Origin of the sequence: Psychroserpens sp. (assembly GCF_036960315.1) — a bacterium.
In the GTDB taxonomy this organism is placed as follows: domain Bacteria; phylum Bacteroidota; class Bacteroidia; order Flavobacteriales; family Flavobacteriaceae; genus Psychroserpens.
The window spans coordinates 57,672-115,342 of the sequence record NZ_JBALVR010000007.1; the positions used below are offsets into that span (position 1 = coordinate 57,672).

51 protein-coding genes and 1 tRNA gene (2 of these 52 cut by a window edge) are annotated in these 57,671 nt (G+C 32.9%); 24 read left to right on the top strand and 28 right to left on the bottom strand.

Features of this window, described 5'->3' with window-relative positions:
• Window positions 1-262, top strand: the 3' portion of a protein-coding gene (locus tag V7719_RS12585) for a L,D-transpeptidase (RefSeq protein WP_335730273.1). The gene continues 683 nt to the left of window position 1, outside the view; only the last 262 of its 945 coding nucleotides appear in the window; its start codon lies off the left edge, out of view; it ends in the stop codon at window positions 260-262.
• A gap of 2 nt (window positions 263-264) precedes the next feature.
• Here the strand turns inward: V7719_RS12585 and V7719_RS12590 are convergent, their stop codons facing one another.
• Window positions 265-1,278 (bottom strand): 2-hydroxyacid dehydrogenase, encoded by a 1,014-nt coding sequence (locus V7719_RS12590; protein ID WP_335730405.1) that lies wholly within the window; start codon window positions 1,276-1,278, stop codon window positions 265-267.
• A gap of 220 nt (window positions 1,279-1,498) precedes the next feature.
• Between V7719_RS12590 and V7719_RS12595 the strand changes: the two genes are divergently transcribed.
• A complete protein-coding gene (locus V7719_RS12595) occupies window positions 1,499-2,473 on the top strand; it encodes a class I SAM-dependent methyltransferase (RefSeq protein WP_335730274.1) in 975 nt (324 codons plus the stop codon).
• 30 nt (window positions 2,474-2,503) lie between these two features.
• Here the strand turns inward: V7719_RS12595 and V7719_RS12600 are convergent, their stop codons facing one another.
• The 15 genes from V7719_RS12600 to V7719_RS12665 all read right to left on the bottom strand — a co-directional run bounded on the left by V7719_RS12600 (window position 2,504) and on the right by V7719_RS12665 (window position 14,517).
• Window positions 2,504-2,959, bottom strand: coding sequence for a GNAT family N-acetyltransferase (locus tag V7719_RS12600; protein WP_335730275.1), 456 nt, complete (start codon window positions 2,957-2,959; stop codon window positions 2,504-2,506).
• On the bottom strand, window positions 2,956-3,375 hold the full coding sequence (locus V7719_RS12605; protein WP_335730276.1) for a hypothetical protein: 420 nt from the start codon (window positions 3,373-3,375) through the stop codon (window positions 2,956-2,958). The genes V7719_RS12600 and V7719_RS12605 overlap by 4 nt, the downstream gene beginning before the upstream one ends.
• A 52-nt stretch (window positions 3,376-3,427) precedes the next feature.
• Window positions 3,428-3,676 carry a hypothetical protein gene (locus V7719_RS12610; RefSeq protein WP_335730277.1) on the bottom strand — a complete coding sequence of 83 codons (249 nt, stop codon included), beginning with the start codon at window positions 3,674-3,676 and terminating at the stop codon, window positions 3,428-3,430.
• A 44-nt stretch (window positions 3,677-3,720) separates the two neighbouring features.
• Window positions 3,721-5,052 (bottom strand): serine hydrolase domain-containing protein, encoded by a 1,332-nt coding sequence (locus V7719_RS12615; RefSeq protein WP_335730278.1) that lies wholly within the window; start codon window positions 5,050-5,052, stop codon window positions 3,721-3,723.
• 104 nt (window positions 5,053-5,156) lie between these two features.
• Window positions 5,157-6,098: a proline dehydrogenase family protein gene (locus V7719_RS12620; RefSeq protein ID WP_335730279.1), complete on the bottom strand. Its 942-nt coding sequence runs from the start codon at window positions 6,096-6,098 to the stop codon at window positions 5,157-5,159.
• 2 nt (window positions 6,099-6,100) lie between these two features.
• Complete coding sequence (locus tag V7719_RS18805) at window positions 6,101-6,358, bottom strand: CBU_0592 family membrane protein (protein ID WP_442969086.1); 258 nt, start codon at window positions 6,356-6,358, stop codon at window positions 6,101-6,103.
• A gap of 36 nt (window positions 6,359-6,394) precedes the next feature.
• A complete protein-coding gene (locus tag V7719_RS12625) occupies window positions 6,395-6,736 on the bottom strand; it encodes a hypothetical protein (RefSeq protein WP_335730280.1) in 342 nt (113 codons plus the stop codon).
• A 19-nt stretch (window positions 6,737-6,755) separates the two neighbouring features.
• A complete protein-coding gene (locus tag V7719_RS12630; RefSeq protein WP_335730281.1) occupies window positions 6,756-7,598 on the bottom strand; it encodes an NAD(P)H-binding protein in 843 nt (280 codons plus the stop codon).
• The gene (locus tag V7719_RS12635) at window positions 7,595-8,107 is read right to left on the bottom strand and encodes an anthrone oxygenase family protein (protein ID WP_335730282.1); all 513 of its coding nucleotides are present in this window, start codon (window positions 8,105-8,107) and stop codon (window positions 7,595-7,597) included. Before V7719_RS12635 ends, V7719_RS12630 begins: the two co-directional genes overlap by 4 nt.
• 4 nt (window positions 8,108-8,111) lie before the next feature.
• Complete coding sequence (locus V7719_RS12640) at window positions 8,112-8,513, bottom strand: DUF5367 domain-containing protein (RefSeq protein WP_335730283.1); 402 nt, start codon at window positions 8,511-8,513, stop codon at window positions 8,112-8,114.
• Between the two features lie 91 nt (window positions 8,514-8,604).
• Window positions 8,605-9,459: a helix-turn-helix domain-containing protein gene (locus tag V7719_RS12645; RefSeq protein ID WP_335730284.1), complete on the bottom strand. Its 855-nt coding sequence runs from the start codon at window positions 9,457-9,459 to the stop codon at window positions 8,605-8,607.
• Between the two features lie 79 nt (window positions 9,460-9,538).
• Window positions 9,539-10,420: a DUF6268 family outer membrane beta-barrel protein gene (locus V7719_RS12650; RefSeq protein WP_335730285.1), complete on the bottom strand. Its 882-nt coding sequence runs from the start codon at window positions 10,418-10,420 to the stop codon at window positions 9,539-9,541.
• A 118-nt stretch (window positions 10,421-10,538) separates the two neighbouring features.
• Complete coding sequence (locus V7719_RS12655) at window positions 10,539-13,043, bottom strand: TonB-dependent receptor (protein ID WP_335730286.1); 2,505 nt, start codon at window positions 13,041-13,043, stop codon at window positions 10,539-10,541.
• Window positions 13,036-13,947 carry a FecR family protein gene (locus tag V7719_RS12660; protein WP_335730287.1) on the bottom strand — a complete coding sequence of 304 codons (912 nt, stop codon included), beginning with the start codon at window positions 13,945-13,947 and terminating at the stop codon, window positions 13,036-13,038. Before V7719_RS12660 ends, V7719_RS12655 begins: the two co-directional genes overlap by 8 nt.
• Window positions 13,948-13,965: 18 nt before the next feature.
• Window positions 13,966-14,517 (bottom strand): RNA polymerase sigma factor, encoded by a 552-nt coding sequence (locus V7719_RS12665; RefSeq protein WP_335730288.1) that lies wholly within the window; start codon window positions 14,515-14,517, stop codon window positions 13,966-13,968.
• A gap of 145 nt (window positions 14,518-14,662) precedes the next feature.
• Between V7719_RS12665 and V7719_RS12670 the strand changes: the two genes are divergently transcribed.
• Complete coding sequence (locus V7719_RS12670) at window positions 14,663-15,682, top strand: hypothetical protein (RefSeq protein WP_335730289.1); 1,020 nt, start codon at window positions 14,663-14,665, stop codon at window positions 15,680-15,682.
• A 30-nt stretch (window positions 15,683-15,712) separates the two neighbouring features.
• On the opposite strand, the gene V7719_RS12675 is transcribed toward V7719_RS12670, so the two are convergent.
• Window positions 15,713-16,201, bottom strand: a complete 489-nt coding sequence (locus V7719_RS12675) for a hypothetical protein (protein ID WP_335730290.1) — start codon at window positions 16,199-16,201, stop codon at window positions 15,713-15,715.
• Window positions 16,202-16,508: 307 nt separating this feature from the next.
• Between V7719_RS12675 and V7719_RS12680 the strand changes: the two genes are divergently transcribed.
• Genes V7719_RS12680 through V7719_RS12705 form a run of 6 tightly spaced genes read left to right on the top strand, consistent with a single transcriptional unit; the run spans window position 16,509 to window position 24,337 of the window.
• Window positions 16,509-17,294 carry a hypothetical protein gene (locus V7719_RS12680; RefSeq protein ID WP_335730291.1) on the top strand — a complete coding sequence of 262 codons (786 nt, stop codon included), beginning with the start codon at window positions 16,509-16,511 and terminating at the stop codon, window positions 17,292-17,294.
• Window positions 17,294-18,628 (top strand): NAD(P)-binding domain-containing protein, encoded by a 1,335-nt coding sequence (locus V7719_RS12685; protein ID WP_335730292.1) that lies wholly within the window; start codon window positions 17,294-17,296, stop codon window positions 18,626-18,628. The genes V7719_RS12680 and V7719_RS12685 overlap by 1 nt, the downstream gene beginning before the upstream one ends.
• Window positions 18,629-18,634: 6 nt before the next feature.
• On the top strand, window positions 18,635-20,476 hold the full coding sequence (locus V7719_RS12690; RefSeq protein WP_335730293.1) for a hypothetical protein: 1,842 nt from the start codon (window positions 18,635-18,637) through the stop codon (window positions 20,474-20,476).
• Entirely contained in the window at window positions 20,455-21,891 is a 1,437-nt protein-coding gene (locus V7719_RS12695) for a hypothetical protein (RefSeq protein ID WP_335730294.1), read from the top strand. Before V7719_RS12690 ends, V7719_RS12695 begins: the two co-directional genes overlap by 22 nt.
• Window positions 21,892-21,900: 9 nt before the next feature.
• A complete protein-coding gene (locus tag V7719_RS12700; protein WP_335730295.1) occupies window positions 21,901-23,517 on the top strand; it encodes a hypothetical protein in 1,617 nt (538 codons plus the stop codon).
• Between the two features lie 4 nt (window positions 23,518-23,521).
• Window positions 23,522-24,337: a hypothetical protein gene (locus tag V7719_RS12705; protein ID WP_335730296.1), complete on the top strand. Its 816-nt coding sequence runs from the start codon at window positions 23,522-23,524 to the stop codon at window positions 24,335-24,337.
• On the opposite strand, the gene ccsA is transcribed toward V7719_RS12705, so the two are convergent.
• A complete protein-coding gene (ccsA, locus tag V7719_RS12710; protein WP_335730297.1) occupies window positions 24,330-27,449 on the bottom strand; it encodes a cytochrome c biogenesis protein in 3,120 nt (1,039 codons plus the stop codon). The genes V7719_RS12705 and ccsA overlap by 8 nt on opposite strands.
• Window positions 27,450-27,758: 309 nt before the next feature.
• Between ccsA and V7719_RS12715 the strand changes: the two genes are divergently transcribed.
• The 9 genes from V7719_RS12715 to V7719_RS12755 all read left to right on the top strand — a co-directional run bounded on the left by V7719_RS12715 (window position 27,759) and on the right by V7719_RS12755 (window position 39,922).
• The gene (locus V7719_RS12715) at window positions 27,759-28,172 is read left to right on the top strand and encodes an HYC_CC_PP family protein (protein WP_335730406.1); all 414 of its coding nucleotides are present in this window, start codon (window positions 27,759-27,761) and stop codon (window positions 28,170-28,172) included.
• Between the two features lie 108 nt (window positions 28,173-28,280).
• Window positions 28,281-31,982 (top strand): efflux RND transporter permease subunit, encoded by a 3,702-nt coding sequence (locus V7719_RS12720; protein WP_335730298.1) that lies wholly within the window; start codon window positions 28,281-28,283, stop codon window positions 31,980-31,982.
• 1 nt (window position 31,983) lies between these two features.
• Window positions 31,984-33,219, top strand: coding sequence for a TolC family protein (locus V7719_RS12725; protein WP_335730299.1), 1,236 nt, complete (start codon window positions 31,984-31,986; stop codon window positions 33,217-33,219).
• 75 nt (window positions 33,220-33,294) lie between these two features.
• Entirely contained in the window at window positions 33,295-33,687 is a 393-nt protein-coding gene (locus V7719_RS12730; protein WP_335730300.1) for a heavy metal-binding domain-containing protein, read from the top strand.
• A gap of 19 nt (window positions 33,688-33,706) precedes the next feature.
• A complete protein-coding gene (locus V7719_RS12735) occupies window positions 33,707-34,267 on the top strand; it encodes a helix-turn-helix domain-containing protein (protein WP_335730301.1) in 561 nt (186 codons plus the stop codon).
• Between the two features lie 74 nt (window positions 34,268-34,341).
• Complete coding sequence (locus V7719_RS12740; RefSeq protein WP_335730302.1) at window positions 34,342-36,834, top strand: heavy metal translocating P-type ATPase; 2,493 nt, start codon at window positions 34,342-34,344, stop codon at window positions 36,832-36,834.
• Window positions 36,835-36,844: 10 nt separating this feature from the next.
• Window positions 36,845-37,435, top strand: coding sequence for a DUF2911 domain-containing protein (locus tag V7719_RS12745; protein ID WP_335730303.1), 591 nt, complete (start codon window positions 36,845-36,847; stop codon window positions 37,433-37,435).
• A 1-nt stretch (window position 37,436) separates the two neighbouring features.
• Complete coding sequence (locus tag V7719_RS12750; RefSeq protein WP_335730304.1) at window positions 37,437-38,147, top strand: hypothetical protein; 711 nt, start codon at window positions 37,437-37,439, stop codon at window positions 38,145-38,147.
• A gap of 2 nt (window positions 38,148-38,149) precedes the next feature.
• A complete protein-coding gene (locus V7719_RS12755) occupies window positions 38,150-39,922 on the top strand; it encodes an efflux RND transporter periplasmic adaptor subunit (protein WP_335730305.1) in 1,773 nt (590 codons plus the stop codon).
• Between the two features lie 107 nt (window positions 39,923-40,029).
• Here the strand turns inward: V7719_RS12755 and V7719_RS12760 are convergent.
• Window positions 40,030-40,114, bottom strand: a tRNA-Ser gene (locus V7719_RS12760).
• 178 nt (window positions 40,115-40,292) lie between these two features.
• Here V7719_RS12760 and V7719_RS12765 point away from each other — a divergent pair.
• From V7719_RS12765 to V7719_RS12780, 4 genes are all read left to right on the top strand, one after another.
• Window positions 40,293-40,922 (top strand): nitroreductase family protein, encoded by a 630-nt coding sequence (locus V7719_RS12765; protein WP_335730306.1) that lies wholly within the window; start codon window positions 40,293-40,295, stop codon window positions 40,920-40,922.
• Window positions 40,923-40,997: 75 nt separating this feature from the next.
• A complete protein-coding gene (locus V7719_RS12770) occupies window positions 40,998-41,411 on the top strand; it encodes a hypothetical protein (protein ID WP_335730307.1) in 414 nt (137 codons plus the stop codon).
• 6 nt (window positions 41,412-41,417) lie between these two features.
• Window positions 41,418-42,611 (top strand): DegT/DnrJ/EryC1/StrS family aminotransferase, encoded by a 1,194-nt coding sequence (locus V7719_RS12775; protein ID WP_335730308.1) that lies wholly within the window; start codon window positions 41,418-41,420, stop codon window positions 42,609-42,611.
• A gap of 98 nt (window positions 42,612-42,709) precedes the next feature.
• A complete protein-coding gene (locus V7719_RS12780) occupies window positions 42,710-44,275 on the top strand; it encodes a family 16 glycosylhydrolase (protein WP_335730309.1) in 1,566 nt (521 codons plus the stop codon).
• Here V7719_RS12780 and ribB read toward each other — a convergent pair.
• Genes ribB through V7719_RS12800 form a run of 4 tightly spaced genes read right to left on the bottom strand, consistent with a single transcriptional unit; the run spans window position 44,272 to window position 50,934 of the window.
• Window positions 44,272-45,426 (bottom strand): 3,4-dihydroxy-2-butanone-4-phosphate synthase, encoded by a 1,155-nt coding sequence (gene ribB, locus V7719_RS12785; protein WP_335730310.1) that lies wholly within the window; start codon window positions 45,424-45,426, stop codon window positions 44,272-44,274. The genes V7719_RS12780 and ribB overlap by 4 nt on opposite strands.
• Window positions 45,427-45,466: 40 nt before the next feature.
• Entirely contained in the window at window positions 45,467-47,830 is a 2,364-nt protein-coding gene (locus V7719_RS12790) for an LptF/LptG family permease (protein ID WP_335730311.1), read from the bottom strand.
• Window positions 47,831-47,847: 17 nt separating this feature from the next.
• Window positions 47,848-48,489, bottom strand: coding sequence for a LolA family protein (locus V7719_RS12795; protein ID WP_335730312.1), 642 nt, complete (start codon window positions 48,487-48,489; stop codon window positions 47,848-47,850).
• Window positions 48,490-48,528: 39 nt separating this feature from the next.
• A complete protein-coding gene (locus V7719_RS12800; protein ID WP_335730313.1) occupies window positions 48,529-50,934 on the bottom strand; it encodes a DNA translocase FtsK in 2,406 nt (801 codons plus the stop codon).
• Between the two features lie 120 nt (window positions 50,935-51,054).
• Between V7719_RS12800 and V7719_RS12805 the strand changes: the two genes are divergently transcribed.
• Entirely contained in the window at window positions 51,055-51,513 is a 459-nt protein-coding gene (locus V7719_RS12805; protein WP_335730314.1) for a hypothetical protein, read from the top strand.
• Between the two features lie 5 nt (window positions 51,514-51,518).
• On the opposite strand, the gene V7719_RS12810 is transcribed toward V7719_RS12805, so the two are convergent.
• From V7719_RS12810 to pheT, 4 genes are all read right to left on the bottom strand, one after another.
• A complete protein-coding gene (locus V7719_RS12810; RefSeq protein WP_335730315.1) occupies window positions 51,519-51,887 on the bottom strand; it encodes a diacylglycerol kinase in 369 nt (122 codons plus the stop codon).
• Between the two features lie 84 nt (window positions 51,888-51,971).
• Entirely contained in the window at window positions 51,972-52,472 is a 501-nt protein-coding gene (gene tpx / locus V7719_RS12815; protein ID WP_335730316.1) for a thiol peroxidase, read from the bottom strand.
• 116 nt (window positions 52,473-52,588) lie between these two features.
• Window positions 52,589-53,440, bottom strand: a complete 852-nt coding sequence (locus tag V7719_RS12820) for a phosphatase PAP2 family protein (RefSeq protein WP_335730317.1) — start codon at window positions 53,438-53,440, stop codon at window positions 52,589-52,591.
• Between the two features lie 5 nt (window positions 53,441-53,445).
• On the bottom strand, window positions 53,446-55,872 hold the full coding sequence (gene pheT, locus V7719_RS12825; RefSeq protein ID WP_335730318.1) for a phenylalanine--tRNA ligase subunit beta: 2,427 nt from the start codon (window positions 55,870-55,872) through the stop codon (window positions 53,446-53,448).
• Window positions 55,873-56,070: 198 nt separating this feature from the next.
• On the opposite strand from pheT, the gene V7719_RS12830 reads away from it, so the two are divergent.
• Window positions 56,071-57,291 carry a peroxiredoxin family protein gene (locus V7719_RS12830; protein WP_335730319.1) on the top strand — a complete coding sequence of 407 codons (1,221 nt, stop codon included), beginning with the start codon at window positions 56,071-56,073 and terminating at the stop codon, window positions 57,289-57,291.
• Between the two features lie 52 nt (window positions 57,292-57,343).
• Here V7719_RS12830 and V7719_RS12835 read toward each other — a convergent pair whose 3' ends face one another.
• Window positions 57,344-57,671, bottom strand: the 3' end of a protein-coding gene (locus V7719_RS12835) for an AraC family transcriptional regulator (RefSeq protein ID WP_335730320.1). 548 nt of this gene lie beyond the right edge of the window; the window shows 328 of its 876 coding nt (coding positions 549-876); its start codon lies beyond the right edge, outside the window; it ends in the stop codon at window positions 57,344-57,346.

Below are 57,671 nucleotides of genomic sequence, written 5' to 3' on the forward strand. Positions count from 1 at the left end.
ATTACCTCAAATCCCCTTTATTGAAACCGAAATTAATGGACTGCGATACGGACAATTAATTCATCCAACTACTAATCCAGTTACTTTAGGTAAAGCCTATTCTAATGGTTGTATTGGGACTAAAGAAGCAGATGCTTGGATCATATATTATTACGCTCCAATTACTACTAAAATAAATATCAGATATGATTTAAATGTGATTAATAATGAAGGAGATCGTATGGTTTTAAAAGATATTTATGGATATAATAAGAGGAAATAGTGTTAAGATAATTCATTTATTTCTGTCAATTCATTTTCTGTTTCCTTTCCAGACTCCCAACAATCTAAATTAGATATAGTTGTATCTGCAATATTGGTTAGAGCTTCTTCAGTTAGAAATGCATGGTGTCCTGTTACCAATACATTTGGAAGCGCATTTAATGTCATTAAAAGATCGTCATTAGGAATGTCTTGAGAATGATCGTTGAAGAAAACTCCTTTTTCGTTTTCATAGACATCAATTCCCAAAGCTCCAATTTTTCCGCTTTTAAGACCTTTGATTACATTTTCAGTATTAATTACCGAGCCTCTTGCTGTATTTATGATGATAACACCATCTTTCATTTCATCAATCAAATCCTCATTTATGAGTTGATGTGTTTCGGTATTTAAAGGGACATGTAGAGAAATAATATCTGCTTGTTCACACAACTCTTTCAGCGTAGTGTAGCGCATATTATAGAGTTCTTTTAAATTGTTGTTTTCCTTAATATCATAACCTAATAGTGTACAACCAAAGCCATGCATTATTTTACTCATTATGGCACCAATTTTTCCAGTACCAATGACACCAACTGTCTTTTCATTTAAATCAAAACCAACCAGGTTATTTAGATTAAAATTATAATGATTAACTCGAAAATTAGATTCGATTAACTTCCTATTTAATGCTAACAACAAAGCCACTGCGTGCTCAGCGATGGCATAAGGTGAATATGCTGGAACATTTGCTACTCTTATGTTTAATCTTGAAGCAGATCTTAAGTTGACGTTGTCATAACCAACAGATCGTAACGCTATATATTTTACACCAAAATCTTTAAGTTTTTCAATAGTGATAAAACAAGCCTCATCGGCAGAGAAAATAGATATGGCTTCATAACCAATAGCCTTCATAGCAGTTTCAGATGATAAGGCATCTTTAATAAAGGTGAGTTGATGTTTATTATTATTATTATTGGCTTTCTCTAAGTATGGAATTTCAAAATCTTTAGAACTATACACGAGTACTTTCATCATTGATTCTTTAACGTTTAATAGGATAAACCTACTTAGAAATTCGCGGCTATGAAATGATATTTCTCATGTTTAAATAAGGTGTATCTTTGATTAAATTGATTATTTTTGGTAACTTATATTTTAATTTCCCAAGATCTCAATAAAATTAAACTTCCAAATCTAAGTTTTTTGATGTATAGATTTTGGTAATTATATCGTAACAAACTAAATCAATACTATGGCATCTAATGGAAAGATAGATCTCTTAAAAGGTTTTCTCAAGGGTAGGATTAGAGCATTCATTAAGTTTTTAATAAGCAACTCCAGTTTAGCAAGGAAAATTTTCATAGATAAGAATTATGCTGCAAGCAGGAGCGAATATTGCTATGATGTTTGGATGAAGTATTTTAAGCATTGGATCAAATTAAAGAATAACGTTCCCGATGTTGTTGTAGAAATAGGTTCTGGTAATTCTCTTGGCGTAGGTCTTGCTGCATTGCTTTCTGGATCATCTAAGTTTTATGCCTTGGAAAAAACCCAATTTTGGAATAATTCTACGAATCTTAGGGTCTTTGATGAGCTCGTCGAGCTGTTTAAACAACGAAGAGTCACTAAGGATTATATGGAAGATGGTGGAGAAATGAATGATAAAAGTATGAGCTTTCCTGACCATATTTTGAATAAGGATCACTTGGACAAGTGTTTATCTGAAAATAGATTGATTCAAATTAGAGAGGAATTAGAGCATCCGAATAATCTAAATAATAAATTTATTAGATCTATAATTCCTTGGAATAGTGCTGATGTCATAGAGGACAATACAGTGGATTTTATTTTTTCACATACTGTTTTACAGCATTTAGATGATCTATCTGATAGTTATAACACAATGAGCAAATGGCTCAAAAAGGGAGGTTGTTTGTCGCATACCATTGATTTAAGATCTTTGAACAGAACTAAATTATGGAACGGACATTGGACGCTTAGTAAATTGGAATGGAAAATAGTTACTGGAGGTGTAAGCTTAATAAATAGAGAACCTTTATCCACTCATTTGCAGTTATTAGAAGCAAATGGTTTTGAAATTAAATACCAAAAATCAGTTCTAAGTGACAACACACTTAGTGTAGAAGATTTGTCGGATGACTATAAGCATTTGGATCAAAGAGATTTAACGACAAGTGGTTATTATTACTTTGCAGAAATCGACTGAAATGTTTTTCCATAATTGCTATTGTATTGTTTAACTAAAATGCATTTTCATGCCTTCGTGAGAGGCTACAAATCCTAATTTCTCATAAAAAACAATAGCTTCAGGTCTTTTTTTATCGGTTGTTAGTTGCAAAACGTGTGCGCTTCTTTCCTTAGCTCTTTTAATAGCCCATTCAAACATTTTGGTTCCTAAGCCTGTTCCTCTTTTGTCTCTCTTGATTCTTACAGCTTCAATTTGTGCTCTAATACCACCTTTATAGGTTAAATACTGAATAAATGATAACTGTAAAGTGCCTATAATCTCTGCGTTTTCGTTTTCTACGATTATGAGTTCTTGGTTATTATCATTGTTTATGTTTTCAAATGCGTTATAATATGCTTTTGGTAGAGGGGTTTGAAAATTCTCTCTTGTCTTGCCAAGCGCATCATCTGCAATCATTTCTACAATTGCTTGAACATCTTTTTTTGTGGCTTTTCTGAATTTCATATCGATGTATGTTTACTTAATTTGGGCTGCATTAATTTATTACATATTAAGTTAAATAACAAACCTATAAATGCTATTCCAAATCCTAATATACCTATATTAATTCCAAACATCGTTTTTTCGCTTCCATCTAAATAAAGCATTGAGCCACCATAAAGCTCTTTCAGCATAAATGCTAATAAAAAACCTCCTGTGATGAGTAAACTCAAAATTGAACTAATTTTTGTTTCGTTTTTCACCCAAACTAACCATAAGCATAAAATACCGATACTAGAATTTGTGATGAGTTGCCAAACTTCATGAATTCTAACATGTGGTGTCCAATCTGGATTAAACACATGGGTTAAATTGATTTCTAAAAAGGGGACTGCTATTGCATAAAGAACAATGCTGAATGTTATTATTGATTTTTTCATTTTTAGTTGACTATTGTTTTATTTCCTAATGTTAATTCTATTTATTATTCCATTAGAAACTTGGTTTAATTTCTCCTGAGCACTCTTGGCTGAAACATTTGTAACTAATAATATGTCTGTTTTTAGTTGAATATAGAGCTATCCATGATGAAAATCGAAATGTCCCACCGCTATGGTAATTCATATTAGTAGTGCGATACTGAAAGGTATTCGACACATATGCTCTACCTAAGTTATCTGGATTTCCAGCTAACAACTTTAATGATTCATGTACCACTTGATCTTTTTGATCTATATACATTTTGATATAGTTTAGCAATTAACTTTATTCGATGTTGTAAACAGTTATTTTTTTACATAAGTGCCTTTAGCATCACCTTGTTCCAAAATTAATTGAAGTCCGTCTAATGAAAAAGTAAATGACATAGACTCAGCGTACATTTGTTCAAAAAGAAATCTATTGTTTCCTTTATAAATTAAAGGTTCTTTAAATTCATTTTTTATTACAAGAACCAAAACATTTTTATCTTGTATAAAAGTAAACTTGCTTGATTCTTCTTCGTAAGTGCCAACATATTTTTTAATTTCGTCTTCTGATATCTCAATAGGTGCGTCATCAAGGTATAATTTAAGCACATCTAGATATATCAAGTTTATATTGTCCTTAGAAGCATTTGACGTTATGACTAGACTCAATTTTTCTTCAGGAAAATATATAGCGGTAGATTTATAACCATCTAAAGTTCCACGATGTCCAAAACCTTTTCTATCTGCAATGGTATATCTAACTAATCCCATTCCATAGCCATCTTTAATAGTTTGCATTTTTTCCAGACTTTGAATTGATATTATCTTACCCATAAATAGAGCTTCCGTAAACGTAGCTACATCTATAGGATTAGAAACTATAGAGCCTGCACCTAATGTAATGGACATGTCCGTTTCGGGTAATTTCTCCCATTCAGTGGCGTAGGAGTAAGAATTAGATTCGTTATTAATTAGGTCTACTTTATTTCCATTATAGGTGTTTATCAGATTAAGAGGCTCACATATTTTTGTTTTTAAAATGTCTTGATATGATAATTCATAGGCTTTTTCAAGAATTTGAGAAAGTAAAAAGTAATTGGAATTACTATACTGGCCTTTACTGTTTGGTTCAAAATCACTACCTAAATTAGAAATTAATGTAAGCATTTCCAGTGGTGATTTATATTCAGTATGATAATTGAGAAAATTTTTGTCTTTAGTGAAATTAGGAATGCCACTTCGATGTTGTAATAATTGAGCAATTGTAATTTTGTTTGCATTCTTTATTGTCGGAAAATAGTTTTCTATAGTTTGTTCTAATGTGAGTTTATTTTCTTCATTGGCTTTGAAAATTAGGACTGCAGTATAGGTTTTAGATACCGAGCCAATGCGATACTTTGTATTAACATCTGATTTTTTCTTTGTTTCAATATCATCAAAGCCGATGGCGTTTGTATAGATTGTTTTTCGATTACTCGATAACGCAATACTTCCCATAAATTCGCCATTTTTCTCATAGGTTTTCAATAGGTTGTCAATTTTTGTTTTGTAAGTTTTGGTTTGTTGTTCTGTTGATTGGGCCGATTTTTTGTTTTCTGAACAAGTAAACAGTAACGTAAATATTATTATAAAGAACATTAGTTTTTTCATTTTTTATAATTTTGAGTGTTTTTATTTAGAGTGTTTTTATGAATTAAATGTTTTGATAATTACTTTCCGATGTAATAAATTATATACGGTATTAGGCATATTATTTACTCCACCATATCATTCAAAGCTCTAAACAAATACAATGGGTATTCCGCAATTCTATTACATAAATAGAGGTACCATTCCTTACCATAAACAATGTATAATTTTGTAGAAAAGCCTTGCTTTTTTAATTCAATTAATTGCTCTGTTTGAATACCGTATAAACTTTCAAATTCATAAACATCATCGTTGGTTTTATATTTTTTAATTAGTTTAGTTACTTCTTGCTGGATTTCATTATGATGAGTAGCAATTGAACATTTATGATTTTTAGATAATAATTGATCAACATAGTTTAAATACATATGATCTAATTCCTTTCCTCTTGGGATTGAAAGATGTCTTGGGGTTTCAAATGCTCCTTTTACCATTCGAATCCTACCACTTTCTTGAATTAAATCCTTAAAATCATCTTTTGTTCTATGTAAATATGCTTGTAGCGTTATAGAAACATTTTTATATGTTTTGGACGTTGTTTTATACATTTCGATTATATCGTCTGTTCTTTCAATACCTTCTGCACTAATTATAACTTCAGTATTATAATTTTTAGCCTCTTTGAGTATTGAATCCAAATTACTTAGGCACAAATCTTTTGATATAGCTAGTCCAATATGAGAAAGGTCTAATGAAACAGTTGAATGAAGTGTTTGATTTTTGATTTCTCTAGCTATTTGAATGAATTCATTAGTGGCTGCATTCGCTTTTTTTTCAGTTAGCGTATTTTCTCCCATAAACTCCATTGAACATTTAAATCCATTTTTGTTTTGGTCTTTAACTTTTAGAATTGTTTCATCTAATGTTTCTCCACCAATATACCTGTCAGCTGCTTTTTTAATTGTATGATACAAACCTGTATCTGAAAGTATATATTCCTTTGTTTTATTGTTCAGCGCTGCTTTTCTTAAAGCATTAGCTCCCATTTGTAGTAAATCTTGATCCATCTCTATAGTGTTCTTTGTTTATTATTTAAAATTTTAGTAATGTGATAAAGTCCCATTAATAGCCAAACGATATTAACCGAGCCTGAGGGATATGCGCCGTAATGAAAAGTATTTATCATTAATGTTAAACTTCCAACAATGTTTAGAAATTGATGTGTTTTGGTTTGAGCATTTATTATACTTTTACTATTTAGCCAATATGCAGTAACAAGTAAGAGAGAACCAATCCATCCAAGAATGTTAATAATTAAATCAGTCATATTTTTATATATATTAAATTGTAATGTAGGTGTTAATTATGGCTCAATCCAATCTAGTACTAACTTTGGCATCTTTATACCTTCATTGAGGTTATAATTTTGAATTCTTCCAACTTCTCTTTTAAACCAATCTGAAAAATCGCTTTTATCATTTTGGAAATTTTCAGAGAAATTATCGTCACTCGCCTCTGTGTAAACCAAGACTTCAAAGTCATCATTATGTTGCTTTAAGTACCAACTTTCTTTCGTCACACCAATTCTGGCATGCATTTTTGTAAACTCTTTATTTCTTGTTGTATTTACCTCTTCAGCAAATTTTAACCATTTTTGAACATTTTCTTTTTCAAGTGGAAAACCATATACATATTTAAATATCATACCCTATTGTTATTATTGTTTAAGTAATATTAATTTTTAAGTCCCAAACTCCAGTTTTTACGGTTTCATTTACATAGTCAGTAAAGTTAATCGCTTTTCTTCCTAACACTTTTTCAATATCATTTGTGATTTCAGAGTTATTAGGATGACCTAAAACTTCAGTAAATAAGTATTCTATCAACCATACAAAGTCTTCAGGTAAGCCAAGGTTTTTCATGGCATCACCATAGGCTTGAATACTTATTGGTGTGAATAGAATGTCTCGATTAGAAATCTCTGAAATCTCTTGAATTGCTTGTTTGAACGTTAAGTGCCTAGGACCAGTTAATTGGTAAATCTCCCCATTATGTTCGTCTTTTAATAAGGCTTCAACTGCAACATCTGCGATATCATTAACATCTACAAAAGGAATCTTAATATCTGCTTGTGGCAAGGCTACAAAACCTTCTAAAATAGGATCTAATAAGAAGTTCTCGCTAAAATTTTGATTAAACCAGCTAGCACGTACGATGGTATGATTGATTCCTGAATGGATAACAACTTGTTCGCAAAGCTCAGCTTCTCTTTCTCCTTTTCCAGAAAGTAGTACTAATTTTTTGATGTTCGCTTTTTTGGATTGCTTGGTTAATTCTTCAATAGCTTCTAAAGCGCCTGGAACAGCTAGATCTGGTTGGTAAGTGATATATACTTTATCCATACCTTCTAAAGCATGTTTCCAGTTTTCAGGTGAATGCCAATCGAAAGCTGGCGTTGCTGTTCTTGATCCAATGCGTACATTTTGTCCTAAAGCTTCAAGTTTGCTAACGATTCTACTTCCTGTTTTTCCTGTTCCGCCAATGATTAAAAAGTTTTCTGTTTTCATAATTTTATATTTTGTTTTGTGATTTGTATGATACTTATTGCTATAAGTAGAAATGATACTATTGATGCATAGGTTCTTATTAAGTGATATCGATTCCATTTAAATTCAAACCGTTCTCTTAGTGATCTTAGTTCGTCAGTACTTGCTGAGATTAAATCTGTTTTATCTAACAGTTCATTTAATGGAACATTTCCAAAAATCGTGATGAGTACGATACCAATAAAGTATATGGCTGAGGCCATAATCAGTAATAACAGTATAGAATTAGATGTATTTCTAAAAACATATAAACTGATGAGATTTAAGAAAAAAGGACCAAAAAAGACAATGAAAAATGTTGTATTTAGTATTGTTCTGTTCATCTGTTGAAAGGCATTTAAATAACCAAAATCGTCCAGTCTTCCTATACCTGTTGTTACAGTGTTAGCCCATGTAAAACATAATCCAGCCGATAGTCCAGTGAGTAACACTAGAACTATTAATACTATATTTTGAAATGTTATATCCATGACCTTATTTTTTTAATGAAATTGTCTTAAGATGTACACGAGAGTACCAGTATAATGTAGCCACTAATAGAAATTCAAATGCTATAATCCAAAATCCAGGAGCTGTAAAAAAGCTATAGTGATTTCCGCCGTTAGGTATTTCAAATAATGGAACTGTAATAAGAGCATCTAATGCTACGCTTGTAAGTAGCATGATTTGTCCAACCTTCATTCCATGTGTCTTATTGTCTTTTTTATAATAGTAAGAACATCCCAACCAGACTAGTGGGATAACTATAACAAATAGTACAATATTTGCTTGTGTATCTGCATCTTCTATAATGGGAGCATAGTGAGAAATTGAATAAAAAAGTACGCCTATAATCCAAATGGCTATACCTATTAAAATTGCGCGTTTTGTTTTCATGTCATTATAAGTTTTAACTATAAGACAAATGTATTGCAGCAATAAAGGAGTAAGTTATTTGAAAAGAAGTATGATTTGTTCGAAAAGACTTTTACTTAATTTGGCTTGGTCTATAGCCAAACTTTTTAGCAAAAGCATTTGAAAACGAACTTAAACTATCATAACCAACATGCCAAGCGGCTTCTTGAACTGTAGCTTGGTTTTGACTAATCATTTTATGTGCAGTCGCTAAACGTTCATTTTGTAAATATTTAAAAACAGGAACACCGAAAACTTCTTTAAATTCTTTTTTTAGTTTAGTAGTGTTAAGTCCGATTTCTTGAGAGAGTTCACTCAAAGATGGCGGGTTTTCTAGATTTTGTAATAAAATATCTCTTGCTAAGTTCAATCGATCTCGGTCTTTTGATATGATTTCGTTGGTTTGATTGAGAGCAAGTTGCCCAAAAAAATGAGACAAAAGTGTTGTAATCTGACTTCTGAAAAACATCATTTTTGCTTTTCCTGTGTACTTAATATCAAAAATGCTTTTTAGAATGGACTGCATTTCTGGTGTCATGTGAAAACTCGGACCTTCAACATAGTGGTCTTTTGGATTGACTAATTGATTTAGTAATTCTGAAAACAAATCACCTTCTTGATTTGGAAGCTTATCAAGGTTTCTAGCCGCAGTAGCAATTACGATACATTCTAAAGGTTTATCTTTTGAAACGGTATGAATAAACTCAACCTTATCATCAGCGAAAAATGATAAGGTTAAGCCTTTCGTGTATTTGAAGTTTTTACAACTGTTTGGGTATTTTACATCTAAGTCTACATTTCCTGAGCCATAAAATGCTACAGCAATAATGGGTTCATCAAAAAAGCAAGAATCAACTATCATTTTATCGCTTGAAGCTGTTTCAACTAAAACGGTAATGTCATTTATGTCTATTATATCTCTGGTCATAGCCTTACCTACAAAATTAAGGAATTTTTAAAACTCTTTTTCAAAAGATATTTTGAGATATTTTAATAATCAATTAAACCTATATCTTAAATCGAATACCAGATCTTAAATATAATAATGCTTCATTATCAAGCGTATAGATGTTGTCTTTGTTTTCATCCCTTAACTTATTATTAATGGAAAAAATATGTGTAACTCTAGCATAAAACTGTAAATGCTTTGTAAAATGGTATTCATACTGAAAACCTCCAACAATAAGTGACATATTAATACTCTCTGCGTTTGGTAAACCTTCAACAGCCACACCATGCTGAAGGTTGGCAGTAAATCCGTCCAACTCTGCATAGAGTTTTAATCTATGTTTTTCTGAAATGTGATACTGTAAGTTTGTTTTTGGAATACCTACGTTGTATGACCACTTTAGATGAAACTTTCTGTAATAACTCAGGAATGGTAAAGGGAAATTATAACCTCCGTTTCCAGAATAGGAGATACCTAGAATTAGTCGCTCTTTTTTGCCTTCTTCTAACTTACGTTCTTTAATAAATACAATAGCTGCTGATAATACAATATCTTCGAAACTAAGTGCATTTGCAGTTAAATTAGTGCTGAAACCAGGTTTTATGCGAATGCCTAGTCTCCAATCATTTTTTAGAGGTTTAGTATATCCAATGCTTAAATCTAAAAGTTGAAAATCATTCAATTGTTCTTTGTCAAAAGGAAGGTCTTCATTTTGAAAACGTAAATGAATGTTACTGTAATCAAGACCAATTAATAAAAATTCACCTTCTTTTTTTAGCTTAATGGGGTAATTAAATAAAGCTCTTAATCTTGTGAATTCCACATCAGAATTTGTATCAGGAATGAATGTGTAATCAATGCGTGCTAAGTCATTGAGTTGAGCTTGAGCATTAAAGGAGCAGATTGTAATTAAGATTATAATTTTGAAGAGTTTGTGCATGAGAAAAGTTAGAGATATAATAAATTAGTCAAACCTAAAGTTACAGTTAATAAATAACTCTGTAAAAAAACATATATCAATAGGCGTTATGAAACTTTTAAATCATCATTTATAAAAACTAAAAAGAAACTCTAAAGCTAAAATTAGGAGTAATTCCAAGTGAGGACTGTGTAACTTTCTCAATCGAATCACTATTATCAAGACGGTAATAGGTGTTTAGGTTATTCTTGCGGTTGAGTAGGTTCCAAACAGACGCTCCTACATTTGCTTTTATGTTTTTACTTAGGTAGAATTGATAGTTTGAAGATATATCTATTCTGCTATAATCTTCTAATCGACTGCTATTTGCAGGCTCATAAATTATCTCACCTGAGTCAGCTTCATTTCCAGAGACTGGATTTGTTGTTGGTTTTCCTGAATGCCAATTAAAACCTCCTGAAATTTTAAAGTCCTTCAAAGTATAAGATGTCCCTAAAGTGATTGCGCTAGTAATATCAAAGTTATTTGGAAACTCTTCATTCTGAAGCATCTTAAAATCATAGGTGTTATCCATATATGAATAACTTAACCATGTGTTGAGTCTTTGAAATTGTTTTCTTATCAGAAAATCAAAACCTAACACGTTATAACTACCATTTACTCTTGCTAATAAATACTGATTTTGAAACCCTTGACTTTGAGATGTAATTCCATCTACTTTTTTGAAATACCCTTCTCCATTAATCAGTAAACCATTGCTATTATACTGTAACCCAAATGAAATTTGTTTGCTTTCTATGACTGGGATATTTGTTTTATTTGATAGTTGCCAACGCCGTTCTTCAACACCTAAAAAATCATTTTGTAAGTTAATGACCTGTGAGGTGATTTGGTGCTTGAATTCACCTAATATTTCAATATTGAAATGCTCACTAATTTTTTGGTTGAAGACTAATCTAGGTTCTAATATGGCCTTTTCAAGACGTGGTATATAGTTCATCCTAATACCAGCAATAAGGTTTCGGCTTTTATCTTTGGATAAAAGATTTGCTTGTGAGAATAAACTATGCTCTCTTAAGACTTCACCAATAAATAAACTAAATACTGGATTGTCTACATCGTCAAAATTAGTAACCTTTGTTTCTGTAAATTGATAACCATTTAAAACCGATAACCCATCATTTACTTTGTATACAGTATTAAGTTTTACTCCACTTTCAGAAACTCTGTTTTCTTGTAAAGCCCGCTGGTTTTCCAAAACATTAGCGTTTATGGCTTTCAACTTATAATCGGTTTCATAAACCTGTAATGAGGATTGAAATTTATCATTCCAGATTCTTTTATAGAACAGACCACCACCAAAACTATTTTGAATTAGGCTGCTTTCACGTGATTCATTTGCCCCATTTAACGTGGCATTTTCATTAAACAGCAGCTCATTATTAGCCATTAAAAAATTTAATCGAATTTGATTTTTATCATCTATTTGGTAAAGCCATCGCAAACCAGTATCATAGAAATCAAATGCAATATTGGAGTTAGCTACATTTTCTGTATTTGTTTCTAACTCAGAATCCTGCTGAATTCTATTAAAAAACGAATCATAAGTGGGTGTTTTATAAAAATCACTTAGTCCTTTCCTTGCGGAAATTTGCAATGATGATTTTTTGCCAATTGGTACATCAGCAAAGGCATCTAGGTTTAAAAAATTTATCCCGATACTTGCTTTGAAGTCAGAATTAATTTGATCACTTGTTTGCATATTTATTGTGCCAGAAACCCCATCTGAATAATGAACACTCGTTCCGTTTTTTATCAAGGAAACCTTATTGGTCATTTTCGGATTAAAAATAGAAATTAAACCAAAGAAATGTCCAGACTGATACATTTTTATACCATCCCATAATAGTAGGTTTTCATCATTATTACCTCCTCTAATGTTGATATTGGATACGGTCTCATCAACGCTTTGAATACCTGGCAAAGCCTGTACAGTTTGTAATACATCTGCTTCTATCAAGCCAGGAAGAATTCCAAATTCTGAAGAGTTTATTAAAAATGACCCATCGTTTAATTTCTTGATTCCTTTTGTTAAAAAATTTGAAAGAATGACTTGCTGTAATTCTTGGACTTCTTCGACTAAGTATATGTCTGCACATTCTTCTTGTTTAAAAAAATGATAGACTCTTTCTAGTTGTTTATGACCTAGATGACGAATTATAATGGTTTCATTCTCATTTGCAACTTCTAATTGAAAATACCCATTATCGTTACTAATAACTGACGAGTTAGTGCCTTGTATAGTAGCAGATATAATTGGTTTATTGGATGCAATCTCTTTGATATAACCACATAAAAAAAGACCATCTTTCTCAGTTATGGACACAAAATTATTTAAAATGGAAAATTTGAAATTTGTATGCTTTTCTAAAAAAGCGATGGCACTTTGAAAAGAACTGTTTTTTGGAGGATATGCAATTAAAATACCATCAATAGTATTAAGTAAATAATTGAAGCGATAGGTTGGGTGTTGATTTTCTAAATGCTCTAAAACTTCAGTAAGAGGCACTTTTTCCTGTTGCGCCTGTGCACTAAGAGAAAGATTAATAACTATTAAAATTAAAATAAAATATTGTTTACTCACTTTTATGTAATGAAACTTTAGTTCGTGTTTCCATAACATAGACAAGTTTCAATGGTACTGTAATAGACTCCAAGGCTTCTTTTAAATTTGTATGTGTGAATCCACCAGTAAATAACAGATTCTCATCATTTGGATCAATTGTAATTGTAATTCCGAATTGTCTTTCAAGCTCTTCTATAACTTCATGATAAGGAGCCTTTTTAAAATAACTCATGTTATCTATCCAAAAAGGTTTTTTTCTATCCGAGTTTATATCAGAAGTCACCTTTCCGTTAGCTATTCTATAAACATGTCCAGGTAATAAACTTGTAATCATTTGACCATAAGACACCTTAACTTGACCTTCAAAACAGTCGACTTCAAATAGGTCTTGACGATTTTTAACATTAAATTGAGTGCCCACCACACTTACCTTTCCTATGGAGGTAACAACATCAAAAGTAGAACCTTTGGCTACTTTAAAAAAGGCTTCACCATCAAGCGTTAATTCTCTTTTATCTTCCCAAGTTTTCTCGTTATATTCAATTTCAGAAACTGCATTTAATGTCACTTCAGAATGATCAGGAAGCTGTACCATTTTTTTCTCACCAATAGTAGATTCTATTGTTATTGAATTATTAAAAAAGAAAAGAAAATAAATTCCTAAACCAACAACAAAAACACTAGCAATTCGAAGCATTGGTGTTACCCAATTACGTTTTTTATTAAAACGATTTTCAGATTGCATTCTCGTTTTAAGTGCTTCATAGTCTTGTGCTTCGGAGAAATTTGAAACACTAAAATCAGGAGCTTTATTCACGATTTGTTTTAAAAGCTCATTGTCTTCAATCTGCTCAAAAGCCTTTTGCTCTTGCTCAGTTAAATCTCCTGAAAGCCATTTTTTATTTAAGTAGTCTTTATCCATATTACATTCGTCTCTATACTATAACAATTTAGATCGCTTTTTTGCATAAAACTTCTCAAACTCTTCAAGTTCTGCTTTAAGTTTTATGGATGCATTATAAACTCTACTATCCACAACGCGTTTATTAACCCCTAATAGTTCTGCAATGTCTTTATGTGGTTTTCTATCTGCTTTACTTAATAAAAAAGTAATGCGTTGTTCTTCTGATAATTTATTTAATGCTTTTTGATATTTTTCATGAAATTGATTTCCTTCCATGATAAACTCAGGAGTCTCGTTTGTATATTCCTTTGACTTTTGTTGGTTATAACGGAATACAACTTTTCGATGTTTTATATCATTAAGCATCATATTGCTTGCAACTTTGAAAAGGAAAGCACGAGCTGAACTAGGCGCTACTTTTTTGCAATTTTCCCACAACTTAATAAAGGCTTCCTGCATTTTATCGTTTGGATCTAAATAATCTCCAAATTTGTAGTACAGGAAATCATGCAGGTTTTTAGAATATTTATTATAAATTCTAGTGAAAATTTCTTCCTCACAGGTATGGTCTTTAATTTCCTTAGGCATTGTGATAGATTATTCCTTAAATTTAGGAAAAAATTTATGGATATGTAATTCCGATAGGTTCGTTGTTATATATATAGAACTATTAAAAAGAATTGTTATTGTGAAAATTATACTTAAGGTAATACTTTTTTTTCTTTGCCTATTGATGTTAAATTCCTGTAGGAAAGATGAATTTAGATTTGAAGAAACACCAACAGAAGATCCATTGGAGCAAAATTCATTAGTTGCAAATTTAATGCAACGCACTGCCCTTAATGATGGGTCTGATGATAATATTATAGACAGAGCGAGCTGTATTACAGTTCAACTTCCCGTAAATCTTGTAGTTAACGGTCTCCCAATTATTATCAATGATGAGGATGATTATGATACCATTGAAGCTATTTTTGATGAAAGCGATTCAGATACTGATACACTAGTTATTATTTTTCCTATTTCGATCATATTGGAGAATCACACCGAAGTTATTGTTAATAATGAAAATGAACTTAATGATTTTAGAGATGATTGCTCTGAAGAAAATGAAGACGATGAAGATATAGAGTGCATTGATTTTAATTATCCCATTTCTTTTACAACCTATAACACACTCATTGATGAATTAGATTCTGAATCTATAACTAGTGATATGGAACTTTATGAATTTATTGATGCTATTGAAGATTATTTAGTTATAAACATTAATTTTCCACTCACACTATCACTTTATGACGGTACATCATTGAATGTTAGCAACTTAAATGATTTAGAGTCTGCTATTGAGGATGTTATAGATGATTGTGATGAAGATGACGATTTTGATTTTGATGAAGATGATAATGTTAGTCTCTCTGAACAAGAGTTTATTGATCTACTTGTCTTGTGTTCATGGGAAATAGATGAACTCGAAGTCGACGAGCAGGATTTAGAAGATCAGTTTGATGACTTTAGGTTTGTTTTTAATGCTGATGGTACTACAGTAGCAACAAATGCTGGAGGTACTGATTTTAATGGAACTTGGATGTTAAGCACTAGTAATGGATTGCGACTCACGATCCAATTTGATGATTTTCCTAGTATTAGTAATACTTGGAGATTGCATGAAATCAGTACAGAAGATGATGGCACAAGATTAGATTTACGTAACATCGAAGATCATATTAAGTTACAACAAGACTGTTCTTAACCTTCGTTATTCTTACTTATTTGGCGCCAATTAAGCTTTTAATTGTAGCATAATTTCAACAGAAACAGCCTTTGCTGAATTAACTAAGGTAGAGCAGTTTAAAACTTTTTCGAATTCAAATTCAGAGGTGTCTAGTGAAAAATTTGCTTTTAAGAAGATTGTATCATTAATTTTTTTGATGCTACCTAAAAAGGTGTTTTCTTTTTTCGTACAAAGCACCTTTATATCTCCTTTAAAGACAACGGTGGATTCACTCTCAGATAATTCAGAATAATCAAATTCTAGTAGCTCACCAATAAACTGAATTTTTGGAATTGATTGAAGGGAAATTACATCTTTATTTTCATCTTTATTTTTTTTAAATAACGACATCTGAATAGAATAACCTTCTAAAAAAGATCGAATTTCAAACTTGTTTTGTAATGGTTGTCTTGAGAAAGACTTTGAGGCAAAAAAGGAAATATTACCATCGAAGGAGCAATAAGTAATTTGCTTTAGGTTTCGAATGGTTTTTATCATAATATAAACTGTTTTCTATAAAAGGTTAAGTTCATCGTAGACTGCTATTCATATGGGCAAAAAAGGTTGAGAATTATTTTCATAAGAGTTGCTTTATTTCTAAAACAAATCATGAATGATTTATTTAAATATTCTGTCTCGTACTTATTAAAACAACTCAATCCTCTTTTTTACTCAAAAAAATAAAAATCAATCATGTAAAGTTGTTTGTTCAGTTGTTATTTATATAATAAGTATCGATTTAAGATCAACTAAATAATGATGTGAAACTTTGACAAAACCCCAACATAACATATTCATAGCTTCTATGATTCTTGCTACATTAGTAGTAACAGCATACCTTATTTATTCAGGGTATACATACTATAACACAACTTTAGAAGAACGTTTTTATCATCCTCGACACTTATGGTTTAAGCCTAGTGGTCTCTATGGGCAAGGTTTGGGTGTTATTGGCACACTTATGATATTATTTGGTGTTTCAATTTATATAGCAAGAAAACGATATAATTTTATGTCTAAAAGAATACGTCTAAAGTACCTATTAGAATTTCATATTTTTTTATGCACTTTAGGTCCGATACTTATTCTTTTTCATACCGCATTTAAATTCGGAGGTGTCGTATCCATTGCTTTTTGGAGTATGGTTGCTGTAGTTTTGAGTGGTGTTATTGGACGGTTTATATACATCCAAATACCAAGATCTATTGAAGGGCAAGAGCTCACATTAAATGAGGTAAAAGGTATGAAGACAGATTTAGCTGTTGCTTTAGACGCCTATATTGAGATCGATGAAGAGGTGAAGTTCGAGATTTTAACTTTAGCTAATGCCGAAACATCTTCATCCAAAAACATGAAAACATTAAAATGCTTATTAGCAAATGAAGAGTTTGTTAAAGACGATAAGAACTATATATTAAAACTGATTAAAGATGATGCTATACTTTCTAGAAAAATAGCACGATTACAAACGATGCAAAAACTATTTAAGAATTGGCATGTTGCCCATATGCCTTTTGCTTTAATAATGCTCGTAATAGTAATAATTCATATTGCCATTACCGTGGCATTTGGATATAAATGGATATTCTAATGGATGAAATACTTTTAGAACGAATGATTACCTATGGGATAGTTTTTTTACTGTGCGCAACAACTGTTTTCTTATATATGAGAAAGAAGAAAGTGAAATCTGTAGTTGTTGAAAAAAAGGTTGTAATAGCAAAAGAAGAGGGCATGTATGAGCCTGTTTCGTTATATCCTTATATCGATCTTAAAACATGTATTGGAAGTGCTGCTTGTGTAGCAGATTGCCCTGAAAAAGATATTTTAGGGATTGTTGATGGTGTAGCTACCGTTATTAACACTGCTAATTGCGTTGGTCATGGTGCTTGTTTTCACGCCTGTCCTGTTGAAGCTATAACGCTTAGGATTGGTACAGAAACTCGAGGTGTTGATTTACCACATGTGAGTCAAAATTTTGAAACCAATATTAAAGGCATTTACATTGCTGGAGAACTCGGTGGTATGGGACTGATCAAAAATAGTGTCGAGCAAGGACAGCAAGCTATTGATAGTATTGTTAAAAGCAAGAATTTTTCCAAAGGAAATATTATTGATGTTATTATTATTGGTGCAGGACCTGCTGGTATTTCAGCAACGCTTGCATGTAAAAAACATGGTCTTTCAAGCCTAACCTTAGAACAAGACTCATTAGGAGGAACCGTTTTTACATTTCCAAGAGCAAAAGTGGTTATGACATCACCCATGACGTTACCACTTTATGGTAAAGTAAAACTTTTTGATACTTCAAAGGACGAACTACTTGAATTGTGGCAAAAAGTTATATCTGATCACGATATTTCCATACATGAAAACACCAAAGTTGAAGATATTATTCCGCAAAATGATGGAACATTCAAGGTTATGACGAACATTGGTAAAGAGTATATTTCTAACAATGTTCTTATCGCAATCGGTCGAAGAGGAAGTCCAAGAAAATTAAATATTCCAGGTGAAGTGTCGAAGAAAGTTGCCTATAGATTGTTAGAACCAGAAAGAATAAATGATATGAACATAATTGTTGTGGGTGGAGGTGATTCGGCTATTGAATCTGCTTTATTATTATCTGATAATAATAGAGTTACTCAATTGGTTAGAACAGATACCTTAACCCGGTGCAAACCGAGAAATAGGAAAGATATACTTGTGGCTCATGAAAATGGTGAAGTTGATTTAAAATTTAATTCCAGCTTAATTGAAATTATGGACGATTCATGTATGGTGAAAATTGATGACGTCACTCATGAAATAAATAACGATTTAGTTTACATTTTTGCAGGAGGTATTTTGCCAACGGCATTTTTAGAAAAACCAGGAGTGAAAATCACCAAACGTTTCGGTTATATAATGAAAAGTCATAAATAGGATGATTTGAATAAAGTATTGGTAAATAGCATTTTGATCTTTTTATGCTTTGTAACGATAAGTTACGGACAAATATCTCCTGGTGATTTATCAGAAGCGCATAAAGATTTAGAAGGAATGAGTAATTGTACGCAATGTCACGAATTAGGAGAGAAAGTTCTCAATAGTAAATGTTTGGAATGTCATAAAGAAATTCAGTCTTTAATTAATAATAATGAAGGTTTTCATGCTAGCTCTGAAGTAAATAAGCAAGATTGTTTTAAATGTCATAGCGAACATCACGGACGAAAATTTGATATGGTAAGATTTGATCAAGATAACTTTAATCATAATACAACTGGCTATAAGCTAGAAGGGCAGCATGATGTTATAGATTGTCGCGAATGCCATCAGCCTGATTTTATTGAAAATACAGACATAAAAAAAAGAAAAAATACGTTTTTAGGCTTACAACAAGAATGTTTGACCTGTCACGATGATTATCATCAACAAACCTTACCTAAAGACTGTAAGCAATGTCATGATTTTAAAGCTTTTGAACCAGCTTCAAATTTCGATCATACGAATGATACAGAATATGCTTTAAAAGGTAAGCATATCGATGTAGAATGTATAGAATGTCATCAAAAAACAACTATAAACGGACTAGATTTTCAAGAATTTAGTGACATAGCTTTTAATGATTGTGTGTCTTGTCATGACGATCCACACAATAGCCAGTTGTCTGGCGAATGTGCTCAATGTCATACAGAAACATCGTTTTCATTTTTTCAGGGTCAGGATGAATTTAACCACAACACTACCGATTTCAATCTTAAAGGAAGTCATAAGAACATTGACTGTTTTGCTTGTCACAAAGAAACCGATAACCCTAAACTAGTGTTTCTAGACAATATCAATATTGATGAAAATAATTGTGTAAAGTGCCATGATGATGCACATGAAGGTAAGTTTGGATTGGATTGCGCCAAATGCCATAAAGAAACAAGCTTTTTATCAATTAAGAACATAAATAATTTTGATCATAGTGTTACTGATTATTCTTTGGAAGGCAACCATCTTCAAGTGGATTGTAAACAATGCCACGCCGGACGCTACACAAAAGTCATTGATTTTTCAGCATGTCAAAAATGCCATGACGATTATCACATGGGTGAATTTGCTGAAAACAACATATCACCAGATTGTATTGAATGCCATTCTTTACAGGAAGGTTTTGGTTATAGTTTATATACTTTAGAACAACATCAAGAAGCCGATTTTCCTTTAAAAGGAGCTCACGTCGCAACAGCTTGTTATGCTTGTCATGTAAGTGAAGAAAAGGAACGATGGACGTTTAGAGAGCTGGGTTCAAATTGTGTGGATTGCCATAATGATATCCACGAAAATTATATATCAGACACCTTTTATCCGAATCAAGATTGCACAGCGTGTCATGTAAATGATACATGGTCTAGCATCAATTCGTTTGACCATTCTAATACAGAATGGCCGCTTGAAGGGAAACACCAACAAGTAGCCTGCCTCGAATGCCATTTCATTGAAAATGAAAATAATAAATCTGAAATTACACAGAAGTTCACCGATTTGGATACCGACTGTATCGCATGTCATGACAACGTTCATGACAATGATTTTGCAATAAATGGAATAACTGATTGTATGAGATGTCATGTAACCACGAGTTGGATGCCTGAAAATTTTAATCACAATGCCACAAATTTCCCTCTAGAAGGTAAACACACTGACCTTGACTGTAGAGCTTGTCATATAAGCACTATAGTTAACGGTAAAGAAGAAATAGTATATCAATTAAACAAATTCGAATGTATCGATTGTCATCAATAATATTATGCCTTTTTTCGGTTGCATCTATTTATGCACAGTCTCCTCATGGAGATAAGCTGAAGGTGAATTGTAATCAATGTCATAATCCGTCTGGTTGGGAAATGGACGTGTATTTGATGCGTTTTGATCACAATAAAACAGAATTTAAACTTGAAGGCGCGCATACACAAACAGACTGTAAAGCATGTCATACGAGTTTAGTGTTTGATGAAGCTCCTAATCAATGTGCTTCTTGTCATAATGATATACACAGTTCTTCTGTTGGAAATGATTGTATAAGGTGTCATACATCAAATACGTGGTTGGTAGATAATATACCAGAAATTCATGAAGAAAATGGCTTTCCTCTCATTGGCTCACATGGAAGTTTAAGTTGTGTTGATTGTCATTCGTCTGAAACTAATTTAAGGTTTGATAATATTGGAAATGAGTGTATCAGTTGTCATCGAGAAAATTATTTAACAACAGAAAACCCAGATCATAGTAATTTTTCAATTGATTGTCTAGAGTGTCATAACCCAATCGGTACAGTTTGGGAAACCGATAACGTAGGTGATCATGATTTTTTTCCGCTGACTTTAGGGCATGATAATTTAGATTGTATTCAGTGTCATATAACAAATGATTTTTCCGATGCAGATCCAAACTGTGTGAGTTGCCATCAAAGCGATTATGATACAACTACAAACCCGAGCCATAATGATGTTGGCTATTCGACAGATTGTGCGTCCTGCCATACCACGAATCCAGGTTGGACACCAGCGACTATAGATCACGATTTTTTCCCATTAACGCTTGGTCATGATATTCAAGATTGTACGCAATGCCATACGACGGCGAATTATTCAGATACAGATCCAAATTGTGTAAGTTGCCATCAAACAGATTATGATGGTTCAACAGACCCAAATCATAGTGATGCACAATTCCCAACGAATTGTGTGACCTGTCACACCACTAATCCAAATTGGACACCAGTAACTTGGAATCATAACGATTTCTATCCGTTAAATGGAGCACATGCATTAATAGTAAGTGATTGTCTTGCGTGTCATAGTGCTGGTTATACAAACACACCAAATACTTGTGTTGGTTGTCATTTAGATGATTATAACGCTACAACTAATCCGAATCATAATGGCGCTCAATTCCCAACCGATTGTATGGAGTGTCATAATGAAACAGTTTGGGAACCTTCTACATTTGATCATGATGGCCAATATTTTAGAATCAATAGTGGCACTCATGATGGTGAATGGAATTCATGTATTGATTGTCATACTGATGCTAATGACTACTCAGTTTTTACTTGTATAACATGTCATACACAGAATGAAACTGACAATGATCATAGTGAAGTTAATGGATATATTTATGAGAGCAACGCATGTTTAGGATGTCATCCTGATAGCTAATTAAACAAGATGAAATGTAAATTTATATTCATATTGTCTTTTGCCATCATTTGTTTTCATACTAATGCTCAAGACAACGAGTATATACTTGAAGGGAAAGTCACATTTATAACGTCTAAAAATGTTTATGTGAAATTTGATAACACACAAATGATTAAAATTGGAGATACTTTAAGAATATCTAATAATAAACCATGCTTGTTAGTTAATAATAAATCTTCAAGCTCTGTAGTGTGCACTAAAATCAATGATTGTGATATCGAAAAAGATACAATTGTTCTGTGTCAATATAGTCTTGTTAATGACGCTGTAATTGAAGAAGAGGCTATTGTTGAAGATATTGGTATTAGCTATAATGATTCAATTAAAGCAATCAATATTAAACCTAAAGAATTTGAGTATACCGAAAAAATTAAGTCTCGCTTATCTGTTGCAAGCTATAGTACGCTTTCGGATCTTAGAGATGACAATCATAGAATTGTTTCGCGTTTTTCATTGTATGCAGATCATATTAACCACTCTAAATTCTCTTTAGAAACTTATCTAAATTATAGAAAAAATATTAGCTCAAATAATGCTAGAAGCTCTCGAAATGATAACGCAATAAGAGTGTTTAATCTGGCATTGAAATATGATGTAGATTCTACACTATCGATTGCTCTTGGGCGGAAAATTAATTATAAAATATCTTCTCTTGGTGCTATCGATGGAATGCAAGCTGAAAAGTTCTTCGGAAAGAATTATGTTGGTGTCATAGCAGGTTTCAGACCAGATATTTTTGATTTTGGATTCAATTCTGACTTATTACAATATGGAGCATATATTGGAAGACTCACCGATAATGAAAATATACGATCCCAAACCACATTGGGTATAGCGGAACAAAGAAATAATGGTGAAGTTGATAGGCGTTTTACGTATCTCCAGCATTCAAGTACGCTTTTTAAAAAATTGAATTTTTATGTAGCTTCTGAATTGGATATATATAATAAACTAAATGATTCTCTTAGCAATAGCCCAAGACTGACTAATTTATATGTTACAGCACGTTATCGCTTTAATAGAAAAATTAATTTGTCGCTATCGTATGATTCAAGAAAACGTATTATTTATTATAAAACGTATGAAACAAATATTGAAGAATTATTAGATGAAGATATAGCTCGCCAAGGTTTTAGAGCACGGCTCAATATTAAACCATTTAAGAATGTATTTAGTGGTTTTAGTTACAGTAAACGATTTCAAAGCGACAATCAAAATAAATCTGATAATCTTTATGGTTATGTTAGTTTTTCAAAATTGCCAAGAATAGAAGGAAGGGTGTCTTTAACTTATAATAAGAATTCAACTAACTATTTGGAAAGTAATATTGCTTCTTTGCGGTATTCAACAGCATTTTTGGATGATAGATTAAATGCTGATTTCTACTATAGATTTGTGGATTATAAATACAAAAGTACTGTTCCAGATTTTTCTCAGCATTATGTTGGAACCTACCTGTCTTACTACATTGACCGATCATTAATTGTTAGTCTTTCAGGAGAATATTCAACTTATAACGGAGAAAATAATTATCGAATAAATACACGGATAATAAAACGATTTTACAGACTACGAAAAAAATAAAATTATGAACTCAAAAATGAATACATCAATTCTTATTATGACGGCTTTAATGTGCATTTCCTGTAATAAGAACCCAAAGGTAATAACTGAAACATCTGAGGATAATGACTCAGTAAAATCATCTGGTATATTTTCAGAATCAGAAACACCTCAATCAGATTTAAATGTTGACTATAATGCAACACCATTTTCCGAAGGCTTACATAAAGTGGTTGTTAATGAAGTATTACCAACAACAAAATATGTTTACTTGAATGTTAATGAAGGGGATAAACAATTTTGGATTGCAACAGGGAAAATGGAAGCTAAAGTAGGTGATACCTATTTTTACAAAGGAGGATTACTTAAAACTAATTTTGAAAGTAAAGAGTATAATCGTGTTTTCGAAACGGTATACCTCGTTACTAATTTGGTAGCAGAACAACATGGAAATACTACTGATAAAGTTAATATTGGTGAGTATTCCGAAGCAAAACAAAAGAGGCCTACTAAAGTTGTTATAGAGACACATGCAGATAAGGTAATACAACACAAAGGCTCAATTAAAATATCTGAATTGGTCGCAAATCAAAAAAAATACGAAGGAAAAACTGTGCAATTAACAGGCACATGCACTAAGATAAATGCAGGAATTATGAACAGAAACTGGATACATCTTAAGGATGGGAGTAAAGATGATTTCGATTTAGTAATTACATCCGATGCATTTGTTCCAGAAGGCTCTTCGATTACTATTAAAGCACTTGTCACCTTAGATAAAGATTTTGGAGCAGGTTATCATTATGATTTGATACTAGAAAATGGAGTGCTTATTAAGTAATTGCTTTGTATTTGCGCTTTTTAAGATAAGCCAACACACTTATTACAATGATGCAAGCAACAACGATGTACACCCATTTTGGAATAGGTACAGAGTCTCCAGTAGCGTAAGAATGTAAACCAGATAAATAGTAGTTGACACCATAGTAAGTCATAACGACTGTTGCGAGTCCAAAGATGGTAGAAACGTTATAGACAAACAAACTTGTTAATTTTGGAATAATCCTCATATGCAATATAAAAGCATAAACTAGAATAGTAACCAATGCCCAAGTTTCTTTAGCATCCCATCCCCAATATCTTCCCCAAGATTCATTTGCCCAAACACCTCCTAGATAAGTACCAACACTCACCATCACCAATCCACCAAATATGGTTAATTCACTTATATAGGACATTTCAGTAACAATTCTTTTAACTCTATCTTTATTTGAATCAGTTATAAAAACCATCAATATGAGATTGATGAGTCCGATGATTGCTCCTAACATTAAAAAACCATAACTACCTGCTTCTAACGATACATGTATGGTTAACCAATACGATTTTAAAACAGGAACCAAAGGTGTAATTTCAGGATCGAGAAAACTCATCATTGAAACTAATAGTATGGTTGATGCTAATACCATTGTAGCTGCCAAACCACCAAAAGATTTTCTAGTAAAAAGAACACCCGCTAAGGTTGTTGTCCAAGCAATATAAATCATAGACTCATAACCATTACTCCAGGGTGCTCTTCCAGAAATATACCATCTTAAGCTAAGACCTATAGTATGCATTAAAAAGCCAATAATAACAAGTGCAAATAATATTGTGTACACTTTTTTAAGCTTAATATTTGGTTTAAAAACTGATAGAAATAGAAAGAACAGAAATGCTAATCCTATAAAAAAGTAGAATGCAGCTAATCGATTAAAAACGTTAAAATTATTAAGAAATACTTCAGCACTTATTTTAGATGAAGAAGGTAAAACAGCTGTGCCATTCTTTGCTTGGTACGCCTTCAGTTCATTTAACAAATTATTTGCATCACTATAGTTGTTCGTTTTTATTCCATTTTTGAGTGCAGTTCCGTAAGCATCGAAAAATTTATTAGCAATATGACTTTCATGACTATCATTTCCATGAGTATATCTTGCAATCCAAGTATTGTTTTTATCACCTTCAACTGGAATAATTTTTAATAAGTTGCCAGAAAAGACCATGCTTAAAATGTTAAGCCTTTCGTCGATTTTTAATAATTCTTTTTCATAAACGCCTCTGTCTTTTGGGTTTAAATCATAAACTCTTCTCACTTCAGCTCTTAACTTATACTCGCCTTTTTCATTGAAGAAATCTTTATATGAAGCATAATTTGTAGAAACGCCTAGCTGTTTATGGATGTCTTCGTGCTTTCCTAATTTTATTATTTTAACATCGTTCCACGTACTGCTATTAACAAACATGCTTAACATAACCTGATCAGCATTTAATCCATCTAAGCTCTCTTTACGATATAATTTTCGCATGATTTCCCGTGATAACGTATGGATAGGCTTCATCCTTCCTTTGAGATCCTGCACAACAAGTTTACTGAATTTATCGGCATGTTCTTCATTAACGGCATGAGTTATATGAGTCTTACTTTCCTGAGATTGTGCCGATAAATTTGAAATTGAGCATGTTAAAAATAGCAATAAAATAAAAGTTCCGCTTTTGGCTCTTATCTTCTTTATCTTCTGAATAACTTGATGAAATCTTGTATTCTTACTAAAAAAAGTAAGAATTAAACCAATGGTTAATAAACCATATCCAATGTAGGAGATGAGCGTTCCCCAATAATCATGGTTAACACTTAAATACGTGCCTTTTTCATCTTTATCAAAAGACGATTGAAAAAAACGATAGCCTTCATAATTCAAAATATTGTTCATGAAGATTCTGAAATCTCTCTTCACATCTTTTCTGTGGTCAAGTAATACAACATCACTGGCATAAGATGACGCACTATTGGTTCCAGGATACTTATCGAGAATAAATTTGTTTAATTGTATTGAAAAAGGCAAGTTAATATCCTTTGAACCGTATGATAAGGCTATACTTGTAGTGTTAAACTCTAAAATTTTTACTCTTCCAGATGAGCCTCTACTTCCATAAATAATGACTTCTTTGCTGTGTCCATTTACAGAAACATCCATTACTAATGCCGTGATGCTTTCATTTTTTACTTTAACGGCTTCAGATTCTATGCTGACAGTCGCATTGTTGTTAAACTCAGAAAACACAAAGTTGTTAATCCCATCTGAGTATAAAGAACGAAGTTTTAACGGGCTATAATTGCCTGAAGGACGAATGGTGTCTTTCTTTTGCGTGGCCATAACCATTTGAGTAAGTGGTCTGTTATATTTGAGTCCTAAAGAATCATTAGAATAATCAATATTTATAGCTCCTGGTAGTTCACTTTTTTTGAAATTATAAACAACATTTCTGATGCGTTTTGTTTCTCCACTACTGATAAAGTAATTTTCCCTGCCATTTAATCCTGCAACTACAATTTTTAGAGTAGGTTTTCCATTAATTGTGGAACTCAGAATCTGAGTAGGATTTGGTACAAACTTTTTTACGTTGACTTCGATTAAATCACTATCTATTAAATACGATTCACTCCAATTGTTATTGCCTAAGGAAGCAAAAAGTACAGGCTCATTAAAGTCATATGATTTACCATCTTTATTGACCTTAAACTTTAAATGGGTGTCAGATGACAAAAAACTATTTGATGAATCGCTTTCTCGTATATGCATCATACCTTCAAAGCCAAAATACCTTGTAATACCAGCACCAAGTAAAATGATTATTATTGCTGAATGAAAAAGTAATAATGACCATTTTTTCTGCGGAATCATCCTAAATTTAAAGATGTTCACTACAATGGAAATACTGAATAAAAGTAATAGGAGTTCAAACCACCAAGCCTTAAAGATGACTTTTTGAGCAGCACTAGTGCCAAAATCATTTTCTATAAATGTAGCAATAGCGATGGAGGCTGCAAATAATAAGATATAAAGACCAGCAGCTCTAGTATTAAAAATTGGCTTAGAGTACTTGATAATTGCGACATACAATTTCTTCATAGAATCGTAATTAGTTAGATTATAATTGATGCTAATTCAGAATCGTGAATACATAATTCGGAAATAGCATAGGGTACTTATTTAATAAACAACTAAGTCGATGAGATTACGTAGATCATTTATAAAGATTTTAGATCTTCAAAGAAGTGTGGGTTAATCTGAAATAGGTGAGATGCTAAGTGACTATAAAACACCTTCACATTTGCAGGCTATTTTTAGTGAGATTATCGATTTATGTATCAAACAGAAATTTAAACTTCTGTTAAACAAAATTAGATGTAGTTGAAATTTTATACCTTTGTGGTTAGTATGAATCAAGTATTCCATAAAATATTGTCATTACTAATGGCTTTTGTAGTGTTGTTTTCTACAATGTCATTCACTGTTGATATGCACTATTGTGGGGATACATTGGTAGAAACGGCTGTGTTCCATAAAGCAAAAGGATGTGGAATGGAAATGGCAAATCCTTCTGCTGAAGGTTGTGCTATAACTAAAAAGAACTGTTGTAACGACGAACAATTAGTAGTTGATGGTCAAGACGAATTACAACTATTAGTCGATAAAATTTCTTTTGAACAACACCTATTTATAGCTTCATTTGTTTACACTTACATTAACCTTTTTGAAGGTTTTGATAACAATGTGTCTTCTTATGAAGAATACAAACCACCGCTCGTCATAAGGCAACTCTACAAGACTGACGAGACTTATTTAATTTGATTTTTAAACTTTAGACTATAATGTCCTATGGATGTATTCCATTAGGATAATTTCCTGTATTAGGTGTTGTGGCAACACCAATGTCTAACTGTTTAATATTCAAAGCAAATGCTAAATAAAAGCATCAAATTTTTAATAGAAAATAAACTCGTAGCAGTTTTAATGCTCGTTCTATTTATAGGATGGGGAATTATACACGCACCTTTTAATTGGGAAACAGGGTTTTTACCAAGCAATCCTGTTGCGGTAGATGCCATTCCTGATATTGGCGAAAATCAGCAAATTGTATTTACAAAATGGGAAGGTCGTTCGCCACAAGATATTGAAGACCAAATTACGTACCCATTAACTACCTCTTTATTAGGAATTTCAGGAGTTAAGACAATTCGTAGTTCCTCAATGTTTGGTTTTTCAAGTATCTATATCATTTTTGAAGAAGATGTAGATTTCTATTGGAGCAGAAGCCGAATACTCGAAAAACTAAATTCATTGCCAAACAATTTACTTCCCGATGAGGTTAATCCATCATTAGGTTCTGATGCGACAGGATTAGGTCAAATATTTTGGTATACTATTGAAGGTCGTGATGAACAAGGTAATGTAACAGGAGGTTGGGATTTACACGAATTAAGAAGCATACAAGATTATTATGTAAAATATGCGCTTTCATCTGCAAGTGGTGTTTCAGAGGTTGCTTCAATTGGTGGCTATGTACAAGAATATCAAGTGGACGTTAACCCAGAATTGATGCGTCAATATAACATTGGTTTAAACCAAGTTGTAAAAGCAGTAAAGGAGAGTAATAAAGATATTGGCGCACAAACATTAGAAATTAATCAAGCAGAATATTTAGTGCGTGGCTTAGGCTATATAAAGTCAATTTCAGACATAGAAAATGCGGTTGTTGTTTCAGAAGATTTTACAGCCATAAAAATAAAAGATATCGCAAAGGTTACACTTGCGCCTAAAGCAAGACGAGGTATTTTAGATAAAGAAGGAGCAGAAGTTGTTGGTGGTGTTGTTGTAGCAAGATATGGTGCAAACCCATTAGAAGTAATTAATAATGTAAAATCCAAAATAAATGAATTAAGCGCAGGCTTACCTTCCAAAGTATTAAAAGATGGTAGCACGTCTCAACTCACAATAGTGCCTTTTTATGACAGGTCAGAACTCATTAAAGAAACATTAAACACACTTAACGAAGCGTTGACATTAGAAATACTCATTACCATTTTAGTTATCATTATTATGGTGTTTAACCTTCGTGCTTCGATACTTATTTCAGGCTTACTACCTGTTGCTGTTTTAATGGTTTTTATAGCAATGAAACTCTTTGGTGTAGACGCTAATATTGTTGCTCTTTCAGGAATTGCTATTGCTATTGGAACTATGGTTGATGTAGGTGTTATTCTTTCAGAAAATATAATTAGGCATTTAGAAGAAAACAAAGATAAGACACCTATAAATGAAGTCGTTTATAATGCTACAACAGAAGTTTCAGGAGCTATTATAACGGCTGTTTTGACAACTATAATTAGCTTTATTCCTGTATTCACATTGATTGGAGCAGAAGGGAAATTATTTAGACCATTAGCGTTTACTAAAACCTTTGCTTTAACAGCTTCCATAATTGTTGCCTTATTTTTAATTCCACCTTTTGCTTCGTTTTTATTTAAAAAGAGGAGCATTAAAAAGGTTTCAAGGTTTGTTATCAATAGTGCCCTAATCCTATTAGGAATAACAGCACTAATTTATGGGTATTGGCTTGGGGTTATTCTTATAGGTTTTGGAGTATCATCCATTTTAAAATCACAACAAAAGATTACAGAAAAGCAAGCAAATTATAGTAATATCATAATTTCAGTTTCAGCAATTATATTTCTCTTGGCTGAGTATTGGCGACCTTTAGGTGTTGATAAAAGTATCTTTTGGAATCTTGTTTTTGTCTCTATTATTTGCTTTGGACTTTTAGCTGTTTTTACATTATTCAGAAGGTATTACACACGAATATTAAATTGGGCTTTAGCTAATAAATTACTATTTCTATCTATTCCTACTGCTATTGTCATTTGTGGATTTTTAATAATGAAAAACACAGGTAAAGAATTTATGCCTTCACTTAATGAAGGTTCTTTTCTACTAATGCCAACATCAATGCCACATTCTGGTGTAGAAGAAAATAAACGTGTTTTACAGCAATTAGATATGGCTGTTGCAAGTATCCCTGAAATAAAAACCGTTGTTGGTAAAGCAGGACGTGTAGAATCGTCATTAGATCCTGCGCCTCTGTCGATGTACGAAAATTTAATTCAGTATAAACCTGAATATATGCTAAATGAAGATGGAGAACGCCAACGCTATAAAGTAAATGATGATGACTTATTTGAATTAAAAGATGGTCGTTTTATCGCAAACCCAAATACTACAGAAAATGTCACCTTGAGCGCTGTCGAAAGATCTCAATTAATCGAAGACAATGATGGAGCGTTTTACAGGAATTGGCGTCCGCAAATAAAATCAGCAAATGATATATGGGATGAAATCGTACGAGTAACAAAATTACCAGGCGTTACCTCTGCACCAAAGTTACAACCTATTGAAACCCGATTGGTAATGCTACAAACAGGAATGCGAGCTCCAATGGGAATAAAGGTCAAAGGTCAAGATTTAAAACAAATAGAAGCCTTTGGTATACAATTAGAAACTATTTTAAAACAAGTTGAAGGTGTTAAAACCGAAGCTGTATTTGCCGATAGAATTGTAGGTAAACCGTATTTGCTAATCGATATTGACAGGGAAAAAATTGCACGTTATGGTATATCTATACAAGACGTTCAAGATGTTTTAAAAGTAGCTGTTGGTGGTATGGAAATAACACAAACGGTTGAAGGTCGTGAACGTTATGGTGTACGTGTTCGTTATCCAAGAGAGTTGAGAGCTAATCCAACCGACTTAAAAAATATTTATGTTCCTGTTGCAAAAGGGAGTCCAATACCTTTAGGCGAATTAGCGACCATTAAATATGAACAAGGTGCGCAGGTTATTAAAAGTGAAGATACTTTTTTAATTGGCTACGTGCTGTTTGATAAGTTGAATGATTATGCAGAAGTCGGTGTTGTTGAAAATGCACAAGCCTTAATTCAATCAAAAATAGATTCAGGAGAATTAATTGTTCCAAAAGGGATTAATTACCAATTTACAGGAACGTATGAAAATCAAATAAGAGCTGAAAAAACATTATCAGTTGTAGTGCCATTAGCGTTACTTATCATCTTTTTAATTCTATACTTTCAATTTCGTTCCGTAGCAACTTCTTTAATGGTTTTTACAGGCATTGCAGTAGCTTTTGCAGGTGGTTTTTTAATGATTTGGCTATATGGTCAAGATTGGTTTTTAAATATTAATTTCTTTGGCGAAAATCTGCGAGAATTATTTCAGATGCACACTATAAATTTAAGTGTCGCTGTATGGGTTGGGTTTATTGCCTTATTCGGTATTGCTACTGATGATGGCGTTGTCATGGCTACCTATCTAACACAAACATTTGATAGAAATAAACCTACAAATAAAAAAGATATTAGAGCATCTATTGTAGAAGCAGGAGAGAAACGTATTCGCCCTTGCTTAATGACAACAGCAACAACCATATTAGCATTATTGCCTATTCTAACTTCAACAGGTCGAGGAAGCGATATTATGATTCCAATGGCTATACCAAGTTTTGGAGGTATGCTTATCGCATTAATCACATTATTTGTTGTTCCTGTTTTATACAGTTGGAAGCAAGAAATACAACTTAAAAAGAAATAAAATGAAACATTTTAAATCATACATAAAAGCAGTCTTTGTTCTTTGTTCTTTCCTCTTTGTTCTTAAAGGAAATGCACAGCAATTGGAAACTCTAATTGAAGAAGGGTTAGCAAATAATCCTGAAATTCAAACTTTTGAATTCAAACATCAGGTTGCAAAAGAAAAAGTTAACGAAGTCAACACACTTCCTAACACTCAAATAGGCGTAGGCTATTTTGTAAGTGAGCCTGAAACACGAACAGGAGCGCAACGGTTTAAGATTTCTACTAAACAAATGTTGCCTTCATTTGGTTCAATCACAGCAAGAGAAAACTATAAAAATTCTTTGGCAGATGCGGTTTATGAAGATGTGGCCATTGCAAAAAGAAAGTTGGTAGCATCAATTTCGCAGTCTTACTACAGCTTATACGCTTTAAAAGAAAAACAAGCGATTTTAGATGAAAACATAGCCTTACTTAAAACCTATGAAGAATTAGCATTGACCTCTGTTGCCGTTGGGAAAGCATCAGCAGTAGATGTATTGAGATTGCAGATGCGACAAAATGAATTGGAGCAGTTAAAACAAATTTTAGAACAAGACTATTTAGCTGAACTAACCAACTTTAACAAACTATTAAATAGAGATAAAAACGCACAAGTAATTATTGCCAATAAATTAGTAATGCTTTCTGAAAACAACTTAATCAATTCAGAAAATTTAGCCTTACATCCTGAATTATTGAAATATGACAAACTCTACAAATCGGTTGAGCAATCCGAATTATTAAATCAAAAAGAGAGCAGCCCAATGTTAGGTTTTGGATTAGATTATATAGCAGTTTCCGAAAGACCAAATATGAATTTTAGCGATAACGGAAAAGATATTATAATGCCAATGATAAGTATTTCTATTCCGATTTTTAATAACAAATACAAATCGAAAACCAAGCAGAATGAGTTACAACAACAAGAGATTTTGGCGCAAAAAGAAAACCGATCAAATACGTTAGAAGCCTTGCTTGACAAAGCTATTAGAAACAGTAATTCGGCAAGAATAAGTTACAATACACAAACTAAAAATTTAAAACAGGCAAAAGATGCCGAAACTATTTTAGTTAAAAGCTACGAAACAGGAACAATAGATTTTAATGATGTTTTGGACATTCAAGAATTACAGTTAAAGTTTCAAATCAACCAAATAGAATCTATCAAAAAAAAGTATTTGCAAACAACAATTATTAACTATCTAACTAATTAAAAATCAATTACAAACTCAATTAAAATGAACTTTTCAAAGAAAAACCACGAATTCAAAACCAAAAATTTAAATGTTATGAGTAAAAAAGTAAAAACAATTTTAGGAATTTTAGTATTAGGGTTAATGCTAACAATAGTATCGTGTAAAGATGCTAAAAAAGAGGATGTTACTACCAAAACAGAGCAGGTAGAAAAGAAAGAATACGCATCTGCTTATGTGTGTCCAATGCATTGTGAAGGTAGCGGAAGCGATATAGCAGGGGAATGTCCAAAATGTGGAATGGATTACGTGAAAAATAAAGATGCGGCTACCAAAACAGAGCAAGTTGAAAAGAAAGAGCACGCCTCTGCGTATGTATGCCCAATGCATTGTGAAGGTAGCGGAAGTGATAAAGAAGGTGAATGCCCAAAATGTGGAATGACTTATATGAAAAACGAAGGCCATAAAGCAAACGGTCATAAACATTAATTAATCTAAAATTTAGAAAATGAATCAAATTCTTCACATTAAAAACATGGTTTGTAACCGTTGTATATCAACGGTTTTAGAAGAATTTAATGTGTTAGAACTTAATGTGAAATCTATTGAACTGGGTCTTGTCGAGTATGAGGCAATGGAGGATTTAACAAAATTATTAAAATTGGAAACGGCTTTAAAGTCACATGGATTTGAAATTATAAGAGAAGAATCTAAAACAGTAATAGAAGCTATAAAAATAGCACTTGTAACGAAGTTGGAAACTGACAATGCTGATAATCTCACTTATTTTTTGTCGAAAAGATTTGATAAATCCTATTCAGTTTTAAGTAAACTGTTTAGTAAGACAGAAGGAGTAACTATTGAGAAATATGAAATTCAACTCAAAATCGAAAAAGTTAAAGAACGCATTCAGCATCAAGAATATAATTTTTCAGAAATTGCTTTTAGTCTGAATTATAATAATAGTAGCCATTTGGCCAAACAGTTTAAAAGCATCACTGGAATGTCGATGACTCAATATAAAAAATTACAAGATTGGAACAGAAAAGCATTTGACCAAATTGTATAAAAATTAATCATAATTAGAAAAACAACTTTTGTCCAACAATAATACTTTAGCGTTGAATTTTAAACTTACATAAAATGAAACACAGTTATCACATACACGGAATGACTTGCAACGGTTGTCGCAGTCATGTTGAAGAAATACTTTCTAAAGTAAAGGGCGTTTTAACAGTTACTGTTGATTTAGAAAAGGCAGAAGCAACGATTGAAATGGAACCACATATTGCACTAGAAAAGTTTCAAGACGCTCTAAAAAATGATGGAGGAAGCTACAGCATTCATAAGTCAGGAGAACATCATCATATTAAAGAAGAAAAAGAAGAACAACAAAAAGGGAAAGGAACAGGTACATTTTATTGTCCAATGCATTGCGAGGACGATAAAACCTATGATAAAGCGGGAGATTGCCCAGTTTGTGGAATGGACTTGGTAGAAGAAAGAAGTATAGTTTCTTCAAGTACTCAATTTACATGTCCAATGCACCCAGAAATTGTAAAGGACGAACCAGGTTCTTGTCCTATATGCGGAATGGATTTAGTGCCATTAGAAGCAGATGTTTCAGAAGAAGATAAAACCTATAAAAAGCTATTAAAAAAGTTTTGGATGGCAGTGGTCTTTACCGTTCCGATATTTCTAATTGCAATGTCCGAAATGTTAGATAGCAATCCGTTGTATGCCATTGTAGATCAGAAAACGTGGAATTGGATTCAGTTTGTATTATCAATTCCTGTTGTGTTTTTTGCCACTTGGATGTTCTTTAAACGTGCTTGGACATCAATAAAGACAATGAACCTAAATATGTTTACTCTCATAGGAATTGGTTCAGGAATAGCATGGGTGTTTAGTGTATTTGCTATGTTGTTTCCAGATGTGTTTCCAGAAGATTTTAAAACTGCTGACGGTAATGTATTTGTTTATTTTGAAGCAACAACTGTCATTCTCACATTAGTATTGTTAGGACAATTATTAGAAGCAAGAGCACATAGTCAAACAAGTGGTGCCATAAAGGAGTTGTTAAAATTAGTACCAGCAACGGCAACGTTAGTTTCAGATGGAGAAGACAAAGTAATTGCAATTGATAACATTGAAAAAGGCAATCTATTACGTGTAAAACCAGGAGAAAAAATACCTGTAGATGGCAGTATTGTAGAAGGTCATAGTAGTATAGATGAATCTATGATTACTGGTGAACCTATTCCTGTTGATAAAGCAGTGCATGATAAAGTAAGTTCAGGAACAATCAACGGTACAAAATCATTCGTAATGAAAGCTGAAAAAGTAGGTTCAGAAACCTTGCTTTCTCAAATCATTCATATGGTGAACACCGCAAGTCGTTCAAAAGCCCCTATTCAAAAGTTAGCGGATAGAATAGCTAAATACTTCGTCCCTATTGTATTACTTGTTTCTGTAATAACATTTACAGTTTGGGCTGTGTTTGGTCCCGAACCAGCTTATGTTTTTGCATTTGTAAATGCAATAGCTGTATTAATTATTGCTTGCCCTTGTGCATTGGGTTTAGCAACGCCAATGTCTGTTATGGTCGGTGTTGGTAGAGGCGCGCAATCTGGTGTTTTGATTAAAAATGCAGAAGCATTAGAAAGAATGAATAAGGTTGACACCCTTATTGTAGATAAAACAGGAACGATTACAGAAGGAAAACCATCAGTTGAAAACGTAATAGATACAGATGGTGTAGAAGAAACAACTTTAATACAATACATAACATCCTTAAACCAATATAGCGAGCATCCTTTAGCGGAAGCAATTTTAAACTATGGCAAATCAAAAAATGTTTCAATTACTAAAGTAAACGATTTTGAAGCTATAGCAGGAAAAGGAGTTATTGGTACAGTTGAAAACAAAAAAATTGCTTTAGGTAACCCTAAACTATTAGAACAATTCGCTATTTCTATTTCTGAAAGTTTAGCAAATAAAGTTGTTGCAGAACAGGAGCAAGGTAAAACGGTTTCATATATAGCAGTAGATCACGAAGCAGTAGGTTACGTTACTATTTTCGATGCTATTAAAACAACAAGCAAAAACGCTATTAAAGAACTACAAAATAATGGTGTTGAGGTCATAATGTTGACTGGAGATAATAAGAATACTGCAAAGTCGGTAGCTGAACAACTAAACCTTATACACTATAAAGCTGAATGTCTTCCAGAAGATAAACTCAATGAAATAAAAACACTACAAGAACAAGGTAGAATAGTGGCGATGGCAGGAGATGGTATTAATGATGCGCCTGCTTTAGCACAGTCCGATGTTGGTATAGCAATGGGGACAGGGACAGATGTTGCTATTGAAAGTGCTTCAATAACTTTGGTTAAAGGGGATTTACATGGTATTTTAAAAGCTAAAAAGTTAAGTCACGGCGTAGTTAAGAATATAAAACAAAATCTATTTTTTGCATTTGTTTATAATGTGTTGGGAGTACCATTAGCAGCAGGTGTTTTATATCCGATATTTGGACTATTACTCTCACCAATGATTGCAGCATTAGCAATGAGTTTTAGTTCGGTGTCAGTTATAGTAAATGCATTAAGATTAAGAAACATTAAAATATAATTATATAATCATGAAGAATTTAATAATAGTACTTGCATTAACATTATCAGTATTGAGCTGCAAAAACGAAAAAAAGGAAGCTGATCTAAAGGACCATGAAAATCATGTTACAACATCTGAAAAAGTTGAAGCACCAAAAAAGAAAGTATTAAGTCCGCATACATCTGCTATGTCAATGATTGGAGATGCCCATATTCACATAGATTATTCATCACCTGGAGTTAGAGATAGAATCATATTTGGCGGATTAGTTGGTTATGATAATGTATGGCAAGCTGGTGCACATAATGCCACTTGGATAGAAACTAATAAAGATTTAGTCATAAATGGGGTAGTTCTCTCTAAAGGAAAATATGGATTTTTCACAATTCCATCAAAAGAGGATTGGACAATAATGATTAATAAAAATTGGAATCAACATGGGAAAGATGACTATGATGAGAATGATGATGTGATACGATTTACAGTGATACCAAGTATTTCTGATGAAATTATTGAGCATTTAGAATATAAAGTAAATAAGATTAGTGAAACAGAAGGAACGATATCTCTTGCTTGGGAAAAAGTAACAATTAGCTTTCCTTTTAAAATTAATCAATAAGATGGTAAATAGGCATACAGCATTAAAAATTAGAAAAACACATCGCTATTTGGGTTTGTTTTTGGGGATTCAATTTTTGTTTTGGACTATTAGCGGTCTATACTTTAGTTGGACAGATATTGATGATATTCACGGTGACCATTTTAAAAACTTGGAATATGTGCCTAAAGCATTTAACAACCTTATTAGTCCATCAGAAATTAATATATCTGGAGGAATTAAAAGTATAGAGATGAGGGATTTAGATAATGTGCCATATTATTGGGTAAACAACTCTCAATTAGTTAATGCCATCGATGGAATAGTCAAAAAAAGTATAACAGAAAAAGAAGCTCTTTATATCGCGAAAAATTATATGAAAAGTGGTTTAGAAATAGCAGCTATTGAACAAATTAATAAGGCTGGTAAACATCACGAATACAGAGAAAAGTTATTGCCTGCTTATGTTATTTCCTATCAAACAGACGAGGCTTTAAAAGCTTATGTATCAATAAATGACGGAAAATTTCAAACCGTAAGGCATCGTAGTTGGCGATGGTTTGATTTTTTATGGATGACGCATACTATGGATTATGAGGGTAGAGATAACTTCAATACAATTGTATTAAGAGCCTTTTCACTATTAGGATTAATTACTGTTTTAAGTGGCTTTTTGTTAGGTTTTACAAGCTCCCCAACAATTAAAAAATTATTAAAAAGGAAAAATAAATAGAGATGAAGAAATATATAATTTATTCAGGAATATTAGTAGTTGGTTTGCTTTTAGGTTGGTTATTTTTTGGTAGTTCGTCTAGTAACGAGGTAGAACATAATCACAATGAAGTAGGGGAGATTAATCAAATGTGGACCTGTTCTATGCATCCACAAATAATGCTACCTGAAGCTGGCGATTGTCCTATCTGTGGAATGGATTTAATTCCTGCCGAAACAAGTGCTGAAGGGCTAAATGCTGACGAGTTTAAGCTAACCAAAAATGCTATGGCATTGGCTAACATTCAAACGTCTGTTGTTGGTAATAATACAAACAAAAATTCTACTATAAAGTTATCGGGCAAGATTGCAGAAAATGAAGACGCTAACGTTGTGCAGGCAAGTTATTTTTCAGGAAGAATAGAACGTTTAAATATTGGTTCAACAGGAGAAGAAGTAAAGCAAGGACAATTATTAGCAACCATATATTCGCCTGAATTATTTGCAGCACAACAAGAGTTAATTACGGCTTCAACACTAAAAGAGTCTCAACCTGCATTATATAAAGCGGTTCGTAATAAATTAAAACTTTGGAAAATTTCTGAAAACCAAATCAATCAAATTGAAACATCAGGAAAAGTAAAACAAAACTTCCCTATATATGCAACCGTTTCAGGAACGGTTTCGGAAAAGTTAGTTGCGCAAGGAGACTATGTAAAACAAGGTCAAGCCTTATTGAAAATCACAAACTTAAATACAGTTTGGGCTATGTTTGACGTTTTTGAAAATCAAATTGAGCTATTTAAAAAAGGGCAAGATATTACGGTTACTACTAATGCTTACCCAAATAAAAAATTAAATAAGAAGGTAGATTTTATTGATCCAACATTTAATTCAGCTACACGAACCGTTAAACTTCGAGTCGTTTTAAACAATATAAATCGTGAGTTTAAAACCGGAATGTTTGTTGAAGGCAATATTGAAAATAATAGGTCTGAAAAAGAACAGCTTTTAATGATTCCTTCATCAGCAATATTGTGGACAGGAGAACGCTCGGTTGTTTATTTGAAAACAAGTCCTAATGAACCAATTTTTGAAATGCAAGAAATAACAATAGGGAAACAATTGGGAGAGCTATACGAAGTTATTGATGGACTTAAAAGCGGAGATGAAATTGTTACCAATGGTACATTTACAGTTGATGCTTCTGCACAATTGCAAGGCAAAAAGTCCATGATGAATAAAGAAGGTGGAAAAACGATGACTGGACACGAAGGTCATCTTGGAATGGAAGATACTGCTTCAGTAGACAATGAGGATCATTCCAATATGAATAAACGAATTAAAGTATCGAATGGCTTTCAAAATCAATTGAAATTAGTTTTCAATGATTATATCAAATTGAAAGATGCTTTAGTTAATGATGATGTAAATACTGTAATGATAGAATCAAAAAGACTATTAGATAATTTATCTAAAGTTGATATGAAACTGTTAACAGATAAAGAGGGTCATAACGATTGGATGTCTCTAGAAAAAGAAATAAAAGCAGCCGCTATTTCAATTTCAAAAGGATCAGATATAAAAGCCCAAAGAAGTCATTTTAAGAATTTATCATTACAGTTAACAGGAGCTATTGAAACCTTTGGAATAAATGAAAAGGTGTATAGCCAATTTTGCCCTATGGCAGATAACAATAATGGTGCGTATTGGTTGAGTAAGGAAGAGCAAGTGTTAAATCCTTATTATGGTGATGCAATGCTTAAATGTGGAAGTGTGAAACGTGTTATCGAATAATTCTAATAATCTATATATGGATAGTAATAAAACAGATAGTATTATCAAGGATATTGTCGACTAAAAAAAACAAAACCCTTGTAATCAATTGATTACAAGGGTTTTTGCGGAGAGTAAGGGATTCGAACCCCTGGAGGTGTGACCCTCAACAGTTTTCAAGACTGCCGCATTCGACCACTCTGCCAACTCTCCTAGTGTGCTCATCAGGTATTCCCTGAATGCGGATGCAAATATAGAACCCTTTTTTATTTCTTTCAAGTAAAATCTGCTTTTTTTAAAGCCTTTGATAATGCTATTGAATTATTTTATAGAATAAACTCCTTAAAATAGATATCCTCGCCTTATTTTTGCAGAAATAGGGGCGATTCATATGACTACAATAGAAAAATTGAAATGGCGATATGCCACCAAAAAATTTGATGATTCCAAAATTCTTTCTGAAGAAAAATTAAATATACTCAAGCAAGCCTTTAATCTAACCGCAACTTCTTTTGGATTGCAAACCATTAGTTTGTTGATTATAAGAGACAAAGCTATAAGAGAAGCGTTGGTAGAACATTCTTATCATCAAAAGCAAGTTTTTGAGGCTTCTCACTTGTTGGTTATTTGTATAAAAGATAATATTCTTTCTGAAGATGTTGATGAACATTTCGATAACGTAAAAGATGTTAGAGCAACTCCCGAAACCATTTTATCGACTTATCGTAAAGATTTAAAAAAAATGATGAAAGGTATGTCTGTTAAGGAACGCCAAGATTGGTCAGTGAAGCAGGCGTATATCATTCTTGGAAACCTTATGACGGTTTGTGCTATCGAACAAATTGACGCTTGTCCAATGGAAGGTTTTACTCCTAAAGCTTACGATGATATCTTGAAATTAAAGGAAATGAACTTAAAATCGGTTCTATTATTACCTGTTGGTTATAGATCGGAAGATGATATGTTTGCAGACCTAAAAAAAGTGAGAAAACCAATCAATGAAGCAGTAATAGAACTATAATTAAAAATTTAAATGAGTTCACTATATTTGTTTTAATTACAATCGCGAGATAATTCGCATTTACCGAAAATTACAATGAAAAAAATCATATTCATTTTATTATTTGCTTTTACAATCCAATTGTCTGCTCAAGAGCAAAATTGGTTATCGGATAATAAAGTTGCTCTAAAACAATCTGAAACTCAAAATAAACCAGTTCTGGTTTTCGTGACTGATAATCAAAAGGCTGAAGCATATAAAACTTTGAAAGATCTATTATTTAATTCTGATTCTTATAATGGATGGGCTTCAAAGATGATATTATTGAAATTAGATATTTCAGATAAACAATCGCCTAATGTCCGGTTAGGAATTCACTACACGAAACAAACTAGTGCTCCTGGGTTATCATTAATTGATAAAAATGGTAAAACTATTATTGATCCTCTTGTAGATATTACTGCTCAAAATATAGAGACTTTTATCGCTCTCGTAAATTCAAAATTATAATTATAGATGCCTGGATTTGAATTATTTGGTGACCAAGAACGCAAAGAGGTCAATGATGTATTAGATAGCGGCGTTTTAATGCGTTATGGCTTTGATGGTATGCGTAACGGTCATTGGAAAGCGAAAGAATTAGAGAGTGAACTTTGTAAAACATTCCAGACAGAACATGTACAATTAGTGTCTAGTGGAACAGCTGCAGTTTCGGTTGCATTGGCATCTGCTGGAGTTGGAGCTGGTGACGAAGTTATCATGCCTTCATTCACGTTTGTAGCTAGTTTTGAAGCGATATTGATGCTAGGAGCCATTCCTGTTTTAGTTGATATTGATGACACATTGACCTTAGATCCAAAAGCTGTTGAGGCTGCAATTACTCCAAAGACTAAAGCAGTTATGATAGTCCATATGTGTGGAAGTATGGGTGATTTAAATGCACTTCAAGCTATTTGTACAAAACACAATCTTTTACTTGTAGAAGATGCTTGTCAAGCTATTGGTGGAACATATAATGGGCAACCACTGGGAAGTATTGGTGATTTAGGTTGTTTTTCTTTCGATTTTGTAAAGACCATCACTTGTGGTGAAGGTGGAGCAGTAATTACCAATAATAAGGACTATTATATCAATGCCGATCATTATAGTGATCATGGACATGACCATGATGGAAATGATAGAGGCGCAGAAACACATCCGTTTTTAGGTTATAATTTCAGAATTTCGGAATTAAACGCAGCTGTTGGTTTAGCACAAGTTAAGCGTCTACCTGAGTTTATTGCCATCCAAAAAAAGCATTATACCATACTTAGGGATGCTATTGCAAGAGTTCCAGGAGTAACGTTCAGAAAAGTACCAAAAGGAGGAGAGGAGAGTTATGCCTTTTTGAATTTCTTTTTACCAGATTTGGAAGTTGCTAGAAATGTGACTGAAGCTTTTAAAGCTAATGATATAGATGTTTGTTGGAATTATTATGATAATAATTGGCATTATATTCGAAAATGGGATCATCTTAAAAATATAAAATCTCTGTTTCCGATGTCTTCGGAAATTAAACAAGGTTTAGCTAATCTTCAGAATAAAACATTTGAGCAATCCGACCATTATATAGGTCGTAATATCTCATGCTTGATAAAATTATCTTGGACTGAAGCCGAAGTTAACGAAAGAGCGTCTAGAATGGTAGAAGTAATTGAAGCTTCAATTTAAAAGGTTTTAACCCCTTTTTATCGACTTGTAGTGTTTTTGTATGGGCTGAAAATTTGAGACTATCTTGTGAAATTTATAAATTTCAAAAAAAGTAGTTTATGAAGTCACTTTACTCGTTTATTTTTCTGGTTTTATTTGTTAGTCAATTTGCGTTTTCTCAACAATTGCCTATCGATTTTTCGGATACGAATGATGATTTTATTGCATTTGGCAATAGTAGTTTTTCAGTCAATACAGATCCGCAAGATGTTAATAATGATGTTGGTCAGTTTTTTAATGATGGTTCCAATGCTACTCAAGGCTTTTATTTAGATTTAAACCAACCAATTGACTTAGATTTTCAACAGACCATTACCTTGTCATTTTATTCATTCGATCCAAATCAGCATAATATTTTATTAAAATTAGAAAATGGAGTAAATCCAGACGTACAAGTTAAAGAAACATTTAATGTGCCTTCTCCTTCAAATTGGATGACAGTCACATTTGATTTTTCTAATGCTCAATACAGTTCAGATGGTTCACCTATTGATGCTACTGGGGCTTATAGCCGATTAACAATTTTTGTTGACGAAGCTGTCTTTGCTCCAGGAACATATTTAATTGATGATATTGATGATGGAACTGAAGGTGTAGATCCTAACGAATTGGATGTGATTTATGAAGACTTAGTATGGTTCGATGAGTTTGAAACTCCAGGAGTTGTAAATCCAACGAATTGGTTTCATCAAACCCAATTACCGGCAGGAGGAAGCTGGTTTAACGGAGAGCAACAGCATTATACTGACAGAATTGAGAACTCTTATGTTAATAGCGGTTTTTTAAATATCGTAGCTATTCAAGAAAATTTTACAGATCAAGGAGAAACAAAACAATATACTTCGGCACGATTAAATTCTAAATTTGCGTTTACTCACGGACGTGTAGATGTACGTGCGAAGCTGCCTTTTGGTGATGGAACATGGCCAGCAATTTGGACCCTTGGAAAAAACGTCAATGAAGATGGTGGTTTTTGGGATAGCCAATTTGGAGCTGTGTCATGGCCAGCTTGTGGCGAGATTGATATTATGGAGCATGGTTTGGGTGCTGTAAATCATGTGTCAAGCGCACTTCATACACCATGTGCTGGTTGTTCTGGTAATACCATGAATACAAGTTCTATGGTAATAAGCGATGTCGCCAATAATTTCCATATTTACTCAGTTAATTGGTCACCAAATCAAATTACTTTCCTGATTGATGATGTTGGATATTATACTTACAATCCAGCAGTTAAGGATGATGCAACTTGGCCTTTTTATGAAGATCAATACCTTTTACTTAATATTGCAATGGGAGGCGTTGCTGGCACTATCGACCCAAATTTCACACAGAGTAGTATGGTTATAGATTATGTAAGAGTGTTTCAAAATAACCTGAGTGTAGAGGATGCTTTTGCTAGTGCTTTTAATGTGTCACCTAATCCTGCATCAGATTATATTAACATCTCTACGGAAAAAGAGATTGACTCCGTTGAATTATATGATGTTTTAGGAAAAGTTGTTTTCAGTAAAGAAGAAGACAATCTGAAACAACTCAATGTAACAAATTTAAAATCGGGTCTTTATCTGTTGAAGATTTACTCTGGAAATCAATTTACTACAAAACGAATACTTGTAAACTAGTAATCTATGTATTCTACAATTTCCAAACCGTAACCAATCATTCCAACACGTTTGGTTTGCTTAGTATTAGAGATTAGTTTTAGCTTGTGAATGTTCAAATCATGAAGAATTTGTGCACCAATTCCGAAGTCTTTAGCATCCATACCAATACTCGGAGCCTTAACAACTTTCCCTTCAACTTGAGTCTCTTTTAAAATACTCAAACGTTTTAAAAGGTTCATTGATTGTGCTTGCTGATTGACAAATACAATAGCGCCTTTGCCCTCAGTATTAACAACTTTAAACATGTCATCTAACTTCTCATCAGCATTATTGGTAAGTGTTCCCAATATGTCATTGTTTACTAAAGTTGCATTAACTCTAGTTAATACAGGCTCATCTTTAGACCAAGTCCCTTTAGTTAAAGCGATATGAATTTGATTATTCGTGGTTTGTTGATAAGCTCGTAATCTAAACTGCCCGAAGCGGGTTTCTATATCGAAATCTTCTTTCTTTTCAATTAATGAATCATGTTCCATACGATAAGCGACCAAATCTTCAATGGAAACAATTTTTAAATTAAACTTTTTAGCAACTTTCATAAGCTGAGGTAATCTGGCCATGGTTCCGTCCTCATTCATAATTTCTACTATTACTCCAGCAGGTTCTAAGCCAGCAAGTCGTGCAAAATCAATTGCAGCTTCTGTATGACCAGTACGTCTTAAAACACCTCCATCTCTAGCTACAAGCGGAAAAATGTGTCCAGGTCTTGCTAATTCAAATGGTTTTATATTAGGATCTATAAGTGCTTGAACAGTTTTTGCTCTGTCACTTGCAGATATACCAGTAGTTACACCATTTCCTCTTAAATCAACAGATACAGTAAAGGCCGTTTCCAAAGGATCGGTGTTGTTGTTTACCATCATATTTAACTCAAGAGCTTTACATCTACTTTCAGTTAAGGGCGCACAAATGAGACCTCTACCGTGAGTAGCCATGAAGTTGATAGTCTCAGGTGTTATCTTACTTGAAGCGATTAGAAAATCACCTTCATTTTCTCTGTTTTCATCGTCAACAACAATAATAATCTTACCTTGTTTAATATCTTGAATGGCTTCTTCAATAGTATTTAACTGTATGTTTGATAGGTGTTGTGCAGTATTGGTAGTCATTATTATCTGTTTAGAAATGCAAAGATATGGCTTATTTTTTCTATGCTGAAACGTCTTTAGTGATTTTATGCCGTCTCAAAATATAAACCAATGGATAAAGGATAAACCCTAAAATGGTCCACAATATATGTTTAGAGTTATCTGATTCATTTATGTAACTGTAGAGCTTGTTATAACTTAAACTTGATATTATGGCATAAACTAAAAATAAGAATCCAGAAACTGCAGATAACTCAATAGTCGCGGAAGTTGCAGCTGGCAGTTTGTTGTTTTTAAACACGAAGTAAAGAACAAAGAGTACAACACCAATACAGAAAAACAGCAAGGCAAATTTAGAATAGGTGGTATAATCGGTAAGCTTAGATTGATAACCGTCGCCATCAACTACTTTTGGTTTGGCCAGAGGATTAGTTTCTTCTTGTATAGAACTCACTTTTAAATCCTCATTAATTTTTTTCTTCTGAAAAAAGTAGAAGACAAAATATAGTGGTAAGCCTAGTAATACAAAAATTAGGGCATTGGAAATATTGTTTTTTTCAAGTTGCTTATAAAGATTAGAATAATCTATATAAGATTTGATAAGAGCGAATAAGTATAATGCTCCCACGACAATTCCAGTAACAAACAAAGCTTGACCAATTGTTGGATAACCATTATTTTTCAAGATAGCTCCTGGAAGTATAAAAACTAATGCCATAGCATATAGGATAAATGCCAATTTGGAATTCCCTTCATAAGCATATTTCAATCTTATAGATTCTTCATAGGCATGATCTGTAAGATTACCACTATACTTAAGTTCTTGTTCTGTAATGCCTCTAGAATTTAATATGGATAGCGACGAATTTTTATATTCAATACCATAATCATACTTTCTATAATGTTTTAAGACATCAATAAGTTGTGTGTTGTCGTAATTGTTAAGCGTTATATATTCTTCTGAATCTAAAGCCAAACGGTTGGTGTTATAAGTGAGTGTTTTACTCTTGATACCAAATAGTCGCTTTAATGGCTCTAGAAGTCCTTCAGACTCAAACAAAGGTCTGTCTCTAGTAGCTCTCCGTGTTAGATATATACTTAACGGAAGCATAATTAAAGTAGATAGCCAAGTCCCTAAAATAGGATTTAAAGAGTCGTCCAGTGAACTGTTCTTTGCGAAAAGCCCAATAAAATGATAGGTCAAAAAGAGTAATATGGCGATAACCAAAGGTAAACCAATACCACCTTTTTTGATTAAAGCACCTAAGGGAGCTCCAACGAAAAACAAAATAATACAAGCCAATCCCAAAACAAATTTATCATGAAGTGCTTGCACGTGCTTGTTACGCCATTTAGTGTTGTTACCAAAGCTTTGTTTGTTGGTGCTAATAATTTGTTTTGTACTGTTTATTGTATTTCCAGCAAGATTTAATAATTGAACTTTTGTTTTGTCATTAAATAAGTCGATAATGTGTTTTCCATCAAATACAGAATCCTTTTTTGGAGAGATATTATTATTTAAAGAGGCAATGCTAGTTCTGTTGTATAGTGTTTCGGAAAAATCTTTTAGACTTTTAGATTTTTTCTCATATAGGCTATCAATGGTTTTATTTAATTGACTAACATTTAACATGTTATAGCGATTGTCATAACTCTTGTTGTCAATATCTACATCGTTTAGGCCTTCTAAATCTACATTAATAGTGTATTCCTCAAAATAACTTTTAGCGTGAGGTTTCTTTTGAGCTTGCTTTGCTTTTTTACTGAAAATTTCCTCGTAATAATTTCCTTTGTATAAGACCAACTGCAGAATATTGGAGTTTTCACTGCTCTTCAATTCGCCGCTTTCAGAAACAATTACAGTTCTGTTTTTTGTGCCATTGGAAGCTTTTTTATGAATAACGACATTTTTTAAGATCTCACCATTTTCGCCACTTTTATCTTCTACTTTAATGTTGTAATCACCAATATCATTAAATTGCCCTTTAGAAATAGCCAATGCAGGTTTAACTTGAGCAATATTTTTTCTCAGATTGTAAACATTGTAATTCGCCCAGGGTATCACATTATTAGAAAAAATAAAGGTGACGCCTGCGAGTAAAACAATAAAAACACTCAAACTCCGCATGGCACGTTGCAACGAAATACCAGTAGATTTCATAGCGGCAAACTCATAGTTCTCGGCAAATTGACCAAATACCATAATTGAAACCAACAATATAGTTAAAGGAAGTATTAACGGAATTAAAGTAGGAGTGATGTAAAGTAATAATTTCACAATGATAAAGGCGTCTAAATCTTTACCAGCCAAATCTCCAATGTATAACCAAATCGCCTGTAAAACAAAAATGAACATGAGTATTAAAAACACGCTCAAAAATGTTTTTAGGTAGGTCGTAAGTATGTACCTATCTAGTATTTTCATAAAGGGATTGGTTAACCTTAATCTAGATTATTGATGTAATAACCTTTGTACTTTGATTTGTCAAAAGTAAATAAGGTTTTCGAAATTGGTTCGTTAGTTTTAAAAGAATTAACAGTTAAGGTAGTTTTGGTGCCATTTTTACCAATCTCAATAAGTCTGTAAATGTGTTTCGTTTTGGCATCAACACCTAAAAGTACTTCCCTAATCTCAGCATTTGTATCTATAGGCTTTAATTTTACAAATTGAATTTTTCGTCCCTTAACATCCTGAATGATATCCATATCATAAGTATATCCATCCTTGTAAAAAGAGATCATCTTACTAGGTGTTATGGTGTTTTCGTCTTCCGTATTATCTGAAGAAATAGTGACTTCTTCATCTTCAGGGCTAATAGTATAGAGTTTTTCACCGTCAAATAAACGTGTCACACCTAAGATGTTTAGAATATACTTATCACCTTGCATCACAACATCACCACGGGTTTCTTGCTTTATGTTTTCGCTTAAATTTTCTAATATATACTTAAAATCTATTGACATGTTTTTATAAGCACTTGCTTTATTATAAACTTCGTTGAGCAAAGCTTCTGCTTTTTTTGAATCTTGAGAAAATCCAAAACCTCCTATTAAAAAAGCTAATACTACAATTATCTGTTTCATGATATTTATGTTTTATATATTCGGAAATATCCGTTGTATTTAAATTTCGCTTGCTAATAATTGGTCAAGAGCTACTAAATCTGGTACTAATACCTGGCGTGCTTTACTACCTTCAAAACCACCAACAATTCCGGCTGCTTCCAGTTGGTCAATTAAACGCCCAGCTCTATTGTAACCTAATTTTAGTTTTCGTTGTAATAAAGATGCCGAACCTTGTTGTGCTGTCACAATAATTTCTGCTGCTTCTCTAAACAACTTGTCTCTATCGTCAATGTTATTATCAAGACCTGTGCCACTTTCTTCACCAACATACTCTGGTAGTAAATAAGCCTCAGGATAGCCTTTTTGTCCGCCAATAAATTCGGTAATTCTTTCTACTTCTGGCGTGTCAACAAAAGCACATTGAATTCGTGTTATTTCATTTCCGGAGGTATATAACATATCACCACGACCAATTAATTGATCTGCTCCAGAGCCATCCAAAATGGTACGCGAATCAATTTTAGACGTTACTCTAAATGCGATACGTGCTGGGAAATTCGCTTTAATAATACCAGTAATCACGTTTACAGATGGACGTTGAGTAGCAATAATTAAGTGAATACCAATAGCACGAGCTAATTGTGCTAAACGCGCAATAGGTGTTTCCACTTCCTTACCAGCAGTCATAATTAAATCTGCAAACTCATCAACCACCAAAACGATGTAAGGTAAAAATTGATGACCATCATTCGGATTTAATTTTCTAGCCTTAAATTTAGCATTGTATTCTTTAAGGTTACGACATAATGCGTTTTTAAGCATTTCGTAACGGTTATCCATTTCTATACAAAGTGAGTTTAAGGTATTAATCACTTTAGTGTTATCTGTAATGATTGCTTCTGCACTATCAGGTAATTTTGCTAGGTAGTGACGTTCGATTTTATTGAATAAAGTTAATTCTACCTTTTTGGGATCTACGAGAACAAATTTAACTTCAGCTGGATGTTTCTTATAAAGTAGTGATGTTAATACAGCATTCAAACCAACCGATTTACCTTGACCAGTAGCTCCAGCCATAAGCATATGAGGCATTTTTGCCAAATCGACGACAAACGTTTCATTGCTAATAGTTTTACCAAAAGCGATTGGCAGTTCCATTTCAGATTTTTGGAATTTCTGCGATGCAATTACAGAACGCATCGATACGATGGTCGCATTTTTATTAGGCACTTCAATACCAATTGTTCCTTTTCCAGGAATTGGTGCAATGATACGAATACCTAAAGCAGACAAAGACAACGCAATATCATCTTCTAAGTTTTTGATTTTTGAAATACGAACACCAGCTTCTGGGACGATTTCATATAAAGTCACTGTTGGTCCAATTGTCGCTTTAATACTCGCAATACCAATCTTGTAGTTGTTGAGTGTATTTACAATTCGGTTTTTGTTCTCTTCAAGTTCTTCCTGATTAATCGTTATGCCTTCAGTATCGTATTTTTTTAATAAGTCTATAGGTGGAAACTGAAATTTGCTGAGTTCTAGAGTCGGATCATACTGTCCAAAATCTTCAACTAGTTTATCTGAAAGACTATCTGTTTCTGAAATTTCTTCTTCAACAGTTTCAATTTCTATATCTAAATCTGGTTCTTTTTTATTTTCTTCGGAAGTTGTCTTTTTTAATTCTGGCTCAAGTGCTTTCTTTAAGTTTTGCTCAGGCTGAATTATTTGATCTTCTGAAGGTTTTGTGTCTTCAATCTTGAGTTCGAAGGCCGATTTGATGTCTTCAGCTTCCGCAGTTAAAGCATTGTCAACAGTGAAATTATGGTCTCCTTCTGAAGTATTAATTTCAGTTTTCATGTCGTTTTTAACTCTTTTGAAGAGCTTAACAAAAGTGTCACCAGTAAAACTAAAACGAATGGCGAGATAGGTGATTAGGACGAAAATAAGTAAAAGGATAGTTCCAATTTTACCAATATAATCTTGAAAAAACGAGTTCACTTCAAAGCCAACGGTTCCACCAAGTGTATCATATTTGTGGGAGAAAAATCCAAAAAACACCGAAAGCCATAAAGCAATTAGTGTTCCCCAAATCCAATGACGACGCAAACGCGCTTTATTGATATCTAAAGTGATATAAATACCAGAAAGGAAAACCAGTCCAGAAAAGATAAACGATGCTATACCAAATCCTTTATTTATAAAAAAGTCACTTATCCAAGCTCCTAGTTTGTTAAGCCAGTTTTGGGCTTCAACATCACGAGAGGCAATTTCTGAGAGTGTGCTTTGGTCTGCTTTGCCAGTAAAGAAATAAGACAAAAAAGCAATAAACATTAAAACACCAAGAATAATTAATAAACTACCGAATATCAGTTTTTGCTGACTCGATAATTTAAAACTCGGTTTTTTAAATTTAGGTGTGGTTTTAGCTTTGCTTTTAGTCTTGGTTTTTTTCTTCGCCATTAAAGGGGTGTTAGAGTAAAACAAAAATACAAATTACTAACGTTAATCCTATAGAGATGTTTTAATTTTGACGCAACCTTTTTTGAATTCTTGCATCTTGTAAGTATAGAAGATTAGATTATGAAAAAAACTATCCTATTTATAGTAGCTGTTTTTGCGTTTGTTTTGATTAATTCTTGCTCAAATGATGATGATTGTTTATCTGTAATTTTTGATATTACAAGTCTTGAAGATGAGTATTCATGCATTAATACGCCATATCAAATGGATATTGAATTATCAGAAGAGTTCATCATTATTAGATCTCAAGCTGTTTTTGAGAATTTAGTTACCGGAACTTGTACACCCCAAATTGATTTTGAAACTTATGATTTGCTCATTGGAAAGAAGGGATTAACTAGTGGTGTTGATAGTATTAATTATGACGGACTAGTAAAAAACTGTGATAATGGACAACTAGGTCTAACAATAACCTTTGTTAGAAATGCAACAACGGAGGCTCCAAACTTGACGTATCATGCATTAGTGCCAAAGTTAGAGATCAATGAAATAATTAACGTAAGTATTGTCACTATTTAATTCTTCTAGAAAATTTTAGGAATATAAATCACCATAGCTGCTAAAGCTGCAGAGATAGCAGCAATAAAAACAGCTCCAGCTGCAATATCTTTTATTTTCCCGATGGTTTCATGTCTGTCTGGATGAATAAAGTCTGACATGTATTCTATGGCAGTATTTATACCTTCCAAACTCATCACCAAACCTATAAAAGCAATTTGAAACAACCATTCAGTTCTGGAAATATCAAAATATAAACCAGCAATAGTTACTGTAATAGCGCAAAATACCTGAGTTTTTATACTAGCTTCAGTTTTGAATAAATAAACAGCACCTTTAAAAGCATAACCTACGCTTTTAAGTCTGTTAACTAAGAAAGACTCTTTTTTTGACATTAGTTTAGTGCATCAAGTGCAGCCTTTAATTATTTTAAATAATTATGACAAAGTATCTAAAGCCGCTTTGTAATTGTTGTGACTTTATTTCAAAGTATCTAACGCTACTTTGTAATTTGGCTCATCAGCAATTTCAGGAACTTGTTCTGTATAAACCACTTTGCCTTCAGTATTAACGATAATTACACATCTAGATAATAGGGCTTCAAAAGCACCATCTGTAAAATCTAATCCGTAAGATTTTCCAAAATTACCATCTCTAAAATCTGATAAACTCACCACATTATCTAAACCTTCAGCACCACAAAAACGAGCCATAGCAAATGGTAAATCTCTAGCGATACAAAGCACTTTAGTATTCTCTAAGGTACTAGCAGCCTTATTAAATTCTCTTATCGATTGTGCGCAAGTCCCAGTATCTACACTTGGAAATACGTTTAACACCAAGTTATGACCAGCGTAATCATTTAATGATACTGAAGATAAATCGGTTGCTGTGAGTTTGAAATTTGGAGCTGTAGATCCTATTGAAGGTAATGTTCCTGAAGTATGTACAGTGTCTCCACCTAATGTAACTGTTGCCATGAATTAGTTGTTTTAAAATGAATGTTAAAATTAACGATTATTTAAATCCTAAATGCAACAGTCTTATAATATTTTAAAATAGTTTAACAGATAGATGTAATAGTGATACGGGATGTCTAAAACGTTCCTACAAGGCCTATTTGATTAGCACCAAATCTTAGATTCCATGAAATCTGCTTCTTTTTCTTGGGATAATCATATGCTTCTTTGGCATTAAGATAGTTGTCAATACAATCCACAACAACAATACTTACAACTGCACTAAATGCTACATCTGTAATCCAATGAGCATCATCAATTAATCTTGATATTGGTGGAATTGCTCCAACAGTATAAATACCAACCTTTACCCAGATATTATCAAATTGTTTTGCAATGGCATGAGCCATAGTAACGGATAAAACGGTATGACCTGATGGGAATGAATGATACCTTGCTTCGCTAGAAAATGGTGAAAAATCAAGATGATCTAAATCTGAACCTGGACGCGCTCTTCCTATCGCCGTTTTAGTAATGGACTGTATTAAACCCGTTGTTATAGACGATGAAATAATAAGAATACTAGTTTTTCTTACTTTTTCATTTTTTGTTAGTAAACCAAAACTATACAAGCCAGCATTAGCCATAAAATAATTTTGAGGACTTCCAAAATACCAGCCAAAATCTCTAATAGCTTTTGGGAAATCTGCTCTATTGTTTTGTGCAAAATCTCGAACAGGGTTATCGGCCAAGGATAATGCGGCAGTACTAGCAAAAAGAATTCCTAATTTGGCAAAGTCATTACCTTTCCAATGTAAAGGTCGCGTTAATGAATGTCCTACGCCTTTTATGGTATACCTAAAATCATGTTTAGCCAATTGCCAAATTGAAGAGGTGTCCTTTTTTGGAGTAGTATCTAGAGATTGTGCAACAACAGGTTTGGAAGCAAATACTAGAAATAGTATTAAAATTATAACTCGAGTCTTCAATAGATTTATCTTAATTCTGCGCCAAGCTGCTTTTCAAAGTTTGCTTGAAGCTTATTCATAATTTTATCGATTTGTTTATCTGTTAGCGTTTTGTGTTCATCTTGTATGGTGAAACTTACAGCATAACTCTTCTTTCCTTTCGGAAGATTTTTCCCTTGGTAAACATCAAATAAATCGATACCCTTTAATAATTGCTTTTCGGTTTGCATAGCAATTTTGTTTATGTCTTCAAATTTAACATCTTCATCCAATAATAATGCAAAGTCCCGACGTGCCAAAGGATATTTTGGAATATCTTTAAATTTAATGTCGCTATGCTTTGCCGTATCGAATACATTATCCCAATTAAAATCAGCATAAAGTACCTCTTGCGAAATACCGAAGTGTTTTAATACCTTTTTATTAACCAAACCAAAATCAACCAATTTAGTTTTCCCTAAAGATAAACTAATGCCTTCGCTAAACACATCATTTTGAACAGGAGAGACCTTATATCTCGACAATCCTAAACGTTGTAATGTAGCATTAACGATACCTTTTAAATAAAAGAAATCACTTTTTTGCTCTGGAGAATTCCAACGTTGTGAATTCTTATTTCCAGTTACGAAAATGGATAGATGTTTATATTCTTCACGACTATCGCTATAATTATGATACGTTTTTCCAAATTCATATAACTTCAGATTGTCACGCTTTCTATTGATGTTGTAGCTTACCGCTTCTAATCCAGAAAACAATAAACTCTGACGCATAACGCTTAAATCGTTACTCAACGGATTGAGCATTTCTACATTGTGTTCTTCTTTTAATTGCTCACTTAGCTCTATATATTTCGGAGTCGTTAATGAGTTAGATAAAATTTCATAAAAACCTTGTGAAGTCAATTGGTTCCCTATGATATTCTGAAGTTTATAATCTTCAAATTTCGAAGTATTAGAAATCGATGCATTTAATTTTTCCGTAGTTTTAATGTTGTTGTAACCATATACACGCAACACTTCCTCTATAACATCTGCTTCACGTTGGACATCATTTCTGTAAGCAGGAACTGTAAGTCCGAGGCCCGTTTCAGTAACGTTATTGACTTTAATTTCTAAAGACGATAGAATACTTTTTATGGTTTCCTTCGGAATCTCCTCACCAATTAATTTCTTGGCATTTTCAAAACTCAAACGTACTTGAAAATCCTCGATTTTCTTCGGATAAAAATCCATAGCATCACTAGAAATTTCACCACCAGCAATATCTAAAATCATAAGTGCTGCACGCTTCAGTGCGTAATCTGTTAGGTTCGGATCGATGCCTCTTTCAAACCTGAAAGACGCGTCTGTATTGAGTCCGTGACGTTTAGCTGTTTTTCTAATACTCACTGGGTTGAAATATGCACTTTCCAAAAAGATACTTGTAGTGCCTTCTGAAACTCCTGAATGAGAACCGCCAAATACACCAGCAATACACATTGGTTTTTCAGCATCGCAAATCATTAAATCTTCAGCGTGTAATTCGCGTTCTACATTATCAAGTGTTGTGAATTTTGTGCCTTTTGGAAGTGTTTTTACGATCACCTTATTTCCAGAAATTTTATTAGCATCAAAGGCATGTAAAGGTTGTCCTAATTCATGTAAAACGTAATTAGTGATGTCTATGATATTGTTTTTAGGAGTAAGGCCAATGGCTTTTAATCTGTGTTGTAACCAAGCAGGAGACGCTTCGACTTTAATGTCTTTTATGGTTAAACCGCAGTAACGAGGCGCCAAATTATAATCTTTAACATCAATATCGATTTTCAATGTTCTGCTATCCACATGAAATGAACTCAGTGAAGGTGTAATCAATTCGGTTTTAATATCTTTTTGTAATAATCCAGCTTTTAAGTCACGTGCAACACCAAAATGGCTCATCGCATCTGCTCGATTTGGTGTCAACCCAATTTCAAAAACCTGATCATTTTCAATTTCAAAAATATCGGCTGCAGCTTTACCAGCTTTTAGTTTTTGATCTAAAACCATGATGCCATCATGGGACTTACCAAGACCTAATTCGTCTTCTGCGCAAATCATTCCGTGACTTTCTTCACCTCTAATCTTTCCTTTTTTAATTTTCCAAGCCTCGCCAGTTTCAGTATAAAGTGTAGTTCCAATGGTTGCTACGGGTACTTTTTGACCAGCTGCTACATTTGGTGCACCACATACAATTTGTAAAGGTTCACCAGAACCAATATTAACGGTAGTCACTTTTAATCTATCAGCATTTGGATGCTGTTCGCAAGTTAATACCTCACCGACAATAATGCCTTCTAAACCGCCTTTTACAGATTGGTAAGTGTCTATGCCTTCAATTTCTAATCCTAAATCGGTTAGCAATTCTCCGGTGTCTTCCGCAGACCAATCAGTTTTTAAAAATTGTTTTAACCAGTTATATGATATTTTCATCGTCTTGTTTTGTCAATTGCCAAAGATAATAATACTAATAATCTAAGGGTGTGCATTTGTATAAAAATTCAGTGAATCTTTTATTTTTCCTCGGAAAGGTGAAATTTATAAAAAATGTGTGATTGCTAAGCAATGTTTAGGCGTTGTTTGTAAGAATTCTATCTTTGCTCTGACTACACCATTTTAAATTGAAATATTATGATCCGAAAACTGCTAGTTTTACCAATCATTGCACTGCTATTTAGTTGCAATATGAATCGTCCAGAATCTCTACAGGAAGGTGTTTGGAGAGCAGAATTACAAGTTACAGAAGCTGAAGTATTGCCATTTAATTTTGAAGTGACTTCTCGTGATGCGCTTAAGATTTTTAATGCTGAGGAAGTGATTATGGTAACTGATATCATCTATTCTAATGATTCGGTTGTGTTTAAAGCACCGGTTTTTGAAGGTTATATCGAGGCTGTTGTCAAGAATGGTAAATTAAATGGAAGTTTTATAAAGGAAAGCCTAGATCGTGTGGTTCCTTTTTCTGCTGAATTTGATACTAAAACACGTTTTGATATTGATAGTAATACACCAGCTGTTAATATGACTGGTAATTGGGAAACAGTGTTTAGCCCAAATTCTGAAGCTGATAGATATATTGCCAAAGGGATTTTTAAACAAGAAGGAACGAAAGTCACTGGAACTTTTAGAACTACTACTGGTGATTATAGATATTTGGAAGGGGTTATGGACGGGAATACCATGAAATTATCAACCTTTGATGGTGCGCATGCTTTTTTGTTTACAGCAGAAGTTATAGATAGTACTATGAGCGGAATGTTTTATTCAGGAAATCACTGGCAAGAACCATTCGTGGCAAAGCGAAATGAGGATTATGAATTGCCTGATGCTAACGAATTGACCTTTTTAAATGAAGGTTATGATGCATTGGAGTTCACGTTTCCTGATGCTGAAGGTTATGAAGTGTCTTTATCGGACGAGCGTTTTAAAGGTAAAGTCGTGATTGTGCAAATTATGGGAACATGGTGCCCTAACTGTTTAGATGAGAGTAAATACTATTCAGAGTTTTATAATAACAATGCTGAAAAAGATATTGAATTTGTGGCTTTGGCTTTTGAATATGCCAAAACTAAAGAGAAAGCATTAAATAGTATCCAGCGATTAAAAGATGGTGTAGGTATCAAATATCCAATTTTGTTAGCGCAATACGGAACCTCAAGCAAGTCAAAGGCTCAAGAAAAACTCCCAATGTTAAATCATGTGTTGTCGTATCCAACCTCAATATTTATTGATAAAAAAGGCAAAGTTCGTAAGATTCATACAGGGTTTAATGGTCCAGCAACAGGAGAGAAGTTTACCGAATTTAAAGCAGAATTTACAGGATTTATCGAGGGGTTGTTGAGTGAAAAGTAGTGATTTTCTAATCGATTACTCCACTCAATTTATACTTTATAGAGCAAACACCTTACTGATAGCTTTTTTTAAACTCCAAAGGTGTAAATCCTGTTTTTAGTTTAAAAACTTTAGAGAAATATGCATAGTCACTATAGCCTAAAATTTCAGAAATTTGAAAAAGGGAGTTGTTTGAATGTACGATTAAGCGCTTAGATTCTAATATAACGCGTTCCATAATAAGATCTGTTGTTGTTTTGTCAAGCGTTGCATTTGTAATTCGATTTAAATGTTTTGATGTAATGTGTAATCTATTGGCGTAAAACTTTGCGGATTTTTCTTCTCTATAATGGGTTTCAACCATTTTTTCTAAAGCACGTAGTGTTTCTATGTAAGTCACT

Bases quoted from the DNA above. Each gene is read 5' to 3' on its own strand.
- ribB (WP_335730310.1), bottom strand. From the start codon at position 45,426: ATGACTACCAATACTGCACAACACCTATCAAACATACAGTTAAATACT.
- V7719_RS12755 (WP_335730305.1), top strand. From the start codon at position 38,150: ATGAAGAAATATATAATTTATTCAGGAATATTAGTAGTTGGTTTGCTT.
- V7719_RS12660 (WP_335730287.1), bottom strand. From the start codon at position 13,947: ATGGATAAAGACTACTTAAATAAAAAATGGCTTTCAGGAGATTTAACT.
- V7719_RS12615 (WP_335730278.1), bottom strand. From the start codon at position 5,052: ATGAAAAAACTAATGTTCTTTATAATAATATTTACGTTACTGTTTACT.
- V7719_RS12795 (WP_335730312.1), bottom strand. From the start codon at position 48,489: ATGAAACAGATAATTGTAGTATTAGCTTTTTTAATAGGAGGTTTTGGA.
- V7719_RS12695 (WP_335730294.1), top strand. From the start codon at position 20,455: ATGTATCGATTGTCATCAATAATATTATGCCTTTTTTCGGTTGCATCT.
- V7719_RS12680 (WP_335730291.1), top strand. From the start codon at position 16,509: ATGATTCTTGCTACATTAGTAGTAACAGCATACCTTATTTATTCAGGG.
- V7719_RS12625 (WP_335730280.1), bottom strand. From the start codon at position 6,736: ATGATATTTAAATATGTATATGGTTTTCCACTTGAAAAAGAAAATGTT.
- V7719_RS12770 (WP_335730307.1), top strand. From the start codon at position 40,998: ATGAAAAAAATCATATTCATTTTATTATTTGCTTTTACAATCCAATTG.
- V7719_RS12685 (WP_335730292.1), top strand. From the start codon at position 17,294: ATGGATGAAATACTTTTAGAACGAATGATTACCTATGGGATAGTTTTT.
- V7719_RS12635 (WP_335730282.1), bottom strand. From the start codon at position 8,107: ATGGATATAACATTTCAAAATATAGTATTAATAGTTCTAGTGTTACTC.
- tpx (WP_335730316.1), bottom strand. From the start codon at position 52,472: ATGGCAACAGTTACATTAGGTGGAGACACTGTACATACTTCAGGAACA.
- V7719_RS18805 (WP_442969086.1), bottom strand. From the start codon at position 6,358: ATGACTGATTTAATTATTAACATTCTTGGATGGATTGGTTCTCTCTTA.
- V7719_RS12700 (WP_335730295.1), top strand. From the start codon at position 21,901: ATGAAATGTAAATTTATATTCATATTGTCTTTTGCCATCATTTGTTTT.
- V7719_RS12745 (WP_335730303.1), top strand. From the start codon at position 36,845: ATGAAGAATTTAATAATAGTACTTGCATTAACATTATCAGTATTGAGC.
- V7719_RS12665 (WP_335730288.1), bottom strand. From the start codon at position 14,517: ATGCCTAAGGAAATTAAAGACCATACCTGTGAGGAAGAAATTTTCACT.
- V7719_RS12715 (WP_335730406.1), top strand. From the start codon at position 27,759: ATGAATCAAGTATTCCATAAAATATTGTCATTACTAATGGCTTTTGTA.
- V7719_RS12805 (WP_335730314.1), top strand. From the start codon at position 51,055: ATGAAAAAAACTATCCTATTTATAGTAGCTGTTTTTGCGTTTGTTTTG.
- V7719_RS12670 (WP_335730289.1), top strand. From the start codon at position 14,663: ATGTTAAATTCCTGTAGGAAAGATGAATTTAGATTTGAAGAAACACCA.
- V7719_RS12675 (WP_335730290.1), bottom strand. From the start codon at position 16,201: ATGATAAAAACCATTCGAAACCTAAAGCAAATTACTTATTGCTCCTTC.
- V7719_RS12630 (WP_335730281.1), bottom strand. From the start codon at position 7,598: ATGAAAACAGAAAACTTTTTAATCATTGGCGGAACAGGAAAAACAGGA.
- V7719_RS12740 (WP_335730302.1), top strand. From the start codon at position 34,342: ATGAAACACAGTTATCACATACACGGAATGACTTGCAACGGTTGTCGC.
- V7719_RS12780 (WP_335730309.1), top strand. From the start codon at position 42,710: ATGAAGTCACTTTACTCGTTTATTTTTCTGGTTTTATTTGTTAGTCAA.
- V7719_RS12705 (WP_335730296.1), top strand. From the start codon at position 23,522: ATGAACTCAAAAATGAATACATCAATTCTTATTATGACGGCTTTAATG.
- pheT (WP_335730318.1), bottom strand. From the start codon at position 55,872: ATGAAAATATCATATAACTGGTTAAAACAATTTTTAAAAACTGATTGG.
- V7719_RS12765 (WP_335730306.1), top strand. From the start codon at position 40,293: ATGACTACAATAGAAAAATTGAAATGGCGATATGCCACCAAAAAATTT.
- V7719_RS12620 (WP_335730279.1), bottom strand. From the start codon at position 6,098: ATGGATCAAGATTTACTACAAATGGGAGCTAATGCTTTAAGAAAAGCA.
- V7719_RS12600 (WP_335730275.1), bottom strand. From the start codon at position 2,959: ATGAAATTCAGAAAAGCCACAAAAAAAGATGTTCAAGCAATTGTAGAA.
- ccsA (WP_335730297.1), bottom strand. From the start codon at position 27,449: ATGAAGAAATTGTATGTCGCAATTATCAAGTACTCTAAGCCAATTTTT.
- V7719_RS12735 (WP_335730301.1), top strand. From the start codon at position 33,707: ATGAATCAAATTCTTCACATTAAAAACATGGTTTGTAACCGTTGTATA.
- V7719_RS12725 (WP_335730299.1), top strand. From the start codon at position 31,984: ATGAAACATTTTAAATCATACATAAAAGCAGTCTTTGTTCTTTGTTCT.
- V7719_RS12830 (WP_335730319.1), top strand. From the start codon at position 56,071: ATGATCCGAAAACTGCTAGTTTTACCAATCATTGCACTGCTATTTAGT.
- V7719_RS12605 (WP_335730276.1), bottom strand. From the start codon at position 3,375: ATGAAAAAATCAATAATAACATTCAGCATTGTTCTTTATGCAATAGCA.
- V7719_RS12810 (WP_335730315.1), bottom strand. From the start codon at position 51,887: ATGTCAAAAAAAGAGTCTTTCTTAGTTAACAGACTTAAAAGCGTAGGT.
- V7719_RS12645 (WP_335730284.1), bottom strand. From the start codon at position 9,459: ATGACCAGAGATATAATAGACATAAATGACATTACCGTTTTAGTTGAA.
- V7719_RS12800 (WP_335730313.1), bottom strand. From the start codon at position 50,934: ATGGCGAAGAAAAAAACCAAGACTAAAAGCAAAGCTAAAACCACACCT.
- V7719_RS12720 (WP_335730298.1), top strand. From the start codon at position 28,281: ATGCTAAATAAAAGCATCAAATTTTTAATAGAAAATAAACTCGTAGCA.
- V7719_RS12650 (WP_335730285.1), bottom strand. From the start codon at position 10,420: ATGCACAAACTCTTCAAAATTATAATCTTAATTACAATCTGCTCCTTT.
- V7719_RS12775 (WP_335730308.1), top strand. From the start codon at position 41,418: ATGCCTGGATTTGAATTATTTGGTGACCAAGAACGCAAAGAGGTCAAT.
- V7719_RS12595 (WP_335730274.1), top strand. From the start codon at position 1,499: ATGGCATCTAATGGAAAGATAGATCTCTTAAAAGGTTTTCTCAAGGGT.
- V7719_RS12730 (WP_335730300.1), top strand. From the start codon at position 33,295: ATGAGTAAAAAAGTAAAAACAATTTTAGGAATTTTAGTATTAGGGTTA.
- V7719_RS12610 (WP_335730277.1), bottom strand. From the start codon at position 3,676: ATGTATATAGATCAAAAAGATCAAGTGGTACATGAATCATTAAAGTTG.
- V7719_RS12640 (WP_335730283.1), bottom strand. From the start codon at position 8,513: ATGAAAACAAAACGCGCAATTTTAATAGGTATAGCCATTTGGATTATA.
- V7719_RS12750 (WP_335730304.1), top strand. From the start codon at position 37,437: ATGGTAAATAGGCATACAGCATTAAAAATTAGAAAAACACATCGCTAT.
- V7719_RS12790 (WP_335730311.1), bottom strand. From the start codon at position 47,830: ATGAAAATACTAGATAGGTACATACTTACGACCTACCTAAAAACATTT.
- V7719_RS12590 (WP_335730405.1), bottom strand. From the start codon at position 1,278: ATGAAAGTACTCGTGTATAGTTCTAAAGATTTTGAAATTCCATACTTA.